The sequence below is a fragment of the Nostoc sp. genome, from assembly GCF_041747015.1.
Taxonomy (GTDB): domain Bacteria; phylum Cyanobacteriota; class Cyanobacteriia; order Cyanobacteriales; family Nostocaceae; genus Nostoc.
On the sequence record NZ_JBGTFY010000082.1, the window covers coordinates 1 to 57,232 of the forward strand.

Consider the following 57,232-nt stretch of genomic DNA (forward strand, 5'->3'; position numbering starts at 1 on the left):
CCCAATTTGCCCGGCGCTCGCCGACGAAAGTGCAAGGTTTTTGAACCTCTGGATGCTATAGTCTTGCACTTGCTTGGTGAAAAAATGCTCAAAACCCTTACCTAGACTATGTTTCACTTTTGTTCAGCAAGCCCTATGTAATGCTGCCTATGGAAACCACCAGCTGCTGCTATTGCTGTAAAACTGAAACCGTCCAAAGCCAAGAAATTGCCCGTGGGATTGCTCACCCACCGGGAACGCTGTAACACCTAGTAAGTAAACACCAGAAAAGCTGGGATTATTCACAGGGCGCAGGGCAATAGTAACTGTCTGTCCCGGAGTTACAGGTGGTTCAAAGTTTACAGTAACCGTGCGTGCTTTGCGATCGCTTGTGACTGCGCCTAGTGTCAGCCGAGATTCTTGGCGATCGCGATCGCGTGTTCCTACAAAGGCACGGGTATCATCAAGATTGTAGCGGATGTTTTCTGCTCCCTCACGTTGGGCGATCGTTACTCTCTGGAGGGATTCTCCAGCATTTTCCGGCACGTTAATAGTGAAATAGTAAGTCGCGCCCCAAACATTCACATCTTTGTAAGTAGTCGTGGCGTTGACGAGTTTCGGCGGTTGGACAAAGTAAACTGTGCCATCTCTAAGTTGTACTGCTTGAGTCACTGGAGCGGCAATTCCCCCAATGCCTATAATTAATGAAAGTGTTATGCCAAACAAACTTGCAACGCGCATGATTCAGATATAAAAACGCACTCATTTTAATTTTAGTCCTTTGGGAATCAGTGATTTAGGAATGATAGAAGCTTGTTTTTCCCAATCAGCAGATTTCGTGTACCACCAAGCCCAAGCAATTAAAACTGCTTGAAAGGGAAGTCTAATTACGTGTACCCAAGGAGAATCTGGTATGTGTTCCAGCTTAATATGATTAACCGCCATATTGATATTAGCAGGGAAAACCGCAATAAAAAGAGCAATAAGTCCCCAAGCAGCAGCTTGACTTACAGGCGGAACTAATAACCCGATACCCCCCAAAATTTCATAAAAGCCACTGAGATAAACTAATCCTAAAGGGTAAGGAAGTTGGGGCGGCATAATTTTGACATAGGGTTCTGGATTAACAAAGTGTGTCACTCCAACCACAATGATTGATATAGCAAGGACAACACGCAATATTTCCTTATACTTCTTCATAGCTTTTGCCTAATTATATACTTGTCCCTATTACTTCATTTTGATTGACGAATGTTAATCTGCCTTGAGTCAATAGAGAGAAAATCAACAAAATTTTTCAAATTAACTCTTACTCTCCTACTCTCTGCGCCTCTGCGTCTCTGCGTGACACAAACTCATATTTCCATTCACCAACGCCGACTTACCTATTACTAAATTATTCCTAAAAAACATGAGCGATGCCTTTAGCCGACTTGCACCCTTCATCCAAGAGTATATTTATCATCATCAGTGGACTGAATTGCGGCCAGTTCAAATTGCCGCTTGTCAAGTGATATTTGACACTGATGCTCACTTGCTAATTACTGCTGCAACAGCTGCGGGTAAAACAGAAGCAGCCTTTCTGCCAGTTTTGACTCTATTACACGCTAATCCTGCTACAACTATAGGTGTATTATACATTAGTCCAATTAAAGCTTTAATTAATGACCAATTTGAGCGTCTCAACGACTTACTAAAAGAAGCAGATATTCCAGTTTGGCACTGGCATGGTGATGTTTCTCAAACTCGAAAAAATAAGCTTTTAAAGAATCCACAAGGCATCTTACAGATTACACCAGAATCTCTAGAAAGTTTGTTAATCAACAAAAATAACGACCTACTTCGTTTATTTGGTGATTTAAGGTTTGTGATCATTGATGAAATTCACGCTTTTATGGGTTCAGAACGCGGTTGTCAAATCATTTGCCAATTACAACGTTTAGCAAAGTTAACCCAAAAACAACCACGCCGTATTGGTTTATCGGCGACCCTTGGTGATTACTCAATAGCTGAAGATTGGTTGCGTTCTGGAACGGAAAAGCCAGTAATTACACCAAAAACAGAGGGCATAAAACGCCAAATAAAACTAGCTGTAGAACATTTTTATATTACTGATGAAGTAGATGAACTAGAGGCTACAGCTGATGAACAATATATTTTTAACCTCAGCAAGTCTCGTAAATGCCTAATATTTGCTAATAATCGGACGCGTACCGAATCTGTAATTGCATCTTTGCGACAAATTGCCACAAAACAAGGACTCCCAGATATATATCATGTACATCATGGGAGTATATCTGCTAGCTTGCGGCAAGCAGCTGAAAATGCGATGCGTGAACCTCATAATCCAGCTGTTACTGCTGCCACTTTGACTTTAGAATTAGGCATAGATATTGGTTATTTAGAACGAGTTATTCAGTTAGAATCACCTTTATCTGTAGCTAGCTTTTTACAGCGCTTGGGACGCAGTGGTAGAAGAAATGAAGCTGCTGATATGCGCTTTATCTGCGCTGAAGAGCAGCCATTATCAGAAGCTTCTCTACCAGAGCAAATTCCGTGGCAACTTTTGCAGTGTATCGCTATTATTCAACTTTATTTAGAAGAGCAATGGATTGAGCCAATCAGACTGATTAAATATCCTTTGAGTTTGCTTTATCACCAGACAATGAGTATTTTAACAGCAACAGGGGAACTTTCACCTAATGCCTTAGCTAAACAAATTTTTAGTCTGCAAACTTTTGCTGCTATTTCCAAAGAAGATTTTCAACTATTGCTACGCTATTTAGTAGATATTAATCATATCCAACAAACCGAACAAGGTAAATTAATCCTGGGTTTAGCAGGAGAAAAGGTTGTGAGAAAATTTCAGTTTTATGCTGTCTTTGCTGATCAGCAAGAATATCTTGTTAAGCAAGGTACAACGGAAATTGGCAGTATCGTAACGCCGCCTCCGGTTGGTAATCAATTTGCTTTAGCTGGGAGAACTTGGGAAGTTGTAGAAGTTGATTTCAAAAAAAAGGCGATTTTTGTTAAACAAGCTGAGGGTAAAGCTAGTATTTATTGGCGTAGTGGTGGTGGCGTTATTCATACAAGAGTTTTACAACGAATGCAGCAAGTTTTATTTGAAAATGTCGATTATACCTACTTGCAGAAAAATGCTTCGCAACGTTTACAGAAAGTTCGCCAATTGGTGCAGCAGGTTGGATTAGATAAGCAGAATATCTTGCAATTAGAAAAAGGTAAATGCTGCATTTTTCCTTGGATGGGTACGGTTGCTTATCGCACCTTAGAAAGATTGCTGAACTCTTACTGTCGAGAATCGTTAGAAATTACAAGTATTGGTGGTGTAAATCCCTATTATTTGACAATTAAAATAGGTAAGGATAAATTTAAATATCTTTATGACGAAATTACTTCATTGTGTGAGCAAAAAATTACCCCAGAAGATTTAGTAAGTACTTCCGAAGCACCAAAAATTCAAAAATATGATGAATTTATTCCTCATCCACTTTTACGAAAAGCTTTTGCTAACGATTATTTAGATATAAAAGAACTCAAACAGCAAGTGGCAAGATGGTAATACTATTTATAAAGTAGTTAATTATTAAATGTTTGATTCACAAATTTATCCACTTACAGAAAAAAAAGCTATTGTCATCGGGGGAAGTATTGCCGGACTGTTGACGGCTCAAGTACTGACCAAGTACTTCGATCGCATCACAATTGTAGAACGCGATCGCTTCCCAGATCAACCTAAACAACGTCAAGGTATACCCCAAGCTCATCATGTACACGTATTGCTCATTCGGGGTCAGCAAATTTTAGAACAGCTTTTTCCTGGCATCATGGCTGAATTAGCTGATTGGGGGACACCCATTATAAACTGGACTTCAGATTGCCTCTGGCTGGGTTTTAACGGCTGGTCTCCTCGCTTTGGTTCTAATTTGAGCACCCGCACCTGTAGCCGCAATCTATTGGAGTGGACTATTCGTCGCCGCTTGGCAGCCAATGAACGTGTTGTATTTGTGCAAGCAGCACAAGTAACTAGTTTGCTGTCTAACCCCAGCAAAACTAGCGTCACGGGTGTACAAGTCAGCTTTGGCAACGAAACCAAAGCAGATATACCTGCCAATTTAGTGGTAGATGCCAGTGGCCGCAATTCCCGCACGCCTGAGTGGTTGCAGGCATTAGGCTATGAGTCACCTCAAGAGACAGTTGTCAACTCTTTTTTAGGCTATGCCAGCCGTTGGTATCATCTACCTGAAGGTTTTCAGCCTGACTGGCAGACTTTGATTATCTGGCCAAAACCACCAAATAAGACTCGCAGCGGTATGCTTTATCCAGTTGAGGGTAATCGCTGGATTGTTACACTCGCTGGCGTCGGTCGAGATTATCCACCAACTGACGAAGCAGGCTTTTTGGACTTTGCGCGGAGTTTGCGATCGCCTATGATCTATGAAGCTATAAAAGATGCTCAACCTCTATCGTCCATCTTTGCCTATAAGCGCACAGAAAACCATTTGCGTCACTACGAAAAACTTTCTAAATTGCCAGAAGGCTTACTACTAATAGGTGATGCCGTCTGTGCTTTTAATCCCATCTATGGGCAAGGTATGACTACCGCAGCTTTGGGTGCTTTGACTCTGGACGAGTGTTTAAGTAAGCAATTATCTGATCAATCCGACGGTAATTTAATCGGTTTGTCTCGATATTTTCAACAACAACTGAGCAAGGTAATCTCTTCACCTTGGCTGATGTCCACAGGCGAAGACTTCCGTTGGCCTACCACCGAAGGAGGAAAACCTGATTTGATTACTAAACTTACACAGCAGTATCTTTATCAAGTGTTTCTGTTGCAAGCTAACAGCGCCCAAATCCATGAGCTTTTCTTGGAAGTGCTAAATATGCTCAAGCCACCCAGCGCATTTTTCCAGCCTGGGATCTTCATTCAGGTTTTGAAGCAGGTAATACAAATTCAAAATCAAGAAAGCAAGTAAGTGTGTAAGATGAGCAAATATTTACCTACGTTACAAGCCAATACGGTTCAGTTAAGCCCGAAATCTTTGGTAGAGACGCGAAATTTCGCGTCTCTACAGGTTTAAAATCACTACCAAAAAACCTTAACTGAACCGTATTGCGCTATAAGCTGCAACGCGATTGCATGGACTCGCAACACGATTGTATGGACTCGCAACACGATTGTATGGACTCGCAACGCGATTGCATGGACTCGCAACACGATTGCATGGACTCGCAACACGATTGCATGGACTCGCAACACGATTGCATGGACTCGCAACACGATTGTATGGACTCGCAACACGATTGTATGGACTCGCAACACGATCGCATCGACACTCGCAAACGTTAGTTTACTTTACAAGTTGTGCGATCGCTTTACCATTTCTCCATTTTTCCTGTCACTTATAAAAAATTTCCTATCTTTGAGATTATGTCTAATGCTTAATGGCAGACTGTTGCGACTAACTGTAGGATTGTGAAATGGTTAGAGCAAGTCATGTTTGCCTGTTGTCCTATGAAAATATTGGTGCTAAACGCCGGATCGAGCAGTCAAAAGAGTTGTCTGTATGAGATTGCAGATGAGGCTCTCCCCACCCAAGCACCCCAACCCCTTTGGGAAGGGAAAATCAACTGGACTCAAGATCGGGGTGTGGCAGAAATTAAGGTGAAAACTGCGACTGGTGCAACGCTCCAAGAATCAATCTCTGGTGATTCTCCACAGGCACACGTTACTTATATGCTCTATACACTCAGTCGTGGTGCTACCAAAGTCATCGAGCAGTTGTCAGAAATCGATGTTGTCGGGCATCGGGTAGTGCATGGTGGACAGGATTATCGAGATAGTGTAGTAATTACAGAAGATGTCAAAAAAGCGATCGCTCATCTGTCTATTATCGCCCCCGCACATAATCCAGCCGCTTTGGAAGGGATAGAAGCGATCGAGAAAAGCTTAAAAGATGTCACCCAAGTAGCAGTATTTGATACCGGATTTCATGCCACTCTACCCGATGCAGCAGCAATCTATCCTGGACCCTATGAGTGGATAGAGCAAGGTATCCGTCGCTACGGTTTTCATGGCATTAGTCACCAATACTGTTCTAGTCGCGCTGCCCAAATTCTCGGTCGAGATTTAGCATCCCTGCGGTTAATTTCTTGTCATCTGGGTAACGGCTGCTCTTTAGCAGCGATTAAAAACGGTTGCAGTATTGATACAACTATGGGTTTTACGCCTTTGGATGGATTGATGATGGGCAGTCGTTCTGGTTCTGTTGATCCAGGAATTCTGATTTACCTATTACGGCAATCTAATTACTCGGCTGAAAGTTTAGATTATTTATTGAATAAAGCTTCTGGCTTAAAGGGAATTTCAGGTGTATCTAGCGATATGCGTGAAGTGAGAGAAGCGATAGCTCAAGGTAATTCTCGCGCTCAACTAGCCTGGGATATGTATGTGCATCGCTTGCGTTCTGGTATCGGTGCAATGCTTGCCAGTTTAGGCGGATTAGATACTTTGGTATTCACCGCAGGCGTGGGTGAACACTCTCCAGATATTCGCCAAGCTGCTTGTGAAGCCTTTGGATTTTTGGGACTGAAAATAGACCTAGAGAAAAATCAGCAGCAGCCTTTGGATGAAGATATTGCCACACCTGACTCAGCAGTGCGAGTATTAGTGATACATACTCAAGAAGATTGGGCGATCGCACAACAATGTTGGCAACTTTTGAATAAGTAAAAGCAGAACAGGTAACTCCAGACACACCTTAACGAAAAAGCTGTTTATAAATACTCATGAAGATAGTAACAGCATAAAATGTTTATCAACTTGCGACAGCATAAAACTTAAAACACATTGTATACCAGGGCTATTTCATTCTCATCTAGCCCGCCTCAGAATTCATTCTGAGTCTAATAGCACTCATTCGTCTAAAGACGACTAAAAAAAGGTTATAGTCCGTTTTAACGGACTTTAGCTATAAGAAAAGGAACTTTAGTTCTGGGCGGTTTATGCCTAGAATGAAATAGCCCTGCATTGTATACAATGAGTTAATTCTGCTTGGGAAAATATGTTGTTATCGCGTCAAGCCATTGTCACACCTTTGATAATTTGTGCGTGTATTTTAGGAGTTGGCTTAATTCAATTCTCACGACTGCAAAAACTGATAAATAGTAAACAATTTGCCTCTTTAGAAACTCTAGAAAAAGAAATAAAATCAGAAAATATCCGTCTAGATTTTCTCGAAAAAATCCCTAGTTTTGGTTATGATAACTTCATCGCCGATTTGGTATATCTCAATTTTTTACAATACTTTGGAGATGATGAAGTTCGAGATAAAACAGGTTACAGTTTAAGCCCAGAATATTTTGAAGTAATTCTAGAACGTGACCCGCGATTTTTAGCAGCGTATCAGAGTCTTTCTATCAGTACTTCATTGTATGCTGCCATGCCAGAACGCGCGATCGCACTATCAGAGAAAGGCTTAAAATCACTATCCCCCTCAGTTCCCGAAAAGTCTTATTATGTGTGGCGTTATAAAGGAATTGATGAGTTATTATTTTTAGGCAATGCTCAAGCTGCCCAAAAATCTTTTGCAACAGCAGCAAACTGGGCTAGTAACTTTTCCGATGCAGAGAGTCAGCTGATAGCTAATACTTCCCAAAGAACTGCTGAATTTTTGAGTCTAAATCCTAACAGTAAATATGCTCAAATTTCTAGCTGGGCAATTGTTTTAAATAATCAAGTTGATCAGAGAAGTCGGAAACGAGCAATTGCGGCAATCGAAGCTTTGGGAGGAAAAGTAATTACAACTCCTGAAGGTAATCGGAAAATTATATTTCCCCCAAAAGATTAAATTATTATAAGGATATCAACTTGCATTCTTGGAAGTAGAAAAGCAAGCTATTGCCGTGGCTGGATTTAGCATTTATACGTGTTTAGCATTGTTGTAGCGACAAACAAAATGAGTGTGACAAATAACATTTTTTGGTATGATGGTAAAATAATTCACTCCCAAACTTTAGAGTTAGATATTAACGATCCAGGGTTACTTTATGGAGCGACTGTTTTTACAACGTTGCGGGTTTATGAGAACTCCCTAGATAGTAATTTAACTAATTGGCAAGCACACTGCGATCGCTTACTTTTCTCAATACAAGCTTTTGGTTGGCAGCAACCAGACTGGAATCATGTGCGTCAAGGTGCCCAAATTCTCCTCGCACACTTCCCAGTTCTCAGAATTACCCTTTTTCCCGATGGACGAGAGTGGATAACTGGCAGATTCTTACCAGAGGATTTGACAGAAAAACAAAATAATGGTATTTTATGCGCCATTGCTAGTTCAGAATTTTATCGCTCTCTCCCCGCTCATAAAACCGGAAACTATTTGAGTGCTTGGTTGGCGAGAACTAGCTTAGATGCTCAAGAAGCAATATTAGTCGATGCTCAAGGAAATTGGCTAGAAACCAGCACAGGCAACCTTTGGGGATGGTGCGATCGCAGTTGGTGGACACCACCAATAAAGGCAGGAATTTTGCCGGGAATTTTGCGATCGCAACTCGTAAACTGGCTGCAAAACCACCAGCAGCCAGCGCAAGAAGGAATTTGGAGCGTCGAGTTAGTCCAGAGATTTGAAGCGATCGCCTACACTAATAGTGTGGTAGAAATTATTCCCATTCACACCGTTTATCAGCCCACAGGGTCGCTACAATATAATCCCTACCATCCTAGTTTTCAGCAAATCAGGGAGCTTTTTGTAGCATGACGGCTACGCCACCTTGTTACACTTAAGATAAGTTAACATAATTCTTAATAATGACCTCTCTAAACAGAGACGCTACGCGACGGCGCGAAAAATACAGGAGGATAGACCTTAGTGAATAAAAAATGGAGAAATACAGGGCTGTACGCGCTGTTGTTTATTGTCGTCATTGCGCTGGGAACAGCATTTTTTGACAAACAACCCCAAAGCAGAGAGACATGGCGATACAGTAAGTTTATTCAAGAAGTTCAACAAGGCAGAGTAGAAAAAGTCAGTTTGAGTGCAGATCGCTCTACAGCACTGGTTACACCCAAATATGACCCTGCTAAACGGATTGTTACCTTAGTCAACGATCCAGACCTGATTAATACTCTGACTTCAAAAGGTGTTGATATTTCTGTTCTGCCCCAAACCGATGAGGGATTTTGGTTTAAGGCACTGAGTAGCTTATTTTTTCCTGTATTGCTTTTGGTTGGCTTATTCTTCTTGCTACGTCGCGCTCAAAGTGGACCAGGTAGCCAAGCGATGAACTTTGGCAAATCCAAAGCCAGAGTGCAAATGGAACCACAAACTCAGGTGACATTTGGCGATGTCGCTGGTATTGACCAAGCCAAATTGGAATTAAACGAAGTCGTAGACTTTCTGAAAAATGCCGATCGCTTTACCGCCGTTGGTGCAAAAATTCCTAAAGGTGTGCTATTAGTTGGCCCTCCTGGTACAGGTAAAACCCTCCTAGCTCGTGCCGTAGCTGGTGAAGCTGGTGTACCCTTCTTCTCAATCTCCGGTTCAGAATTTGTGGAAATGTTCGTAGGGGTGGGTGCGTCCCGCGTCCGCGATTTGTTTGAACAAGCTAAAACCAATGCTCCCTGTATCGTCTTTATTGATGAAATTGATGCAGTAGGTCGTCAGCGGGGTGCAGGTTTAGGCGGTGGTAACGATGAGCGGGAACAAACCCTCAACCAGTTGCTCACAGAAATGGACGGTTTTGAAGGCAACACAGGCATCATAATTATTGCCGCTACCAACCGTCCTGATGTCCTTGATGCCGCACTATTGCGTCCTGGTCGCTTTGACCGTCAAGTTGTGGTAGATCGTCCCGATTATGCCGGACGTAGCGAAATTCTCAAGGTACACGCCCGTGGCAAGACCTTGGCGAAAGATGTGGACTTGGATAAAATCGCCCGTCGCACCCCTGGATTTACTGGCGCAGATTTATCCAACCTCCTAAATGAAGCCGCAATTCTGGCAGCACGTCGGAATTTAACTGAAATTTCGATGGATGAAATCAACGACGCGATCGATCGCGTATTAGCTGGCCCAGAAAAGAAAGACCGGGTAATGAGCGAAAAGCGCAAAACCTTGGTGGCATATCACGAAGCTGGTCACGCCTTGGTTGGTGCTTTGATGCCAGACTACGACCCTGTGCAGAAGATTAGCATTATTCCTCGTGGTCGTGCAGGTGGTTTAACTTGGTTTACCCCCAGCGAAGACCGGATGGACACTGGTTTATATAGCCGCGCTTATCTGGAAAATCAGATGGCAGTGGCTTTGGGCGGTCGTATTTCTGAAGAATTAGTCTTTGGTGAAGAAGAAGTTACCACTGGTGCTTCTAATGACCTCCAACAAGTAGCGCGTGTTGCTCGTCAAATGATTACCCGATTTGGGATGAGCGATCGCTTAGGCCCAGTTGCTCTTGGTCGTCAACAAGGTAATATGTTCCTTGGACGAGATATCATGTCAGAGCGCGATTTCTCTGAAGAAACTGCCGCCGCTATTGATGAAGAAGTCCGCAAACTGGTGGATGTAGCTTATACACGCGCTAAAGAAGTATTAGTACGTAACCGCCACATTTTAGATCAGATAGCGCAAATGTTGGTTGATAAAGAAACCGTAGACGCCGAAGAATTGCAAGAAATTCTGTTAAGTAATGATGTGACAACTGCTGCGTTTGCCTAATTAATGAGAAGTTAGGAGACGCGATTAATCGCGTCTGTTTAATACCAATTTCTAACGCCTAACTTTTAAAATTAGGGGCAATTCTGGAATTTTCCAGAGTTGCCCTAATTTTTTTAAAACAGTTTTGATTTATTTTAAGCAGATGACAAATAATCATAGGACTTACGCATTGACAGGAAATACCACATCTTTCGTAGGGGTTTAGCATACTAAACCCCTACAGCGTGGCCTATTTACGATCAAAAGATAATTAAAAAAAGCCTGAAACAACCTATTTTCGTTAATCCACATCACGATGAATTTATACAGTGCGTAAGTCCTAGATCAATGACTAATCATTACCGATATATTATTTTTTACAAACCCTACGGCGTTCTCAGCCAGTTTACAAAAGATGCTTCCACACATAGCACTCTGAAAGATTATATTGATGTACCTGATGTGTATCCTGTGGGACGTTTGGATTGGGACAGTGAAGGGTTAATGCTATTGACGAATGATGGACAATTGCAACATCGCCTTGCTCATCCGCGTTTTGGACATAAACGTACTTACTGGGTACAGGTAGAGCGAATTCCAGATGCAGATGCGATCAAAAAGTTGCAAATAGGTGTGGAAATTCAAGATTACCGCACTCAACCAGCAGAAGTTAGGCTTTTATCAGAAGAACCACAGCTACCTGAACGCACCCCGCCGATTAGATTTCGCAAAAATGTACCGACAGCTTGGCTGGAAATGACCTTGACAGAGGGAAAAAACCGCCAAGTCCGGCGCATGACTGCGGCTGTGGGGTTTGCGACTTTGCGACTGGTCAGGGTTAGCATAGCTCACCTCCAATTAAATGACCTACAATTGGGTCAATGGCGTGACCTTAACGCATCTGAACTCAAATTTATACATAATTTCAGTAAATCGAAAAGTTTTCCCCCAAAGGCGAATGTTCTGAAGGCTTTCTAGACACAGCCTAGAAGACTTAATATTTGTTTGAGATGTCGCAATGCGATCGCTCTGCATTAACCTAGAATCGGTATAGTAATGATAAATTCAGTTCCCTTACCGGGTGTAGAATTGACAGTTAGCAAACCGTTGTGTTTTTCTACCTGACTCAACTGAGAACCGCTATATTCCCAAAATGACAGGTGTAGATGGGCGCAAAGAGTTTCACCTTCTCAACTTCAATATGACACTTAAATATAAGCCGTAAATATATATTCTCCTAACTTCCGACTTCACCTTGCAAAAGCTGATTACAAACGATTGAGAACCGCTATAGATTATTCTTACCCACGAGTCCTCATTAATCAGATTAACTTTTTAGAATCACCAATTTCATTATGCCCAGTTCTAAAATCTTAGCCCAATCTTTCGACTATCATGTAGTTTACCCCTGCCCAGTCTGTCGGATAGGTAAGATTTCTCATATGCCTTTGATGGAAGCTATGGCTTGTGACTTTTGCCAAGAGATTTTTACAGTCAACCTAGAACTACAGCAAATCAAGATGCCTTCTAGGCAACCACCCTTAATTTGGCGTTGGAATGGGTTTAGTTGGACAGAAGCTCAGTTAGAAGGTATGGAATTAGGTTGGGGTTATGGAGTAGCTGCTATTGTTTTTGTAGTTCTTCCTACTACTCTAATTGGCATAGTAGCTTACTATTTTCCTCTTAATCTTCAGGAACCCATTACCTGGATGCCATATATTTGGACGGTATTAACTTTTTTATCACATTTATCAATTATTGTTTGGATTTTTATTGAAGTCTATCAAATTCCAGTTGCTGCATATCTCAGAGCGATCGCTCGATGGAGAAATAGGGGGATGGGGAGATAGAGGCAAGAGTGCTATTAACATAATTTTAAATAGCTGCGGCATCTATTTTCTCGACATTGAGCTAGATAATCTCTGGTGGAACTTTCATTTCTTATTTAAAATCCAAAAAGGCCATCTCAAAAACTTAATTCTGGCATTCCCAAACACCAAGGCTTATCTAAGTGCCGAGAGATATTCGTTCACCGTTCTTTGCCGCTTTTGTAAGTAGCTCCCGGACTTCTTCATCTGTAGTTTGAGGAAAGTTTTCGTACCAAAGACCAACACTGTAGAAAGGGCTAGGTGTCGAAATACAAACGATTTTATCTACCTCAGCTTCTAACTCATGGTAAGTTTCGGGCGCGGCGACAGGCACAGCAATCACAATCTGAGCGGGTTGCTGTTTGCGCACAGCCACAACAGCAGCCCACATAGTTGCACCCGTGGCTAAACCATCGTCTACCAAGATAACCGTGCGTCCTTGTAAATCTCTTAAGGGGCGATTTCCCCGATAAAGGCGTTCTCGCCGCTCTAACTCCCGTTCTTCTTGCACCGCAACCCTGGCAATTACTTCATCGGATACCTTCATCAGCCTGATAATGTCTTCATTGACTATCCGTACACCACCACAGGCGATCGCTCCCATAGCTAGTTCTTCTTGATCGGGCACACCCAATTTACGTACCACCAAAACATCTAAGGGAGCATTTAAGGCTTTGGCAACCTCAAAGGCAACGGGTACACCACCCCTTGGCAGCCCTAATACCAAAACATCTTGGCGGTTAGCATCAGTGGCTAACTTCTTAGCTAAAGATTGACCTGCAAACCTCCGGTCTTTGAATAGCATGGTGTGACACTCCTGATTGGTTTCCAAAAAATTAAGTATTTACACGCATTTTTCCTTGGCTACTCTTCTCAAACAATGGAGCGAATTTTGATGGAAGTTGAGAGCGAACATCATTGATTTCGCCACTGCTAATTGCTTGACTTATTTCCTCCAGACTTATCTTAATGCATGACTTGTTATAGTTCAGATGTTCTGAACTGATCTTAGAAAGTTAAAAATTCCGTGTCCTCTGACTAATGAGGCGACATCTTTGCTCTACACTTCTATCAAACGGACGAATTATACCAATTTTAGATTTAGTGATTTATTGTTATTAAGTTTTCTTCCACTTCCCAATCTTTGTTGTTAGACTTGCACTGAGTACTTTTATGACTTAATTTAGTAAATAATTACTTAATTAATGACAGATGCGAAAATCTCTGAAAATACAATAATAATTCAATTGCTAATTCTGTGCATGCCCCCTTTTGCCGACATTATGTTGATACTATCTTCATATTATTCCTTGATTGTAAATGTTCGGATAATCCACCATAGTCTTGTTTGTCAGACAATGCGTAGTATTATGCTTGGCTTTACAGAAAAAATGTCATTAAAATTAACCACATAACACTTTTAATTAAAAATTAATAGGGTAGAATAACTGAATATTGTTTAGCTATTTTTAAAATAAAAAGTAGGATTTTTTAATGATCAGCTTAAGTAATTCGCCAAACGGCACAGTTAGCAGCACAACAGCCACTAAGAGGCTGGCAAGGGCGATAATGGTTTCTGCTGGGGAGTTTTCACTGGTATTAGCTTGTTGTAAGTCTGTTGAAAGGCAGCAGCAAATACTGAATGTGTTAACTGAATTTTCATCAACTAACATCCAGGAAATCTCGCTCTCACCTGCGGCTGATGTATTATATACAGCTATTACAAGTGCGATCGCTACTACTCAACCCGAAGCTTTGATGGTACGGGGTTTAGAATCTGTAGTGGCAATTAACCAACTTATCATCAGTACCAACATCATGCGAAATGAGTTTCGGAAACAGTTTCGGTTTCCTTTGGTGTTGTGGATAAATGAAGAAATTCTGTGCAAGCTAGTCTGGTTAGCACCCGATTTCAAAGACTGGGCAGCCAGTACTATTAGATTTGATGTAGCTAACAATCAGTTGGTTGAAGCTGAACCACAAGCGATCAACGCCTAATATTGTCTGAGATTATTTTGAATTTTAGATTTGCATAGGTTAGTAGTTATGACTTTAGTCCTGGCTTTGAGGACTGAATTCACCACTAAAAGCTGCTTATTAGGGGTAATTGACATCATATTAGTCATTAAATCCCCGTTTCTTAGGAACAAACAATTACTACATTAGCGTCTGTCTTTATATCTGCTTCAGAAGACAAAGATTAAACCAATCGCAACTTGTGAAGTTTTCGGATTATATACTTTCTTATCCCTAGTCGCTGGATGTTATTTCTTAGCTCTATAACTATTAACTAATATCACTATATTACTATGAAAATCATGCTAAAAAAATACTTTAACACCAATCAAGCAAGAGTTTTTACTGCTTTGATTTTGACTGGAATTTTGTCTGTTGGCAGTGGTTTAATACTTACCAAAGGGGCTATAGCTGCTTCTGCAAGTTTATCACTAAAAACCAGCAATGAAATTCTTAAAGACAATATTAAACCAAACCGCTTGCCACGTCCAGTAGCTAATGCAGTGCTACGAGATTTAGCCCGTAGACAGGGAATTTTAACCAGAGAACTGGAAATTATTGATTATAATCAACAGACTTGGCGCAATGGTTGCTTGGAACTGCCTCAACCTGATGAACTTTGTACCCAAGCGTTAGTTCCTGGTTGGCGGGTTGCGGTATCTAATGGCAAACAAAACTGGATTTATCATACCAATCGTAACGGGCGATCGCTACGTTTAGCTTCGGAAAAGTCTGACTCAGGCAATCTGCCAAATAAATTACCCGTATCTGTAAAAAATGCTGTTTTACAAGCCGCCTCCAAACGTTTGCAACAGCCAATTTCGCAGCTAACCATCATTCAGGCTCAACAGCAAACTTGGAAAGATGGCTGTTTAGAATTAACTAATGCTGACGAACTGTGTACCCAAGCTTTGGTATCAGGTTGGCGAGTGGTTGTTGGCGCAGTTGACAAAACCTTGGTTTATCATACTAATCCAACAGGTTCCGCAGTTAGGCTGAATGAAAAGGCTAGCGAAAATACACTAGCCCCTGTGCAAATTCCAGTCAGCGAGTTACCACCACCGTTAGATCAAAATGTCCTATTTCGGCAAATCTCCAGTGGTGGCTTTACTGGCAGAACTTACCAGACTGTTTTACTCAAAGATGGGCGATTGATTCGGGTGCGGATTGGTGATGCCAATGATTCGGAGCGTAGTGTTCGCCGCGTTTCTTTGCAACAGGTACAACAATTTCAGAGATTTTTAGAACGTTCTAAATTTAACAAATTCCAAAATTTGAGTTATCCAGCCCCCAGCGGTGCTGCTGATTACATCACCTACACTCTTACCGGGCTAAAGGTTACGGTTCAATATAACGATATTTCCCAAAATAACCTGCCAAAGAATTTACAGGTAGTAGTTAAAGCCTGGAATCAGATCGCAGCCAGTGCCCAATAATAAACTTCATTGATGGAATTAAATAGCGATTGTTTTAGCGCTTACAATCGAAACGATCGCTACTCATGCTGATTGTTCATAATTTGATAATGTTTATAAATCAATGATGAAAAGGTTTGTCAAGTGGTGTGTTGAGTTTCATTCTTGGTGGAATATTCGCCAAAGCAGAAAGTCTCTTTTGTTTAGCGTTATAGCTACCTTAAGCGTGGTAGCTACAGTGATGCTATCGTTTCCATTGAACGCTCAAATTAATCTGCCGCGATACCTTCGGTGGGCTACGCCAACGCCAGCATCGGAGTTAAGGGGCGTGTGGTTAACAAATATTGATAGTGATGTGCTATTTGAGCGCGATCGCCTCAAGGGATCTTTGCAACGTCTTGATGAACTCAATTTTAACACCATATATCCGGCGGTTTGGAATTGGGGTTATACATTGTATCCCAGCAAAGTAGCACAGAAAGTTACCGGGCGATCGCTTGATCCCACACCCGAACTGCGAGGGCGAGATATCCTCAAAGAAATTGTTGATGTGGGACATCAAAAAGGGTTAACAGTCATTCCCTGGTTTGAATTTGGTTTCATGGCACCAGCAGATTCTCTATTAGCTAAAAATCGTCCCCAATGGCTCACCAGTCGCAGCGATGGTACGCGGATTATCAAAGAAGGTACACATAATCGCGTTTGGCTAAATCCCTTTCGCCCAGAAGTACAACAATTTATCCAAGATTTAATTGTTGAAATTGTTAGAAACTACAACATCGACGGCATTCAATTTGATGACCATTTTGGCTTACCGTCAGAATTAGGATATGATGCTTTCACAGTGGCACTTTACAAAAAAGAACACCGTGGTAAAGCTCCTTCTAAAAACTTTAAAGATCCAGAATGGGTGCGTTGGAGAGCTAACAAAATCACTGAGTTTATGAAACGGGTATTTAAAACCATTAAAGCCACTAAAAAAAATTGCCTGGTTTCAGTTGCGCCTAATCCTCAGCGTTTTTCTTATGACTACTTTTTAGCAGATTGGCAAAAGTGGGAACGGTTGGGAATCATTGAAGACTTAGTTTTACAGCTATATCGAGATGATTTGAATGTTTTTGTTAGTGAATTAGAGTACCCAGAAGTCAAAGCAGCCAAACGTCATATTCCGGTGAGTGTTGGGATTTTAACTGGGTTGAAAAACAGATCCGTACCGATGCAACAGATTCAAACACAAGTGCAAAAAGTACGCGATCGCAATTTCGCTGGAGTCTCTTTCTTTTTCTATGAAACCCTCTGGAACATGAGCAAAGAAAAGCCTCAAGAGCGTCAAATTGGCTTCCAGAAAATCTTCCCTACACCAAAGGCTTACCCGAATTTGCTTACAGGTTGGAAACCGTTGAGTTAATTTTCCTAACAGCCTGTCGGTGAACACATCGCTTAATTTCAGTAAAGGTTCACCGGCAATTACTTAAAAATTTGTCATGGTCTTTTAACTAGCTTGCTGTCCAAACCGTCTTTGCAATTCAGCTGCCGCTTCCTCAATAGTCATCGGCATCTGATTTGGAGATTGGGCACGTCTCCTGTCAATATAGATATGGAATGCTTCATCGTCGTTGCGATGCTCCAAAATATAAGCTCTTAGCTGCTCTAAAGGCATTTGTTGAAGGTTAGATTTTGTCATAACCAAAGAATTTCTCCAGTTGGTGTTATCTCAATACGGTTCGGTTAAGCCCAAAAAATAAAAATGTCTAGGTTGGGTTGAGGAACGAAACCCAACATTTTGCGGCGTTTGTTGGGTTTCGCAAAGCTTGAACCCAACCTACAATATTCTTAACCGAACCGTAATTGGGTGTTATCTCAGAGCCTTTGAACTCGGAAGTTGAGCCTTTGAACTGGATCATCCCTTAATTCAGCAACGCCTACTTATCCTATTCCCAAACGCCCAGCCAAGCCAGGGGTTAGGGGTAAAAGTGTGGTAATCATCAAGAATAGAGCCAAAAGACCTAAAGCGGCTCTAGCGTCATTCGGTTCAGTAATTTCATTTAAGCTGGGGCGTTCTTGATCCCGTTGCAAAAAGAAAATTGTGATCGCCCAGTACATAGCAAGAGTATTACCGAGAGACACTAACGCCAGTAAAATTAAAGTTGCGATCGTTGCTCGTCCTGCGGTTTTGCGTCCATAAATCGCCTGAACAATGCGGCCACCATCGAGTTGTCCTGCGGGCATCAAGTTCAAAGCGGTAATTACTAACCCCAGCCAACCAATCACTACTAAGGGATGAACACTTACCAAGGGCGACTGCAAAGCCGAACCAAGGACAACTCTTGCCAAACTTCCCACCAAAATCGACCCTTGAAAAAACTGATTTGGTAATTGGAATAAACTACCTGGGTGGGAAAGCAGCAAGCCAGCGATCAGCATTAACACAGAGACAATACCACCTGCGGCTGGCCCTGCCAAAGCGATATCAAATAGTACTTTGCGGTTAGGTAACACAGACTCAAAGCGGGTAATTGCACCAAAGGAACCAAGTTGTACAGCCGGCAGAAAGAAAGGCCAACGAAGACGGATTTGGTAACGCTGGGCAAGTATCCAATGACCAATTTCATGCGCTACCAAAATTGTAAATATCCCTGCACCTATGGGCAAAGCTTCTGTAAACCGCCCTGGATTGGCAAAGAGATCAAAATTCAGTAGTAGACTTGCTGCTTCTATATTTGTGGCCATAGTTGCTAGCAATAGGACGCCTGCAAAGACTTTTTGCGATAACAACATCGTCCGGGGATCGTTGCGACTGGGCAGGACAATCACTACGGGTTTGCCATCTGTGTTTTCCACTAAAAACAGACGATATTGCTCACCAAGGCGTTGCCGTAACCTTGCAGTTAGACGGTTGTGAACCTCCTCTGGTTCTCCCCGCAGATTGCCTTTAAAAATGGCTCCATCTTGGTAGGCGATCGTTTCTATGGCAAAAAACGTATCGATACCGAAAATACCTTTAATTGTATTCAAGTCATCTTCCGGTAATGGCAGGATCTCCGGTTTTACCTCTGATACTGCTAGTTGTGGGGCATTTGTTTCAGGTGAAGAATCAGCGGCGAGTCTTTCTGTTGCGCGTTGCTTGAGAATGGCATCTTGCCCAGATGCGCGTAACTGTCTGCCCAAGAAAATGTATAATCCAGCGGAAGTCACCACTAAGAACAATATACCCGCTATGTTGATGTAAATTCCTGCGGCAAATAATCCAAAAAACAAGAGCCAAGGAGTCATCAACACCACCGACTGTAACCAGGCTAAGATTCCCAGCTTACCAAAAGGTCTGGCGCGATAAAAGCCCCAGCCCAAAATGCCTAAAGCTACCAGCAGGATTACCGCTAGGATAGAAGTTTCTGATAAAGTAAACATCTCCAAACCTTTGCTATTGAGACTGAGCCAGAACAAGTCCGGTATTGCAGATACACTTATTAATGTATAACGCCGTCTGTAGTCTGCCCAAATTATTCCGCTTTGAGTGGGCGTAGCCCAACCCAGGTATCAACTAAGCAATTCAAAATTCAAAAACAGAATTACAGTCAGCTTTCTGGCTGGTAATGGTGTGGAGTCAGCCAGGATTGAAGAAGCCTTGGGACGATCGCAAGCTTTTAAAAATCATTAATATGTTATGACTGTGCGATCGCTTTCTTGCCCAATAATTGCAGCAGTTTTCATTTATTTGAACCCCATTTGTCGTAGGGCACAGCAATTCTGTACCCGTAAAGCGTGGTCTATTTACCTGAAAATAGCTGTAATTTGCTCAAACTGTATTTGACTCACATCTTGTACCAAGCCCAAACGACTGGAAGTCGCGGCTATATAAACGAAGTCCGCCTGCGCGGACTAAGGTAAGTTAGGGGTTTTGAAGCCTGCGGAGGCAGGCTTTGTTCTGTTAGCCGCGATTTTAATCGTTAGGTGCAAGATGTGAGTTGAGCGAAGTGGTCTTTTAAGTCCAATAAAGAATTTCAGCATTTGGAAATTGTGTCTCTGATACTGAAACTTGGTCTGTAATTGTATTCAGCAATATCCTTCTCCGTTATTTAGTTTGCTAATTGCTGCAATTAATTTTCAAGGACTTGCTTAATTCGCCGCTCTAACAAATCAAGATCCAAAGTGCCTTCATCACGACTAATTCTACGCACAGTGGAATTAACATTACCTAAATTTACCAATAAATCTTGAAGAATTTCCTGCTGCTGACGTGCTTGGGTAACTTCGCGTGGCTCCTGTACTAAATCACGCACGATGGTATCTTCAGCACGAGAGGCAATAATTGGATCGCTTTGCCCTTGAACGTGAACAAAGGTTCGTCGCCCTGGACCTCGCTCTTCTTCTATTGGTATAACTGCTGTTACTTGGTCAGAACGCACATATTTGCCAAATCCCAAATGGACTAGTTCTGATGAGAGTATTTTCATATAATTGAAGTGTTATTTTTAAGTCTTACTTCTATTATTATAAAATATATAAAAGTGACCTTAAAGTCATATAGAATACGGGTTATACCCAATTTGAAGTAGTAGTTTCCTTTCCCAATTGCTGCTTAATAAGCTATTATCTTTTAGTGCAGTTTCCTGTCCCGATATTTGTAGTTTGCTACACCTATGCAAGCAGACCATCTTAACTACAGAAAATTTATCAAGTGATGACAAAATCAAATAATTGATGCGCCATTTCTAATTTAGAACAAGGTGCGATCGCTAGCTGATTTCCTTGACTATCTAAAAATATCGCTTGATTATTATCACTCCCAAAACCACTATCAGGTTGATCGATGGGATTAGCAACAATAACATCTAATTTTTTACTCTGCAATTTTTCTAACGCAGGCTTGACAATATCCCCAGTTTGTGCTGCAAAGCCAATTAATAGCTGATGCGGCTGTTTTAATTGTCCTAACTGGGCGACTATATCCGGTACTGGTTCTAAGGGTAAAGCTTGAGGGAGCGATCGCTTGGGCAATTTTTCTGTACTATAATCTCGTGGCTTCACATCTGCCACGGCTGCTGACATCACAATGATATCAGTGTTGGGTAAACATTCCACCATGACGTGCTGCATTTGCTCGGCACTAATGACGGGAATTGCTTGCACTCCTAATGGTACATTCCAATTAGCTGGGCCATATACCAAAGTGACACTTGCGCCTCGGTGAAGTGCGGCTTGCGATAGCGCCAATCCCATTTTACCTGTGGAAGGATTGCCAATAAACCTCACTGGGTCAAGATACTCTCGCGTTCCCCCAGCACTAATCAACACTCGTTTACCTATTAAATCTCGTTTGCCTTGAGTCTGTAACAACGATTGGATATGAGCTAAAATTTCTTGAGGTTCTGCTAATCTACCAGCACCGATGCGATCGCACGCTAATAAACCAGATGCTGTACTCATCCCATGATATCGGCTATCTATGAATAGCTGTTGCCAATTTCTTTGCACTGATAGCTGTTCCCACATATCCGTATTCATTGCGGGTGCTAACAGCACCGGACAAGTAGAAGCCAGCACGGTATTTGTGAGTAAATTATCCGCCATACCATAAGCTAACTTTGCTAATGTATTAGCAGTCAGGGGGGCAATTACCATCACATCTGCCCATTCACCCAACTCAATGTGCAAAGGACGAGAGTGAGTTGCTTGCCAAAAATCATCATCTGTGTAGGCGGGATGACGAGATAGGGTGGCTATTGTCAGAGGTGTGATAAATTCTTGTGCTGAACGAGTGAGGATGACTCGGACTTTTACCCCAGTTTTAAACAGCGTCGAAATCAGTTCACAGATTTTGTAGGCGGCGATACCGCCACCTACACCAATTAAAACTCTGTTCAATTTGGGATTAGTCATGGTAAAAAGTTAGGAGTGAGTAGTTACAAAAATTAGTACTAAATACTCCTAACTCTTAACTACGCTTCATCGTAGGCTTCCAAATCTAAGAGGTAAATGTAGGCTTCCACTAACTCTGGACGCTGAAATGCGATCGCTCGCAATAGATGCCAATCATTTAAACCCTCAAAAGCATTACTATAATTATCCAGTTCCAGACGTGTAGCTAGTTCTTCTACTTCTGCCGCAGTTATGGCAGCAATTTCTTTTTTGGAAATGCTTAGAGTTGTCATAATGTTTGCCCCTCCCTTATGCAGCACTCGCCTTCAGCATGGGTTAAGTTGCGTTGAACGCATCCACCCAATATATATTACTCATTAGAAGTCATTAATTTCGTAAAAATTGTTAGAATTTGCACCAAAATTTATGAAAATTTTGTAATGCTGACTAGCCAATGGCATTCACAACGAAATTCCGTAACACCTCTAACGTTTGGGGATGTATTTCATGCCCCATATCAAATTCGTGGTATTCCACCGCCACTCCTAGAGACTTTAGAGTTTCTCGTGCCTTCCAGGCGGCTTGCAGTGGGACAACTTGATCATATTTACCGTGAGTGATTAAAGTCGGCGATACCCCACCTTTAGCTGCCGTGACTGCATCAGGATGTAAATACCCGCTCATGACAACTAAACCTGCTAGGGGCAATTTTGAGCCGACATCCAAAGTCATTGCTCCGCCTTGAGAAAATCCACTCAAAATAGTACGCGATAAAGGAACGCCAGTGCTGTCTTCTAAAGACTCCAAAAAATCTATTAGAAGTTGCCGACTTTCTGTCAACCCTTGATACATATTCTCTTCCTGCAAATCGTACCATGCCCTCCCTACAGGGGAATGCGGATAAGGAAAAGGTGCATTAGGTAATACAAACTGGTAATCAGGTAAGTTGATCAAGGGCAGCAAAGATGCTACATCCTCAGCATTAGCACCCCAACCATGCAAAGTGACAATTAAGCCTGCGGGGGGTTGAGAAGTTGCGGGAGGAACGGTGATAAATTGTAAAGACAGAGGTCTACTCCTAAAATCCTACTCTTCTAATAGATATTATCTCTTCAAGCAGACTTAGTATTGAGCGGCATTTGCTGCTTGCCCAAAGAATACCTTACATCGTCATCATGGTAGCAACCAAAAACCAGACGGTAATTTTGTGTGAAAACCTTTTTTACCAATTTTTATACAAGAATAATTCCTATCTATATAGGGCTTGCTTTTGGGCAAATTTTTTGATTTAATAAAAATTTTTATCAAATATTACCTAGAAAAATATTGTAAATAATGCCGAATTGCTATCAACTCAGGTCATGTCGGCTACGGTCTTAAGGATTTAGATGCAACATTAAAACTTATGCAGCAAGTAAAAGTCATATAACCTGTTGCACCTACGCCACCTGAGAGTTATCTGGCAAGAGCAGCAAAAATTTAAATTTTTTGAGGAATTTTCTTGCTTACTAGTACAAGTTAATGGTAATGGTTGAGAATAGCAAGATTATTGCAAAAACTTCCTGGTAAGAATTAAGGTGGAGGACTGGAGATTGAAAACTTTACCATTGATCAAAGTTTCAGCTGGAGCTGTAGCTTTAATGCTCGGCTGGGGGATTGGGGTAGCTGTAGATGCTCAAACAAAAACCCTGGTGATTTATTCAGGCAGAGAGGAAAAACTGATTGCTCCTTTAATTGAGAGAGCAAAAAAAGACTTGAATAAGGATATTCAAGTGCGTTATGGTGATACTGCTGAGTTAGCGATCGCACTTTTGGAAGAAGGCAAAAATAGCCGTGCAGACTTGTTTTTTGCCCAAGACGCTGGTGCTTTAGGCACTTTGGAGAAAAAACAGCTGACACTGCCGATTGCCTCTCAACTGCTAAACAAAGTTGATCCTCGCTTTCGTTCTGCTAAAGGGCATTGGCTAGGAATTTCTGGACGTGCCCGTGTAATTGACTACAATACTAAGTTAGTTAAACAAGGGGAACTACCAACATCAATTTCGCAGTTAACCCAACCAAAATGGCGCGGCAAAGTCGGCTGGGCACCCACTAACGGCTCATTTCAATCATTTGTCACCGCTATGCGAGTATTAGAAGGAGACGAAAAGACATTACAATGGCTTAAGGCGATGAAAGCTAATGGTGTCAAAGATTACGGTAAAAACGCTGCGATCGTGGAAGCTGTGGGACGTGGAGAAGTTCATCTCGGTTTAGTAAATAACTACTACTTGTATCGCTTCAAAAAAGATGATCCGAACTTTCCTGTTGCTCACCACTACACAAGCAAAGATGCAGGATCAATGATTAACGTGGCAGGAGTGGCAATTACAAAAACCACTGATCAAAAAGCGGATGTCGAAGCTTTGATTAATTACTTGCTCAAAGAAAGTTCACAAAACTACTTTGCCCAACAAACTAATGAATATCCTTTAGTAAAAGGAATTTCAGCGCCATCAAAACAAGTACCAATCAGTAAACTTAATCCACCCAATGTTAACCTGACAGACTTAGATGATTTGCCAGCAACTTTGAATCTACTACAACAGGCAGGAGTTTTGTAACAGTTGAAAGCGGTTCGCCCTCCATTATTTCTCACATTAGCGGCAGTGGTAGTGGCAGTTGCCATTGCTCTGCCATTACTATATTTAATAATTCGTACCGCAGGCATTGGTGGGGAAGAGTTATGGGAATTAATTTCTCGTCCCCGCAATATCATGGTTTTTTTAAACAGTGCGGCAATGGCGGCAACGGTAACGTTATTATCCACACTAATTGCCGTGCCGTTGGCCTTTTTAACTGTGCGGACAGACTTACCAGGACGGCGTTTTTGGTTAGTAGCAACAACATTACCTTTAGCAGTTCCTAGCTATGTAGGCAGTTTTGCGCTGATTGCAACTTTGGCACCACGAGGTAGCTTTTTGCAACTGTTACTTCAACCATTTGGGGTAGAAGAATTACCTTCTATTTATGGTTTTCCAGGGACAGTTTTGGCAATCACTTTGTTTACCTATCCCTATATGTTGCTGAGTATCCGCTCTGGCTTGCAAGGTATTGATCCTACTCTAGAAGAAGCGGCTCGGAGTTTGGGTTATGGTAGCAGAGAAACCTTTTTTCGGGTAGTTTTGCCGCAGTTAAAACCATCAATGATTGCCGGGGGATTATTAGTCGCTTTGTATGCTTTACGTGACTTTGGCACACCTTCGCTGATGCGGTTTGATGCCTTTACACGGGCAATTTTTTTGCAATACAAAACTAGTTTTAATCGTAACTCAGCCGCAGCCTTGTCTTTGATGTTGGTGACATTAGTGCTGCTAATTTTGTGGCTAGAATATAGAATGCGATCGCGTGCAGCTTATTATAGTCGTGGTTCTGCTTCTCTACGTCCGCCAAAAATTATGAAGTTGGGAATTTGGAAATGGCCGGCTTTTGGCTTTTGTCTGCTAATCACTAGCTTGGGAGTAGTGTTACCAGTTGGCATCACCTTATTTTGGCTGATTCGTGGACTTAACGGTGGCTATACTTTCCCTAATTTACTTCCCGCCGTTCTTAACTCCATTGGTGCGGCTGGATTAGCGGCGTTAGCTACCACCATCTTTGCCTTGCCAGTAGCAATTTTAGCAGTCAGGTTTCCGAACAAAATCACCGCCATTATTGAACGCTGTTCTTACATAGGTTTTGGAGTTCCAGGAATTGTTGTGGCCTTATCTTTGGTATTTTTTGGTGCCAACTATCTGCCAGCACTGTACCAAACTCTGCCGATGTTGATATTTGCTTATTTAGTTTTATTTTTACCGCAATCTGTGGGAACAGTCCGCAGTTCGCTTTTGCAAGTCAATCCGCAGCTAGAAGAATCTGCACGAAGTTTAGGCAGGAATGCTTGGCAAACTTTAAGAGAAGTTACCTTACCTCTGGTACAACCGGGTGTATTGAGTGGTATGGTGCTGGTGTTTCTGACAGCAATTAAAGAACTACCCGCTACTATACTGTTAGCGCCTATCGGCTTTAGCACCTTAGCAATGCAAATTTGGCAAGCTACAGAAAATGTAGATTTCGCTGATGCGGCGGCGGCTTCATTAGCGATGCTGTTGGTTTCTATGGGTTCAACTTTATTGTTGCTATCTCAAGAGAACGTCAAAGAAGAGAAAGTAATAAGTAAAGCACCAGTAAGTAGAAGGGTTTAATTAAACCAAAGCTCATAATACAGAGCGATAAATCCCTTACTACGAACAGAAGTTTTATCTTACATTTAATTACGTCTATCTATTTACAAACCAAGTTATAAGCCGGATATTTTATATCTACCTATGCAACAAGTAATTCTAGATTTACAAAATGTCACCAAGCGGTATGCAGAAAATGCCTCTCCCGCAGTGGATAACGTATCTTTGACGTTGCAACAAGGAGATATATTAGGACTGCTCGGCCCATCTGGTTGTGGTAAAACTACGCTGTTGCGATTGATTGCTGGTTTTGAGCGATCGCAAACAGGACAAGTTAAAATTGGTGGCCAGATAGTTTGCAATGCCTCTACTTACATCCCAGCCGAACAGCGCGACATCGGTATTGTTTTTCAAGATTATGCACTGTTTCCCCATCTAAATGTGGCAGAAAATGTGGGCTTTGGGTTGAAACATTTTAGCAAACAGCAAATACAAAAACGCATAGCCGAAGTCATTGCTCTGGTGAGACTCGAAGGCTTAGAAAAACGTTACCCTTACCAACTCTCCGGTGGACAGCAGCAGCGAGTTGCCCTCGCCCGGGCTTTAGCGCCTCAACCCCAACTCATGCTTTTAGATGAACCCCTGAGCAATCTTGATATCCAAGTTAGGTTGCGCTTGCGAGAAGAAGTGCGAGAGATTCTCAAAGCGGCGGGTACTTCGGCAATTTTTGTTACCCACGACCAAGAAGAAGCACTAGCTATTTCAGATATAGTAGGTGTGATGCGCCAAGGGCATTTAGAACAAATAGGCACACCAGAAAAAATTTATACTTATCCAGCATCACGATTCGTCGCCGAATTTGTCACTCAGGCGAATTTCATTCCCGCCCGTCGTCAAGGTAATTTATGGGAAACAGAAATCGGCAGTTTTGAGTTCACAGCAAATCACACCGACGATATCGGCGAAATCATGATCCGCCAAGAAGACTTTATCTTAAGACCAGCGATCGATGCGCCTGTAGTTGTCCGCACCCGACGGTTTTTAGGACGCGAATACCAATATTGTTTACAAACTCCCTCTGGTAAAGAACTCCACGCTCGGACGATGACTGATACAGCTTTATCTGTAGGTACACGAGTGCAGATATCTATAGCAGGTAATGTAGTACACATTTTTCCGCAATAAAATTTAGACTGTCATAATTTAATTAATTTTAGATTGCAAAACACATAGTTTGATTTATTCTTACCTACTTATACCTCAATACGCTTGGGTTAGTAATATTTAGTGTTCGGAGATCCCCCCAACCTACGCAGATTAATGCTTTTGGCGCTAACTGAACTGTATTGACTTATGAACAGGTCATGAGTGTTAGAGACTGGTACTTATTTGGGAATACTTTTATAGGAGTGATAAGGAAGGCGATCGCGGTAATACTTTCAATTCAAATCTACTATATCACCTTGCAATCACTCCTATTTTACAAAAAATATGTATCAAAAATCACTAATTTACCAGGAGTAAGCAAGATGGGATTCACTGAAGATATTATCAAGCTGTCTGAACAAGTGCGTAAGCGATTTGACCAAGTTGTTGGCGAAGAAGCTACTAAGATGGCACTGATTGTTCCTTTTTTGACTGCTCTTGGCTATGATGTCCATGATCCTAGTGAAGTCATGCCTGAATATGTAGCAGACTTTGCTACTAGAAGAGCAGGACAGTTTGAAAAGGTAGATTACGCCTTAGCTATTAACGGTACTAAAGTTATGCTCGTAGAAGCAAAAGCCCGTGGTCAAAAAGCTGAAGCACATGATGGACAATTGAGCAAATATTTTAATGCACTTTTGACAACAAAAGTAGCTATAGTCACTAATGGGATTGAGTACCGTTTTTTTACTGACTTACGTCACCAAAATGTCATGGACAAGGAGCCATTTTTCACTTTTAACATCCTTGAATATGATTCTAAAGATATTGAGAACCTTAAAGTATTTCACCGTGATACTTTTGATGTGGCAGCTATTACTAACCATGCAGAGGAAATGGTATATGTAAAAGGCATGACTCAGCTTGTAGGAAATCTTCTGCGTTCTCCTTCCGAAAAATTTATTCATTTTTTGGTGTCTGAACTGCGTTCCTCTGACCAAAGGTATGAATTTCAAGGTAATATTAATGCTAGGGTAATTGAAAAATTCAACGCAATTGTTAAAAAGTCGATTCAGGGAAGTTTACTAGACTTAATGACAAGCTCACTTAGCCGAGAAATGTCTCAACCTGTCAAAGTTGAAGTAGAACCAGAAATTGAAGAAGAACAATCCGAAGATCCTCAAGAATCAAGAATAGTAACAACTGCTGAAGAAATCGAAGCTTTTGAAAAAATTAAAGCAATTACACAAACTTCAAGGAGTTACAATTTTGAACTCAAATACAAAGATACTACCTCCTACTTTGGTATAAATCTTGGCAAAAGTGCTCGGTGGTTTCTGCGGCTGTATTTATCTTCGCAGAAAAAAAGTTTTATTGCTCGGCTAAGTGTAGATGAAGTAAAGTCTCTAGCTCCAAATTTTGAAGTGCAGGAAGTAACAGCTTCTCTGGGCGATGCAGCATCAAAAGTAATTATTTCTTCTGTGAGTGATTTTGATAAGCTTACATTACTGATTCTCAGATGTTATGAGTTAGAAGCAGCCAAGCATCAAACATTCACCCCAGATGTAATTAGAATGGAAAAATCAGCTTAACTCAAGGTATCTATTGCAAAACTCTACGCCTACCCAACTTTGACAAAAAAAGTGGTTCTGTTGATTGTAGAACCACTAAAGCTTTTGCAAACTTGTTATAAATTAATGAATTGTCCCTTGAGCAGAAACAGTATCAATCGGTTTCATCAGGTACAGCCGCAATAACTGCCAGCCATTTGAGATGTAAAGCGGTAGTTTCTGGAAGAATTGCAGGAATTTGGGAGTATTAGAGTTAGCGATCGCACCCAGCTTTTCGTTATTATTTATACAAACATCCAAACGCTGATAAAAGTCTGGATTCTCAACATCCAGCATGAGTGGGAACACCCTACCTGCGTTTTCATTGGTCTTCTTAATTACATGGATGTCGTATTCTCGCGCATCTAATCCCAGGGTGGCATAAAAGTCCTTGCGTTGGATGTCATTAAGATACATTGTCGCAAAAACTGACAATAGGAAGAACCGACTCCACAGCCTTGCTTTCCAATCATTCAATATTTGCGGCTGGGATTTCATCAGTGCATCGAAGAAATCACTGTGACGATTTTCATCTTGACACCAGTTTTCAAAGAACCGGAAGATTGGATAAATCCGGTCTTCGGGATGTGTTTCTAAATGGCGATAAATAGTGATATAGCGCCAATAACCAATTTTCTCAGAAATATAAGTGGCGTAAAAGATGAATTTCGGTTTAAAGAAGGTATAATCGCGGCTCTTAGTTAAAAACCCTAAATCTAAGGAGAGGTTAAAGTCTGACATAGCTTTGTTCAAAAAGCCAGCATGACGCGCTTCATCCCGTGACATCAGGTTAAAGCACTCTGCCAATACAGGGCTTTTGCTTTTCAAGCGACGACCGAGTTCTTTATACAGCAAAAAGCCAGAAAACTCTGCCGTACAGGAGCGTTCTAAAAATTCAACGAACAATCGGCGAGTTTCCCCGTCAATATGATCCCAGGATTGTTCAAATTCGGCATCCCGAACAAAGTGATGGCGATTGTAGTCAGTGCGAAACTCTTCGAGAATGGCTCTTAACTCATCTTCGTTGATGGAAATGTCCATCCGCGCCATTTCATCAAAATCGGTAGTATAAAACCGAGGTGTTAACAGGGTTTCTTTCGCCGGGACTTTAATCCCTGGCCGGATTTCTTCAAAGCCTGGTTTTTTGAGGGAGTCTACCATGTCTTGATTGCTCTTTCGTCTTTATTATTTTAAGTACACCCTTCGGGTGACGCTCCTACTCGCTACCGCTACGCTAACGGCAGTTCCTCATGGGGAGCCACCCCCTTGCGGAGGTTTCCCTCAGTTGGGGGGAGTGGCGTGGAAACCCCCAATATCGGACTGCCTCACCAAAAAGCCAAGGGTAATGCTCTGGCAAGGCGCAATAGCTGACAACAATACAATTGTATAAAGTTTAGTCTACCAAGGTGCGGGTTACAAAGCTAGTAAGTGAAAAGTTAAGAGTTGCAACAATAATTCAACTTTTACGGAATCGAGAATCGCGGATTGGTAGTCAATTCAACGTAGTTCAGCACTCAGCACTGTTTTTATCAAGTTGAATAGCACAGCCTTATCCCATTGTCAAAACACTACCATCTCAGTAATTTTCTGTGGTTGTTATTACAATAAGTGTATGTGGCTTGATCAGAAATTGCTCATCTTAGAATTAACAATCTATGACTGGCATGATTACTGAAAACTTTTAATTGCGCTATCTATCCATGCTGATATGCAAAAAACAGTATGGAAAAACATCTTAGACAACAAGAGCAAATCCAAAGGGTTGAAAACAAGATGAATCTTGAAAACAATCAGCAGAAAGACCGATTACTTGTCTCTTACATCTTGTGTGCAGTCGGATTTTTCGGGGTGGGAGGGCTGCACCGTTTATACAATGGCAAAATAGGGACGGGTTTATTGTGGCTGTGTACTTTTGGTTTGTTTTACGTAGGACAAATTGTAGATCTGTTGATCATCCCCGGTATGGTTGATGAATATGAACACAAACTGAGACTAAAAGCAGGTGTATCTCCCTTTGGTGTACCTTTAAATCAAGCAGTGGTTACATCCCAAGTCCACCACCCAACTGGTAATCAACTCATGATTAAACTGATTGAAGCCGCAGAAAGCAAAGGTGGTACTCTAACTGTGACTCAAGGTGTGAAGTTTACGGGAGCTAGCTTCGCTGAAGTGGAAGCTACTCTTAAAGAAATGTACAAATCAGGTTATGTAAAAATTGATAACGACCCCAATACTGGAGCCGTTATCTACCATTTCCATGAACTTTAATTGTTATTAGTCATTTGTCATTTGTCCTTTGTTAAAAACCAATGACCAATGACTAATTTCTACCTAGCCACTTTTGACCATCCAAGCGCTGAACTAAGCCAAATACCAACAAATCGAGGGTAATTTTGCGTTCATCGATTAAGAATGACTCAAGAGTGCTAGGTTTTTTGCCTTCATTACAAGAAAATCCTTTTTTCCCTTGAATATCTTCTTCGGGGAAATACAAATTAAACTGACGCAGACCAATTTCCGACCAGCTGCCGATAATTTGCCAGCATTCTTCGGTGGATTCAAAGCCAGTGATTGACACCTTCTGCTTGGCAAAAGACACTTGTAAATCTTGCACGCCTTGTTGAGCGATCGCTTTTTGTAAGGCTGGCAAGTAATCTTGCTCAATAAACTCTACAAATGGCTTATCTTCAACAGATGGGGCTTTTTCCTTTTTAGCGGCTTTGGCTGCGGCGGCTGGTTTTTCTGCTGGTGCGGCGGCTGCGGGTTTGGGATCTGGCGCGTTGGCAGTAGGAAGGTCTGTGGCTTCGGGTGAATCTGTACTAGGAGCGTGTTCTTCAGCCACACTGGGAGCTTGTTTGTCAACAGTGCTGGGAGCTACCTCTCCCGCTTGATTGTGATTGGTTTGGTCTGCCATTGCTCAGGTCAATCCTTTAATCTTGCTTTTGGAGCGATCGCTCACCTTGAGGTATCGGGTATTTTTATTTTGACATACTAATGCAGCAGGGCAAAAATAACTGCTGTCCAGTTAGAAATAACCCAAAGGAAAAGCTTTCTTCCTCCTACCTCCTTCAAATCCCCTTGAATCCCATCCCATTTTCTGCCTGTTGCTGTGCTTGAGTAGAATTCACCTTGTCAGACGCAACTCTGCCATTCCTCTCACGCCAAATGCCAAATTGGCTCAAGAATAGACCTACTAAAATCAAGCTACCGCCAATATATTGAGGTAAGGTAGGGGCTTCACCCAAAATTAAATAGGCTGCTAGGATGCCCGCAATTGGGCTAAATGAGCCAACTAAGGAAGCCATAGATACAGTAGAAGTTTTCAAGCCTTTAATCCAAAAAGACTGACCTACTACCACAATCAACCCACCATAGAGAAACATCCACTGCCACAAAAATGGTGAGAGTGCATCAGCGAAATGATCGCTGCCATAGAGGACTAAAGCACTGAAGAAAAAGATTACGGTTCCTAGTGCAGTACGAAAGATACTATAGATTCCCAGGGGAATTTGCGAGAGGTATTTCTTGCCAATAATCGTAGAAGCGGCTATGGCGACAGATCCGGTTGCTGCCAAAATTTCTCCTATGCCTAACCCGAAACCTCCCATGTTCATCATCGCTTCTTCTGGGGGCTGAAGGATGATAGTTAGGATAACACCAATAAAAGCTGCGATCGCACCGATAAATTCCCAAATATTTACCCGATCTTTTAATAACCAGACTGATAAAGCCAGAGTTAGAGGCGGTTCCAAGCGTCCAACCAAGATGACATTGTTCACCCCTGTAAGTGCAAGTGCCTGGAAAATTAAGCCAGGAGCTAAGGCTCCCGATAAAATAGCTACTGCTGTTAGACTGACCCAATTTTTCCTTGATATCTGCTCCAAGGTAGCTTTGTTCCACTCTCGCCCATAGATTAGGATCAGAAGTATCAAGGCACAAAGGTTTCCCACGAATAAAACATTACACAAAGAAATCGGATTGCGCTCATCCATGAAATGTTGAGCACCAATTTCTGTTAGCTTACGGGTAATTGCGCTAGATGCTGCAAAAATTAGCATTGCTAGCCAGAGATATGTTTGTCCTGAAATTCTATGGATTAGGCGATGTGGTCTTCTGGGTCTAGTCACAATAACATCACTGCAATGAAAGCATTGCTTATTATACTAAGTTGCCTTCATTCTGAGCTCAATGAAGTTTTGCTGAGAGAACACTTAAATTATGTTGTGACTTTGAGGAACTATGAATGCCTGAGAAAGTGCTGAGAATCAACTAAATTTTCTCAAGGGATAAATTCATGAAAATAGTGGCTTAGTTTAAATAAACTCTCACTGCCATCTGAGATAATTTGGATGTTCAGGATAAAAAAAAGAACAGGAGTCACAAATGAAACTCGCCCCCCTACTTACAGGTATTGTCTTGGTTGGTTCTTTAACGGTTTGGGATGCACCATTAAAGCTAATCAATCCATCATTAGTACAGGCATCAGCAGCCGAAGAAATGTCTGTAGCACAGAAAGTAGACTTGCTTACTAAGAGTAAGGGTAAAATTGGTAGTGGTGATCAACTGCGTCGTTTCTTTTTTGGTGATTTGGAGCCAATTGGTATCCAGGTAGGTGGTGCAGGTCACGTAGTTAACCTTTACAACAAAGCCAATAATATCACATTCTCTTACTGTTCGCATTACGACGTAATTGTTGCGATTAAGAAAGGTAAGGTGACTAAATTTGAACCTAGTGAAGTCAAGTAATCTTAAATCGACTTGACGATTAATATTTTGCTAAAACCAGAGGAGCTATTTGATAACATTTAAGTTGCAATTGCCCTAGCAAAAGTTTGATTTAGTCTTCCATAAAAAAGCATTAAATTTCTTGCAGAAATTGGGAAAAGGGCAAAGGTAAAGAAATGAAATTTTCTTTTTACCTTTGCCCTTTTTTAATTCTTTTTGCTAAAGTACTTTGACAATGGCGATCGCCTAATTGAACGTATAGTTTAAGGTGCATATACCAGGAATTGCAGGTGGTAGTCAGCCCTGGGAATCTACAATAATTCCTACAGCCTTGTCAATCCAATGGTCTAGTTTTCTCAAAAATAGATTTTATGACTTTTCAGTAACTTCACTGCAACAGTTTTTCTCTACAATCTATATCAACTGTTGAAAAACATCAACTAACCTATGAAGTATTGAGCGATCGCAAAAATCATATTGCCCTTCAATTTGGGATTGTGTTTCAAATTCCAGAGTCTCTAAGACCTACATTTCTAGAACGAGGATGTGCATTACCACGATATAATGGAGATGAGTCTTTTCAACTGCCAATTCCAGCGACATTTGTAGCTGATCAAGATGGCGGGATTGTCTATGCTTTTGTTGATCCAGATTATACTAAACGGTTAGACCCTGTTGAAATTGTCAGTGTCCTCCGAAATATTCCTAGTGTAGGCTAATCTTTAACTTTAACTGGATTAGGGGGATATTATAGCGTTTCCTAATCAGATGAGGTACATCATAGCCCCCTCCTCGCCTGCGGGGGTGGGGTTCTTGTACCTCACTCAACCGAGAACCGCTGTAATAGCCAAATGTCACAAATTCCCCTAATTCTTATACATATTAGGAAAGTTTGCTTGGAGCTTAACCAACTTCGGCAAGTCATTCACAACCACATAGGGATTATTCGGATAATGTTCAATGTAGTTCTGATGATATTCCTCAGCCTGATAAAAACTCTTCAAGGGAGCTAGTTCAGTCACAATCTGCTTTTGGAAGGCGTGCGTTTTGTTAAGTTGATTAATATAATCTTGCGTGACTCGCTTCTGCTCATCGTTAGCAAAAAAGATCACCGAACGATATTGCCTACCGGAGTCTGGACCTTGCCGATTCAACTGTGTCGGATCATGCGCCACCAAAAAGTAAATCTTCAACAGTTGACTATATGATATCTGCGATGGATCATAAGTGATTTGCACTGATTCAGCGTGATTGGTAAATCCAGAACTAACAAGCGCGTAGTCTGCGGTTTTTGCACTGCCACCCGAAAAGCCAGAAACAACATCAGAAACACCTTTGAGATGCTCAAAAACCCCTTCCATTCCCCAGTAGCACCCTCCACCAAAAACCGCCGTCTGTTTTCCTTTGGGTGTAGAAGTTGAAATATCTATGGCAGGAGCGGGAAGCATTAAACGGAATCCACCGTATACAAATACAACAGTAAGCAAAATGATCGACAAGTTGCGTACTAAGGGCTTCAAAAGAGTAAAGTTGCGAGTTGACATTAGCTTTGATATTCCTCTAGTTATTGAATGGTACGTAGTCTGAAATCATTTGGTGATCGGCAACTAAATTAATTTTTTTACAACCAAAATATCTGTTGTAAAAATGTAATTTGCACCCATTAATTGTTATTATAATTACTCTCGTAAAGCATATCCTACACCACGCACTGTATGAACCAAACGTTTCTCTTTATTTTCCTCTAGCTTGAGCCGCAGATAACGAATATAAACTTCGATAATATTGGAATCACCCATGAAGTCGTAACCCCAAACTTTTTCCAGAATTTGATCTCTAGTAAATACCTGACGGGGATGTGAAAGGAGATATTCTAATAAGTCAAACTCTTTTGCTGTTAACTCAATGCGTCGTTTACTCCGAAACACTTCACGAGTGCGGCGGTTTAAGCTTAAGTCTTCAAACTGCAATAAATCTTCGTCTGTTTCTTGCGTGCGGCGGAGATGAGCGCGAATTCTAGCTAGCAGTTCCTCAATGCTGAAAGGCTTAACTACATAATCATCAGCTCCTGCATCTAATCCTGCCACGCGATCGCACACTTCATCTTTTGCTGTCAACAAAATTACTGGTACTGTACTGCCTGTTGCTCGCAAACGGCGACAAATTTCCAAACCTGTCAGCCCTGGTAGCATCCAATCCAGAATCGCTAAATCTGGTGATGAGTCTCGCGCCAAGGTTAAACCAGCGATGCCATCATGGGCTACACTTACTTGATATCCTTCGCTACTAAGTTCTAATTCGACAAATCGCGCCAGTTTGACTTCATCTTCCACCAAAAGGATATGTGCTGTCATAAGATTGTTTGCATATAATTTAACTCTAATATAAACGAGTGGCAGAAAAATGAGTTTTACCTGAATAGAGTTAGAGCTTTTGCTTAGAAAGCTGTAATCCAATACGCTTGGGTTAAGCCCGAAATCTTTGGTAGAGACGCGAAATTTCGCGTCTCTAAAGGTTTAAAATCACTACCAAAAAACCTTAACTCAAGCGTATTGAGCTATAATCCTAATATACAAAGATTTTCTCTTTTATCTTAACTAGTAAAAGTTTTATAAGAATATTAGTTTTGAAATCTCAGAAGACTTTAATTTATGAGTCAGCTTATTCTTATAGTCATGTACGAGTCTATTAATTACAGGTTTTTGATTCACATAAAAATGAGTATTTCATCATGAAAGGTTTAGTTTTCGATAGTTTATCTGCTTTAATACTCACTACGCCTGTAAAGTATCACCAGTCTATTTTCACAAATCACATAGGACTGCTATATGTGGGTAAGGTGATTGTAAACATACTTCCTTCCTCTAACTTTGATTGCACGCTTACACTACCCCCCATACCCTCTACAAGTGTCTTGACGATTGATAAACCTAAACCACAACCCCCAGTAGTATGAGAGCGGGATTCATCTACGCGGTAAAATCTCTCAAAAATCCGTGCTTGGTGTTGTAAAGGAATGCCATAACCTTTATCACAAACTTGAATAATTGCCTTGTCTTGAAGCTGGTTTAATTTAAAAATTATGGGTGTATTAGCTTCCGAATACTTAACAGCATTATCAATCAAATTTAACAATACTTGCTTGAGGCGACTGTAGTCTACTTTTACCTCAATTGGGTAAACTTTTGATTCGATGGTAATTATGCGATCGCTATACTTTTCTGCCATCATTACGACTTCTTCAATCAAGTCATTCAGCACATAAGATTTCATCTGAAAATATAAGTAACCACTATCTGCTCGTGCTAAATCAAGTAAATCTTGTAGCAGGCGGATGGTACGTTCAGCTTCCGATGCAGCAGTTTCTAAAGCTTCTTGTTGGGTTTGGGTTAAATTATTCTGCCTTCGCAACACACTTTGCAAGTAACCATGTACAATCGTTAGAGGTGTGCGTAATTCGTGAGAAACATTACTCACAAATTGTCGTTCTTGCTCCCAAGATTGCGAGAGGCGCGATAATAGCATGGTCAAAGTTTGAGCTAATTCTTTAACTTCGCTAGGTGCATTATCAAGATATAGCTGCGCTTGTCCTAAATCTTCAGCAGAAATCACAGAAGTCATTTGATTTAGCTGCCGTAGAGGTTGCAGAGAACGCTTAATATAAAGTGCGATCGCAACTGTTAAAATAATAATTGCCAAAACACTAGTAATACTTAAACTCTGTACCATTGCCATAAACATTTTTTGTTCACGGGTGATATCCTTTACTACAAATAACTCACCCAGTAGCTTACCCTGCACTTGCACAGAACTAGCAGATAAAACAAAGTAGCTTTGGTTAATTTTATAAATATGTGATTCAATCGGCATCTTAGTCAGAGATATTAACTCAGCTACCGTAGTATCAGATAATAAATCAAAAGTGGCAGATTTTACTAAAATTTTATTATCAGGACTTTTTAGCCATAATAATGTATTGGTATTTGCTAAATTATTAATAGCCTTTTGCAACCCAGTTTCAGGTTGCATCATTTCACTATAAATTTGCACATCTTGCGGCAAGCGCTTGGCAATTTGTTCTATATTATACTTATGACTATCAACTAAAATTTGTTGCATTTTCCAACTAGTCCATGTAGCGAGGCTACCTAATACTAAAGCTGAAAACCCAGCAATACCAACCGTGAGGCGTGACTGTAAGGAGAATGGGTCTATATTTATCCAAACTTTTGTGATTTGCTTCACGTTCTGGTTGTGTTTTAGGTGTTGAATAAAGCTTTATTAATAAAATCAAACTGCTAAATATAAAATTGTTGTCAACCGCTACATCTTTAGTTATAGCTGATTTGAACTTACCTTGATTACATACCTACAATGAAAAGATTGCTAAAGATTTTTATTTTCTCACCGTCTTAACTCTGCAAATCTTTCCATACTAGTAATCTAAATGTATTTGCTAGTAATTAAATTAATTTAAGCTGAGAATTTCCTTAAAATTTCTACTACTGAATGATTAGGCGTAAATTGTTGAGGATATTCTTCCAGCCTGAACCCAAGTCATACCAATCATACTATTAAAATCTTGCAACAACCAGGTCTTTCTGTTGGTTTACGTCTTGTTCTAGATGATTATTCAAAACTTGAGAGCGAACACTAATTATGAGATAAGCACTTATTATTTCCCACCATTTCTGTATTTGGGAATAGTTAGTTACCCATATAAAAAAATTACTACCTCCAATGGAGATGATGTTCCAGAACTTTATCAACCATTGTAGAGTAGCAAGCAGCGCTGAAGTGAGGAGCATCCAGCATCAGATTGCTATGCCCCTGCGGATGAGTGCATTGTACACAATTGAAAACAGTTATAGTATCAAAAGCTTCAGAGATGACATTAGCTGTCTAAATGTGTAAAGTAGTTGAGAGTCAACTACTATTTTAATCTTTGACGCATCTATCTATGGTTATAAAAAAAAATCAACGTCTTCTGATGCTAGTTGTTTCCTGTAGTATAACTGGTGTAATTTTAGGAGGTACTGCCAGTTGGGCAGAAAGTAGTCTCTGCTTGCAAGATAGCAAAGTTACAAGTGAGTGTCTAACCCAAGACCCAATCCAAAAAACTATCCAAGGTATGAGTACCGGATTGTTAGCTGGGGCTGTGGCTGCTTGCAGTGCAGTATGGCAGTTACGGCACGAAGATTAAGCTTACGTGTGTCTAAATTGGACATTTTTTCTGTCGTTAAGGCTGTGATTTGTCCTTTGTCATTTGTATTTACACAAGACTAATGACAAAGGACAAACCTTGCGAGTAAATATGCAATGTTTATTTGCCTAACAGCTTAAAAGCGATAGTTGCGATCGCGTATCCACATACTAACTGGCACTGCCTTACCCTGTGGATCAACTTTTACCTTGACTACTATGGGTGGTAATTGTCCTCTCCTGGCGCGTTGGGCTTGCAAGTCGTTCTTAATCTGCTGCCGTTGATTTTCTGGGATATAATATGTTTCTAAACCGTAGTTGATGGAACCATCCTGATAAACACCTTTTAAAGCTACCTGATTGGCTCTAAGAGTTGTGGGGCGATCGCTACTGACTCGCAAAGGTCTCCAAGCTCTAGGAACACCGCGGCCTGATGATAGTTGCTCTTGTAAGATTACGTACACGTTGGTTCCTTCAGGTAATCGTCTGCCACTTCCACGACCTTTGCTAACTATGGTTTGCCAACCAGCTAGTCTGCTCAAATTTGCGGTACGGGATATATTGTAATCTAACGCTAGAGTATTACCTTCCAGCACATCGTTAGGGTTTACAGGTACGGTTTGCAAAATCACCGTTTTGCCCGTCATGTCTGTGTAAAGCGCTTGGGCTGGTACTGCCATAATTAGCCCAGTTTGCATTGCCAAGGGTACCAGTAACCGCCATAAAGGTAAGGGCTTATTCGATTTTTGTTCAGTGGCAATCAAGTAATCCCGAAAAGTCACCTTATTAGAGAATTCGGCTTCGGGAGACAAGGGTTTATTTTTAGATTCAGAAGAGTTATTAGTCATGACACGTAGTCCTAAAAAGCAGAGGTTTGAGGAGGTTAAAAGTAACGAGATTAGGACTGACGCAGAGAAACTTTAAAAACTTTGACGCACAGAGACTTTGATGATGAGTAAATTTTAGAAGTAGTTATCAAAATTCTGAATTCTGAATTTTAGATTTTTTCTTTAATTCAAATCTGAATTCTGACTCCTGAATTCTGATTCCTGAATTCTGACCGGAGGCGGAGCGTCTCCGGCTCCGCTCCTGATTTTGCACTACTTCTTACTTGCAGAGCCAAAAGCACCAGGTACACGGCGTTCAAACCAAAGTCCAGCGCTAATTAAAGCAGAACCGCACAAGACAAAGACCAATGACTTAAAAAGTAAGTCTGTGTCATACTCTTGCACCCGGCTGACAATTTGCAGTGTTATTAACAGCATACCGCCCCAAAAGGAACTTCTGTTGCTTAATTTCAATCCTTCTTGAATTAGTCCCCAGGCTAATGTTGCTAGAAGTACATTGAAAATAAAAATACCAAGTTCATCAATCCGGCTGATAGTTTGATGCCAAAAAGGTACTAAGGTAATGAAGACAAGAAAGGTACTAATGACAGCAGTCGTGAAAATCACTTCGCGGCGCGGAGGATTATTTCTTTGACGCAGTAGAAACAACCATTGCAATACCGCCAAGCCGCTGAGAATTCCTAAATCGATGATTGGCAGAGACTCAAACAAGTTTATCAAAGTCGTTGGCTGATTATAATCATAATCTGGAGATTCCCAGACCCAACGAAAAGACAGGACATAAAAAACGATGCCAAAGCTCACCAATGCTAAATTACGGGCAAGAGATTGAAACAATCTGTAATTTATGGTTGGGAAGAGCAGGTCATCATAACTCCAGAATAAAGCAGGTGGGAGCGCAAAAGCAAAAGATGCCACCCAAGGAGCTATATCAGCATAATTCGGCAGTGGCAGGGGATTGAGATTGGCTTGTAGGGAACTAGCAAAGAGAAACGCTGCTAGAACAAAAATCCAACGCGATCGACAGATGTAGGCTAAGGGTACAAACAGCAGCCATGCCAACAAAGGCATATGCTGCACTACCAGTCGTGACCAAGTTAACTCACCTGAAGAGTACCATAAGTCTTCTAGTCCCGTCCAGTAGCCGATTTCAACAAGGACAATTGACAGAATTCCTAAAGAATTGAATGACAGACTGTACGCCATCACCACAACACCCAACCCCCAGGCGAGAAAAAGTTGGGAAATTGAACCGGCAATGTTGAACATCTGAGCCATGAGCAGTAAATTTGCACCTAAAATAAAAGCGCTTAAAATTAGCAATCCCTCTCCCAGTGAGCGTTTGCTTTGTTGTAACTTTTTCCCTTCAGGTTGTCTCCAGGTGTAAAAACCAGTGATAGCGATCGCCAAAAACAAACTTATTAGTAGAATAAACTTGATTTCTCGTGAGCCTCCTTGCCAGTTTCCGGCGATAAAAGTAATTATGCCTAAGCATAAAAGTATACCCCCTACACCTATTGCGATCGCTTTATTGCGATCGCGTGCAGCAGCTTCCAGGTTTTTAAATTGGTAACGTTCTGCTATTTGCTGATACTGCGAAGAACTAATGAATCCTTCATCTATCCATAATTGTGCTTCTTTGCGTAATTTTTGCTGAAAATCATCTAAGAACATGACTTTCTCCGGTGCAATGGGGTAGCTTGGCTATTGCGATCGCAATGGCGGTCATTATATTTTGAGTATGAAGCCAAAAGCCTTAATTACACTGTTCTTGTGTAACAATTTGATTTGTATTCGAATACAACCGATTAATTCGTAATGACGCTCGATGACTCGCTAACGTAATGAAGAAAGTTAGGTTACAGATGATTTAAAATTTACATTATTTATATATTCAGATGGAAAAACCTTCTAATTTATTACTTAAAGTCTCGCGGCGTTTATTTACTAATCTAGATGACCAAGAAAAATTTATCCAGGCTTTATTGAAACCTGAGCCTTTCTCACCCAGTATTCTTTGGTGTCAAGAAAAGCCAGAGATTTCGCCTTTTGCAGTGGAAACACCAACTCATTGGCAACCACAATTTATAGACCGTTTATCCCTGGGAGAAAAACCCGGTCAGCATCCATTGCATGAAAAAGGATATTTTTATTGTTTAGATTTCTCTTCGGTGTTTGCGGCTACCATTTTGTTAGCTATTCCTCAGTCAGTGCGTTTAGCTTTTGATATGTGTGCCGCACCCGGAGGTAAAAGTATTTTCGCTTGGAAAGCTTTACAACCTGACTTACTCATCAGTAATGAAGTAATTGGCAAACGTCTAGGAATGCTAATTTCTAATCTGAAACGTTGCCAGATTAACCCTAGTGCAGTGGTTAATAGAGATTCGAGTATATTTGCCCAAATGTCACCATCTTCTAGCAATCTAGTGATAGTAGATGCTCCTTGTACTGGACAATCTTTACTTGCTAAAGGCGAAAAAGCACCCGGCTGTTTTCACCCAACTGCTATTAATAAGAGTGCAAATCGGCAAAAGCGCATTATAGCTAACTCTGCTAAACTTGTGTCATCACAAGGCTATATTGCTTATATGACTTGCACATATTCACCAGAAGAAAATGAGCAAGTTTGTGAATGGTTTTTAGAACGTTTTCCCCAGTTTCAGCCGATGGAAATTGGTAATTTAGCTAAATATCAGTCGCATTTAACTACGATGCCTTGTTATCGAATGTTTCCTCAAGATAGGTTAGGTGCTGGTGCGTTTACAGTATTATTTAAAAATACTAATGAGGATGAGCATCAAGAAATAGATTTAAATCCAATATCTTCGCTATATATTTACCAAAATCTGAAATAGTTAATGACATTTTGTGCATTTATATGTTAGTCAGATATAGAAATACCCATTAGTGTAAAGCCCTGGGAGCAAAGTGAGACTTCTGTTAGAAATGGCTATACTTAAAACAACTGCGATCGCTAATTAAAATAAGTAAACATTAGATGCGAAGCATGACCCGTGTTTACATTCATTTGATCGTGAGTATGGCTCTATTTATAAAATAGTAAGGATTGCCTTGTCGTGGGTTTGGTCTTACATCCGCTCCTTTGGCGAACTCCCCCGTTCCACAGGCTAAATATTCAACCGAATTAAATATTATCTGTTGCCTCAATCAAAGCACTACGAATTCCTGGTTCACTCATTGAATGTCCAGCATCAGGAACCACTATAAATTCGGCTTCTGGCCAAGCGCGATGTAATTCCCAAGCTGATATCATTGGGCAGACTACATCATAGCGTCCCTGAACAATTACAGCCGGAATATGGCGGATGCGGTGTACATTTAAAAGTAATTGATCTTCTGTTTCCAAAAATCCTTTATTCATAAAGTAATGACATTCAATACGTGCGAAAGCTGAAGCAAATTCACTCTCGCCAAACTTTTGCATGAGTTCTGCGTCTAAGAAAAGTCTACTGGTGCTACCTTCCCAAATTGACCAAGCACGGGCTGCTGTCAATTGAATTTCTAAATTTGGACTAGTTAAGCGTTTGTAATATGCTGCAATTAGATCATCACGTTCATCTATGGGAATCGGTTTTAAATATTCTTCCCAAGCATCAGGAAAAATATAGCTAGCCCCCTCTTGATAAAACCAGCGCAATTCTTTTTGTCTCAGCATGAAAATCCCACGCAGAATTAGCGCCGTGCATCGAGAGGGATGGGTTTGACTGTAGGCTAACGATAAAGTGCTACCCCAACTACCACCGAAGACCGCCCACTTTTCTATACCTAAATGTTGGCGCAGTTTTTCGATATCACTGACTAAATCCCAAGTGGTGTTTTCTCGCAATTCGGCATGGGGTGTACTTTGACCACAACCACGCTGGTCAAACATCACTAACCGCCATTTTTCTGGATGGAAATATTGCCGATAAAAAGCTGGACATCCACCACCAGGTCCCCCATGCAGCAAAACAATGGGTAGACCTTGGGGGTTCCCTGACTCTTCAAAATGAATGGTATGAATGTCGGAAACCTGTAAACTACCTTCCAGATAAGGTTTGATTGCTGGGTAAAGTTCTCGCATTTTGGATATTTTATAAGAAGAATTCACAACTCAGGAGTCCGAATTCAGTTTTATCTCCTGCGAGCAAATATACCTCAATTCGCACGGAACATTGGTTGCTAGGTAATTTATGCAAAAACAGGGTAAGAGTTATGATTAACTAAACTGTTCAATTATTCCGCCACCTAGCACTTTTTCACCGTCGTACCACACCGCAGCTTGTCCGGGGGTGATGCTGATTTGGGGTTCATCAAACACCAAACGCACACGGGAGTTTTCCAACGGAATCACCGTCACTGGTGTAGGAGTTGAACGATAGCGAATTTGCACTTCGGCATGAATTGGGGTGGATGGTTCGGCAATAGAAACCCAGTTTACTCGGCCTAGAGTGCATTCTGGTTGCGTTACCTTTGTGCGATCGCCTACAATCACCTTATTATTCACAGCATCTAATTCAATCACATACAGCGGTTCGGCAGCAGCAATCCCCAAGCCTTTGCGCTGTCCAATGGTGTAGTGATGGATGCCATCGTGCTGTCCCAAGATTTTGCCTGTGACATCTACAATATCTCCTGTTTTGGGAGCTAAATATTTATCTAAAAATGCGCGCATAGAACCGTTACTTTCCACTAAGCACAAGTCTTGACTTTCTGGCTTATCGGCAGTTTTTAGTCCGTATTCCGTAGCGATGCGGCGGGTGTCAGTTTTTTCCAGTTCGCCCAAAGGAAATATAGTTGCTGCCAGTAAATCTTGAGACAAATCATAGAGGAAGTATGATTGGTCTTTGTTGCGGTCAATAGCCCTTAATAATTGGTAACGTCCGGTTGCTTCGTTATAGCTAATTCGGGCATAATGACCAGTGGCGATGCGATCGCATCCCAATTCTTCACGAGCATATTGCACCATTGGCCCAAACTTCACCGTTTTATTGCACTGGGAGCAAGGTAAAGGCGTGATTCCAGCACTGTAACCAGTTACCAGGTAATCGACAATATGCGTCTGAAAAAGATCCCGAATATCCACAACTTGATGGGGAACGCCCAGTTGTTCACAGATATCAGCCGCGTCGATCATACCTTCAGAGCAACATTGACCTTTGCCTTTCATTAGCCAAAGAGTCAAACCAATCACTTCATAGCCCTGATGGTGCAGGATAGCTGCGGCAGTAGAACTGTCAACACCACCAGAAAGACCAACGACGACTTTTTTCATCCAAAGCACGACACCATAGCTGCGTGGTTGTCCAATTGTAGCACACACTCTTTCATTGCCTTGCTGTCAAAGCGCTTCAGTTAATGAAGAATTGAATCTTGCGTAGGCGCACCGTCGTAGACATCGCTGTTTATTCCCCGATCACCTTCGTCTAAGATTAGTTACAGATGAATTTTTTGCCACGCACATAAGCTAATTTTACGTTAACACTATATAGTTGCTACAACGGTAAACTAATTAGTTTCTGACGGAAATTGTCTAAAAATATTTTGATTACTTTTTAACTACTATGTCGAGTGCAATACCAAGTCAATTTAACTCATTTCAGATGTTGCCCTTAATAGTGGGAGGATGGTTAGCGCTGATCCCCTACTCTACCCCAGTACAAGCACAAATTCACAACAGCAACCTGCTACTGGCTCAAGAAGCAGGTGAAATTTTACCACCAGTTCCCTTTGGTCAACAGCCACCACAGCTACAACCAGTCCAACCATTGCAGGACAATCAATTTGAGCAGAACTTTCAGCCCTCCCAACCATTACAGGACAATCAATTTGAGCCGAACTTTCAACCCTCTCAACCATTACAGGACAATCAATTTGAGCCGAACTTTCAACCCTCTCAATCGCCACAATTTAGTCAATATAACCAGAACTTTGAGCGCTACTTAGTTTACGTAGATGGTAGTAATTTCCAGACGCTACAACAAATCCGTCAAATTGAACCCACTGCTTACATTCGGCAGTACCAAGGACGGAATGTAATTCAGTCAGGAGTTTTTAACAGAGTATCTAACGCCCAACAACGGGTTAGTGAGCTCCAGTCACGAGGTATCTATAACGCCCGAATTATCAGTTTTGCTAACGGACAGGAAATAAATCCAGGCAATAGAGGTTTTGTAGGCAATAGAAGTAATCCTACCAGGCAAGCCTCTAGATATTATGTCGCCATTCCCACCACTCCACAACAGTTACCTGCGATCGCAGCCCAAGTTAGGCAGAATTTAGCCCGATATAGCCAAGACTTAGGACGATCTGGTGGAGTCATTGAAAGGACTCAACCACGAGGGCCACACGTAGCAGTAGGGCCTTTTTCTGAGCGATTCCAAGCCGAGGAATGGAATAAGTATCTGCGAAATATAGGATACGCTAATGCCAGAGTCTACTACGGAAAGTAATTGAAGTAGGCAGGAGCCAGAACTGATGCAAAACAGGCAAGAACAAATTTCGCAAGTGGTAGTGACCGCTGGTCAAATGCGTGATATTGAAGAGCGGATCTTTGCAGCGGGAATGCCTGTAGTTGCTTTGATGGAAAAGGTAGCGGGATTAATTGCGCGTCGCATTCAAGAGATCCCCCCAACCCCCCTTAAAAAGGGGGGCAATATTGCTTCAAACAGCCACTTTTTAAGGGGGTCGCCACAGGCGGGGGGATCTCGTGTAGGGATTCTCGCAGGCCCCGGTCATAATGGCGCAGATGCTTTAGCAGTAGCCCGTGAATTACATTTTCGCGGGGATGAAGTTTGGATATATTCTCCTTTTTCTCAGCTCAAAGAATTAACTTCGCAGCACCTACAGTATGCTCAGAGTTTAGGCATCCCAATTTATCAAACAATTGAGCAACTGCCAGATTCCAATTTGTTGATTGATGGGTTATTTGGATTTGGTTTAGAAAGAAACCTTATTGATCCCATAGCTTCTGCAATTAATCAGCTAAATGAATTGTCTGTGCCAATTTATAGTATTGATTTACCTTCAGGTTTACACACTGACACTGGCGAAGTACTAGGAACTGCCATTCGCGCCACTCACACTTTTTGTCTGGGTTTATGGAAACTAGCTTTCTTCCAAGATCAGGCGTTGGAATATCTCGGCAAAGCTGAGTTAATCGATTTTGATATTCCTTTAGCTGATGTAGAAGCTGTTATAAAAAATACACCCAGAATTAAACGTATTACACCAGCAACGGCACTTGCGACTCTACCCCTACCCCGTCCACCTGTTACCCACAAATATAAAGAAGGACATTTACTGCTAATTTGTGGTTCGCGGCGCTATGCTGGCGGGGCAATTTTAACTGGTTTGGGTGCGCGTGCTAGTGGTGTGGGGATGCTTTCAATTGCCGTACCCGAATCCCTGAAATCTCTTTTGGTGTCACACTTACCAGAAGCGCTGATTGTCAGTTGTCCAGAGACAGAAACCGGAGCGATCGCCCACCTACAACTACCAGAAAAAACTGATCTGAGTTCCTTTGATGCGATCGCCTGTGGCCCCGGTTTAACACAAGATGCCACTCCCGTTGTCCAACAGGTCATAGAAAGCGATCGCCCTTTAATTCTCGATGCCGATGGTTTAAATATTTTGGCACAAATGGGAGCGATCGCCACATTAAAAAAACGCCAAGCAGTAACCGTACTTACACCCCACACTGGCGAATTCCAGCGACTTTTTCCCGATGTCACCGATGCCAAACATCACAGGGTGAAAGCAGTACAAGAAGCAGCGGCACAAAGTGGGGCGGTAGTGCTGTTAAAAGGGGCAAGAACTGCGATCGCAAACCCTCAAGGTGTCGTTTGGATTGTTTCTGAAAGCACACCCGCCTTGGCGCGCGGCGGTAGCGGCGACGTATTAACTGGGCTACTGGGTGGATTATTGGCGCAAGCAGCAACTAAACAGATTCCTGGAGAAAATATTGTGGCAACTGCTGCTTGGTGGCATTCGCAAGCGGGTATAATAGCCGCCCAAGAGCGTACCGAGTTAGGTGTAGATGCGTTTACATTGACACAATATTTGATGAAATCTCTAATCTAAATAATTAAACGGCTTTTAATCATAGAGCGATCGCCCAGTTTGATAAGATGATTGGCATACTTGGAAAAGGTCATAAGTTGTTCACTTTATGACAACCAAGAAATATATTTACTGGCAAGATGAAGAAATGTGGCTTGGCTATCTCCAGGAATATCCAGACTATTGGACTCAGGCAGAAACCCAAAACGAATTGAAGGAGAACTTAACTGATATTTACAAAGAATTAACGAGCAGGACAATCCCCAATGTCCGAAGAGTGGCTGAACTTGAGGTATCGTGAAACGACGGGACTTGATCAAAAGTCCTTACAATAGAGAAGGCTACTGATCGTTATTTTCTTCCAATGCTAATTAGCACTGAAACTCTTAAGCAAGATTTGGATCAACTTGACCGCTACCAACTTCAACAAGTTGCTGACTTTATTGCCTTTTTGAAGTTTCGCGGTCAGCATCGTCGCCGGGTTGTCCTCGATCAAACTCAACTGGCTGACCTGTTTACAGAGTTTGCCGATAAAGACCGCGCTCTTGCCGAAACAGGCATGAGCGACTACGTAGCAATGCTCCACCAGGAAGATCAACCATGACTAACCCTCTTCAAAGGGGTGAAGTCTGGCTAGCTGACCTCAATCCAACTCAAGGCTCTGAACAAACAGGCGTTCGCCCTGTCATCGTCTTCCAAAACAACATAGTTTCCCAGTTCTCAACTACTATCATTGCCATTCCCCTCACCACCAACCAACGCCGTGCTGCGTTGCCTATATGCTTAACTATTGAGCAGGGGCAATGGCGGACTTAGCCAAGACTCTGTTGCCCTGTGTTTTCAGATGCGTGTTCTAGATAAAACTCGTTTGATTCGCAAACTGGGACAACTGAGTTCTGAAATAATTTCCCAATTGGAAGAAGTAGTTTTGCTAACCTTGGGATACGAGTCATAAATGCGGAAATGAAAGACGATCCCGATTTTGATGAGAAGGTTCAAGCCGCGATTCGCCAAAAGTTAGAAGCAGCAAGAAGCAGTAGTCAGCGGGTTAACACAGTGTTGGAGCCGACTGACCAAGAGTGATTTGTGAGAGCCAAAGAAAGGTTATCTACTTTTTTATGAATTACCATGACATTATTACGATTGAACCTGGAAAACGCAGTGGTAAACCCTGTATCCGGGGAATGCGAATCACTGTTTATGATATTTTGGAGTATCTTGCGGGCGGAATGACTGAAGCAGAAATCCTAGAGGATTTTTCTGAATTAACTTCCGAAGATATCAAAGCGTGTCTTGCTTTTGCTGCACGATAATGTATATTGGTTCGGTACTGTCGTCTAATATCCAATAGCAGCCAAATGAGGAATATTCTGTGCGATCTATCCAGCTTATCCAATGAAGCAAGCGTAGAAACTTGGTTTTTGAACCCATTGCTGGAGCTTTTAGGCTATGTTGCTTCAGATATAAAACTTAAAACTTCTATTGATTCAATTAGGGTTGGGCAAGGTAGAAGAAAAATTCTTTACAAACCAGACTACATTGTGTCAGTAGATAGTTTACCAGTAATTGTTATTGATGCAAAAAGCCCAGATGAGAACATAGATAACTGGGTATCTCAATGTTCATCCTACTGTTTAGAAATTAATAAGCTTTTTGATGGATTTAATCCTGTAAAATATTTTGTTTTAACCAATGGAATATTAACTAAACTATTCAGATGGGATCAGAGTGGTGAGATCATCACTCTTGAATTTAAAGATTTTCAAGAATCTGGCGAAAAATATATAGAATTAAATTCCTTTATTGGCAAGGAGCATATTACAAAAATTACAGATGAAGAGCAACAGGAAATTGGTCAAACCCCTTTTGAATTTGCGCCTACTTCACTGGATAAACTATCAAAGCTTTTTGAAAATATTCATCAAAGTATTTGGCAAGAAGAAAAGAAAACACCAAGTGCTGCCTTCATGGAATTAATTAAGATAATTTTTGTAAAACTTCAGAATGATAAAGAATTACGTGCAAGGTTAAAAGATAGATATCCAAAAATAAAAGATATTGTTTTCTCTAAATACTGGATTTCCACACAGACAGAGGTTGAAAATCCGGTAAATGACATTTTATTTAAAAATTTAGTACGTGGACTTGAAAGAGAGATAACCGAAGGAACTAAAAAGAGATTTTTTGATACTAATGCTGAAATAAACTTGAACCCAAAGACTATTGAAAAGATAGTCGAAAAGCTGGAAAATATCGACTTGTATGGCATGGAAGAAGACATACATGGTCGGATGTTTGAAACCTTCCTTGATGCAACTGTTCGCGGTCAAGAGTTAGGACAATATTTCACACCTAGAGATATTGTTCAACTAATGGCTAAAATAGCTGATCCAAAAGTTTCAAAAGACAGGTGCGATACTGTCTTAGATGCCTGTAGTGGCTCTGGTGGTTTTTTGATAGCAGCAATGCTTTATATGCTGGGCAAGGCAGAAAACCTGGTAGGAGTTTCCAATAGAGAGAAACAGAAAATTAAGGAAAAAATTAGAAACGAGCAGATATTTGGAATCGATGCAGGAAGTGATCCACAAATTTATAGGATTGCCCGTATGAATATGTACCTTCATGGAAATGGGGGTAGTAATATTTTCTTTGCTGATTCTTTAAATAAATCAATCGGACAGATCGGTAGAGGAAGTATTGAGTATGACAGAGAAATTAGAGAACTAAGAAATATTTTGGGTGAAAAAAAATTTGATATCATACTTTCAAATCCACCATTTTCGGTCAAGTATTCTTATGAAAATCAAAATCAGGCAGCAGTTTTGGATCAGTATGAATTAGCTACTACTTCAGGTAGTCGAGGTTCTTCTCTTCTCAGTAGTGTCATGTTCTTGGAGAGGTATAAGGATCTTGTCGCTGAAGACGGCAAGGTATTGGCAATTATAGATGAATCAGTTTTATCTGGAAGTAACTATAAACTCATTCGTGACTATATCAGAGATAATTTTATTATTAAAGGTATCATCTCTTTGCCCGGAGATGCCTTCAAGAGATCTGCTTCGAGAGTGAAAACCTCAATTTTAATTTTGAGATTAAAGCAACCAGAAGAAATACAGTCCGATGTTTTTATGGCTAAATCTGTATATCTAGGGTTGGGTGAAAAGATAGCGAAAAGATTGGGTATTAGTAAGCAAGGGCTTGACTCTGGAAAGGAGCAGGAGCTTAAAGTGATAGTCGAAAATTTTAAGAACTTTGAACAAGGTATTTCAGGTGATTATGTTGTTCCCATCTCTGGAATTGAAGATAGATTAGATCCTAAATACTGTTTCAATGACAACGGACGACGAAAAGATTATTGGATTAGCCAAAACTTATCTGTTGTAAAATTGGGGAAGGTTTTGCATGAAGCTCACAATCGGGCAGTAAGTGTTGAAACTGAAGAAGAATATCAGATGCTAAAAATTAATTATGGAGGGGAGATTTTAGATGGGGATTTGAAAGAGGGTGATGACTGTTCATATTCCAAACTTTACAGTGTCAGAGGTTGGGATATTTTATTCTCCAATATGGGTGTTGGAAGAGGTGCAATTGGAATTGTGCCTCCTTATCATGAGGGCAAATTTGTATCAAATGAATATACTATTTTAGAAACAGATTCAAAAGAAAAAGCCATTTACTACACTACTCTTTTAAGATCAAAAGAAATTTTGGGTGATATACTATCTAGCACAACTGGAATGAACCGTGGAAGAATTAAGTGGGAAAACATGGCAGAGGTGGAAGTCCCTCAATACGATCCTAGTAGAAATGACATGACGAGCAGTATATCTGCTCTGGAAAACTTGTGGCGAGCCTATGCAAGCTATCTTGGCTCTAAATCCAGTTCCGTGCAAGAGCTTACTTCTAGCTTGCATCTGGAAGATGAAGATGCAAAGATCCGCTGGCTAGCTAACAAACCTCCTGAGTAACTCGACACCTAACAACCGTGTTGCATCGGACAGGTAAGATGTCGATCTGAGGTACTGGGAGATCATTAGTCAATTTTTTGTTTCCCTCGTTTCCTGGCATAGAGAAATTGAGCAATGGAAAGATGAAGATGACATTCTTATTGAAGTATTTTCTGAAAACGACCAAGTTAAGAGTATTTCAGTTCGCATTGATGTACGCAATATAAATCATTCATCACTGTCTTCTCTACGAGACGCTGCGCGATCGCTTTCAAAGAATTCTTTTGACTTTTAAATTTACAAAATGTCCCGTTCTGGATACACACTCCCAGTATTTGCCTGTGCTGCTGCTATTGCAGCTTTACATTGGTTACGCGATCGCCAACCCCTAAAATTTGCGTCTGTAGATTTGATTGAACCCGCTCAAATCGCCGAAATCCCAATTGAACAGGTAGCAGGACTATCTGAAAATATGGCTTTAGCGATCGCCCGTAGTGACCCTGGTGATAATCTTGATTTGACTAAAGATACACCGATTTGGGCATTGGTGGAATGGAGAGAAGAGGGTGATGATGCTGTAATTATCAAAGGAGGGGAAGGAATTGGCAGACAGGTGAATGCTGATGACAAGCCGGCTATCTATGCGTTTGCTCAAAGGCTGTTGCAAGAGAATTTGCAAGCGATTCTAGCACCGGGGGAAAAAATCACGGTAACGATTATTCTACCAGAGGGGCGATCGCTTGCTGTTCGGACTTCAAATTCTGCTTTTGGTGTGGTTGAAGGACTTTCCCTTTTAGGCACAACCGGTATTTCTCAACCTTTGAGTACACCCGATCAGCTGGCAGTCTTTCGGGCTGAGTTACAAAATAAAGCCAGTCGTTTTGAAAGTTTAGTATTCTGTATTGGGGAAAATGGCCTAGATTTGGCGCGTAAACTAGGGATCAATCCTGAACAATTGGTCAAAACTGCTAACTGGCTCGGCCCAATGTTAGTAGAAGCTGACGTGCTGGGTGTGAAAGAAATCTTATTATTTGGCTATCACGGTAAGCTGATGAAACTGGCAGGAGGAATTTTTCACACCCATCACTACTTGGCTGATGGCCGCCGGGAAATTTTGGCAGCACATTGTGCGATCGCTGGTTTAAAATCACCAGATATCCAAGTAGTATTTAATAGTGCTACAGCTGAAGCCGCACTGACATATTTACGATCGCTAGACGCTTCAACTGATAGTGATTGGGTAAATCAAGTTTACAGTGCGATCGCTGAAACTATCGATGTTCGTTCTCAAGAATACATCCAAAGCCATAGCGAGCGCGGCACTAGAGTAACAATGTGTGGCTCTATCCTCTTTGATGGCGATCGCAAAATTATCGTGAAGAGCAAAACTGCTGCTCTGTTAATGGGAAAATTATGTTAATTTATGATGAATAATCGTAAACAATCCAAATAAATAATCTTTTCAGTGGCCACTCTAAGATAAATTTATCGTTCTAATACCATCTCAGACTCAGGGATTGTACAAACGCAATTAAGCTTGCGTTTGTATAGGTTTTCTATACCATTATCAGCATGACCAAGCTGATAAGGCTATGACTATAGACTACAGAGCAACTATCTACCTTACATTTAAACTCCCTGCATCATGAATACAGCGGTGACTCTACTAACCGAACAAGCGCCTCAAACATTTGAACCTTTGAAGCGGCTAGATCGTCAATTAATTGTGATTTTGGATTTCGGCTCTCAATATTCTGAGCTAATTGCCCGTCGCATCCGCGAGACTCAAGTGTACTCTGAAGTTTTGTCCCATCGCACAACTTCTGCACATCTGCGCCAACTCAATCCTAAGGGAATTATCCTCTCTGGTGGGCCGAATTCAGTTTACGGTGATAACGCTCCCTATTGTGACCCAGAAATATGGAATTTGGGAATACCTATTTTGGGTGTTTGCTATGGGATGCAGTTGATGGTAAACCAACTCGGTGGGGAAGTGGCAAAAGCCGAGCGAGGTGAATACGGCAAAGCATCATTATATATTGACGATCCCACAGATTTGCTCACTAACGTCGAAGATGGCACTACCATGTGGATGAGTCATGGAGACTCAGTTATCCAAATGCCACCAAGGTTTGAATTGCTAGCGCATACAGAAAATACCCCCTGTGCTGCCATTGCCCACCACGAAAAGAAATTTTATGGCGTTCAGTTTCATCCAGAGGTGGTGCATTCCATTGGCGGCATAGCATTAATCCGTAATTTTGTCTACCACATCTGCGATTGCGAACCCACTTGGACAACAGCGGCTTTTGTCGAAGAGGCAATTCGGGAAATTCGCGCCAGAGTTGGCGAAAAGCGGGTGCTGTTGGCACTGTCTGGGGGAGTGGATTCTTCTACTTTGGCCTTCTTGCTGTCTAAAGCGATTGGAGATCAACTGACTTGCGTCTTTATCGATCAAGGCTTTATGCGAAAGTATGAGCCAGAGCGATTGGTCAAGCTGTTTCAAGAGCAGTTTCACATTCCTGTAGAGTATGTTAATGCCCGCGATCGCTTCTTAGCCACGATTACTAATATCACAGATCCTGAAGAAAAACGCCGCCGCATCGGACACGAATTTATCAGCGTCTTTGAGGAAACATCCAAACGCCTCGGTCAGTTTGATTATCTGGCTCAAGGGACTCTTTATCCAGATGTGATCGAATCTGCTGACACCAACGTTGATCCTCAAAGTGGTGAGCGAGTCGCGGTGAAAATTAAGAGTCATCATAATGTTGGCGGTTTGCCCAAAGACCTAAGATTTAAATTGGTGGAACCACTGCGGAAACTATTTAAAGATGAAGTCCGCAAAGTTGGGCGTTCCATTGGTTTACCAGAAGAAATCGTCCAACGGCAACCTTTTCCTGGGCCTGGCTTGGCAATTCGCATCTTGGGTGAAGTCACATCTGAGCGGTTAAACATTTTGCGCGATGCCGATTTGATTGTGCGGCAAGAAATTAACCAACGCGGCTTGTATCACCAAGTATGGCAAGCGTTTGCTGTCTTACTGCCAATTCGTAGTGTTGGCGTTATGGGCGATCAACGTACCTACGCTTACCCGATTGTTTTGCGGATTGTTACTAGTGAAGATGGCATGACTGCGGATTGGGCGAGAGTTCCTTACGAGGTGCTGGAAGTAATTTCTACCCGGATTGTGAATGAAGTGAAAGGGGTAAATCGGGTGGTTTATGACATTACCTCTAAGCCGCCTGGAACTATTGAGTGGGAATGATCTAAACGCAAACAAGCGCAGAGGGTTTATCTTTTCTCTGCGCTTTTTGTCTGATTTCAAGACTTTCAAAAAGATTTGGTGCAGAGCTATTTCGTTCTAAAGAGAAACTGCCCAGAACTGAAGTTCTGCGGTTCATAACTAAAGTCCGTTAAAACCGACTATAATCTTTTCTCAGTCGTCTTTAGACGGCTTTTGCTATTAGACTCAGAATTCACTCTGAGGCGGACAGATGAGTAAGAGCCGGACACTGAATGCTGGTATTTGGGGAAAACTCCCTGCGATCGCCTTAACTGCATACAGTGATAACGAGTATCGTATCCGCGCCCTAGAAGCTGGCTTTCAGGCTCATGTAGCTAAACCAGTTGATCCAGGGGAATTAGTTGCGATCATAATAAATTTGGTTACTTCTGTAAAAGTTAACACCGATTAACTCGGGTATTATTTTTCGAGCAGAATAACATACATCATCCCTGATCGTTACTTTTATGAGTTGCTCAGTTCACTAAATGTAATGTATTATTATCGTATAATAATCTACTTAGGAAAAATATTCGCCTATAGCGAGAAACGGAGCGGTCATTATAAGTTTTTGCTTTATTAATTCAATTAACATTGTAAAACTAAAACATCTGATTAATGTACAGCTTATAACCACTTAAAGCTGAAATATTAGGATTATCTCATGTCTGAAAGCTTGGTTTCTTGAATTTGCCAACAGTATGCATTATTAACCGCGTGCGGTATAAATTCAAACTAGCTTTGATTGTCATTTTAGAATTTGTGATGAATTTTGTATCGATTAATGATGAATAAGGAAACTTTTACAGATCCATCTGCAGACTATAAATTTATTGAAGACAAGTTTGCTTTAGAGGATGAAGTCACGTCCATTAAATACTTCGATGAACAATTGCTCCAATCGGACAAGTACTGGCGGCGCTTAGGCGGACGGCCTGAATTCTCCGGCAAAGTTGTCCTTGAGATCGGCTGTGGACATGGTGCACTGTCCATTGATGCAGCCATTTCAGGAGCGCAGCAGGTGATTGGTCTTGACCTCATTAGTAACCGCATAGCATTTGCCCGCCGTGTCGTAGTGGAACGCTTCCCAGATATCGCCAACAAAATAGAGTTTCATCACTTGGACATTGACGATATAACGACCCTTGATGGCAAGGTCGATATCGTAATTTCTAAAGACACTTTTGAACACATTATGGGCATAGATAGAGTTCTTCTCTCAATAAAACGGGTTCTACGGGAAGGGGGCTTAGTGATAACTGGTTTTAGTCCACTCTATTACAGCCCTTTTGGCGATCATGGATTTCACGCAATTGGACAGCGCATCAGGCTACCGTGGGCGCATCTCATTCTTGGTGATGCCCGTGTTGTCGCAGCTTATAATAAGTACCATCCTGGAATCGAGTGCCATTCGATCTATGATCTTGGACTCAATAAACTTAAGCGCCGCGACTTCCTGCAAGCCTTTGATCAAGCCGGATTTGTGATTGTTAGCGAAACCATAAATGCTCTATACGGGGCTTCCAAACTGATGCTATTGTTTCGACTTGCGAATAAAATTCCTGGGCTTGAAGACTACACAACTGTCAATATGAACATTGTAGCCCGGAAGACCTAGTGTCTTATCTAAGGGGATTAAATTCACAGAAATAGGCGATACGCGGGAAGCTCAATCTCTTCAGAGTTCTGAACTTTGGTGATTTTGAATTGCTTAGACTACTTTGCTCCAGTTTCAAAGCTAATTTGTTCAGACTTATATCCTGGTGGCTCGACGTGAATTAAAATCCTCACTGGACGGAAGCGTTCTTCTAGTCGGCTTTCTACTTCTTCGGTGATGTGGTGAGCAGTTTCTACGTCTGGTGCATCTACTATTAAATGCATTTCAATGAATACTTGGCGACCAAGAACACCGCGAGAAGCGATCGCATGGCAGTTAATTACACCTGGAACAGAAGTAGCGATGGCGTGTATTGCTTCTGGTGCGATCGCCATTTGATCTACAAGCCAAGGCAAATTCTCTTTTAAAACTGACCAGCCACTCCAAAATACCAACAAGGCGACAGGAAAAGCTAACACCAAATCCATCCATTGATAACCTAGCAAAACTCCTATCAAGCCGCCAATTACGGAGATTGTTACCCAAATGTCACTCATGGTATGTGTAGCGTCAGCTATGAGAATAGAGCTACCTACCCGCCTACCCACAGTACGTTCATAAAACGCCACAAAAATATTCACACCCAGCACAATTAGTAATAACCACAATTCAGGTGGCGATATTTTCACAGGTTCACCACCACCTTTGAGAATTCGCTCAATTGCTCCTTGCAGAATTTCAAAACAGGCTATTCCTAAA

Annotated in this window: 52 protein-coding genes; 32 read left to right on the plus strand and 20 right to left on the minus strand. The window is 41.5% G+C overall.

Annotation, left to right across the window (positions count from 1 at the left end):
- Positions 1-147: 147 nt before the first annotated feature.
- Together ACEW80_RS06305 and ACEW80_RS06310 are read right to left on the minus strand one after the other, a co-directional pair.
- On the minus strand, positions 148-720 hold the full coding sequence (locus tag ACEW80_RS06305) for a DUF2808 domain-containing protein (protein ID WP_373525775.1): 573 nt from the start codon (positions 718-720) through the stop codon (positions 148-150).
- Positions 721-741: 21 nt separating this feature from the next.
- Positions 742-1,179 (minus strand): DoxX family protein, encoded by a 438-nt coding sequence (locus ACEW80_RS06310; RefSeq protein ID WP_373525776.1) that lies wholly within the window; start codon positions 1,177-1,179, stop codon positions 742-744.
- A gap of 211 nt (positions 1,180-1,390) precedes the next feature.
- Here ACEW80_RS06310 and ACEW80_RS06315 point away from each other — a divergent pair, with 211 nt between their 5' ends.
- From ACEW80_RS06315 to ACEW80_RS06350, 8 genes are all read left to right on the plus strand, one after another.
- Positions 1,391-3,559: a DEAD/DEAH box helicase gene (locus ACEW80_RS06315; protein WP_373525777.1), complete on the plus strand. Its 2,169-nt coding sequence runs from the start codon at positions 1,391-1,393 to the stop codon at positions 3,557-3,559.
- Positions 3,560-3,587: 28 nt separating this feature from the next.
- Positions 3,588-4,976, plus strand: a complete 1,389-nt coding sequence (locus tag ACEW80_RS06320) for an FAD-dependent oxidoreductase (protein ID WP_373525778.1) — start codon at positions 3,588-3,590, stop codon at positions 4,974-4,976.
- 539 nt (positions 4,977-5,515) lie between these two features.
- Positions 5,516-6,733 (plus strand): acetate kinase, encoded by a 1,218-nt coding sequence (locus ACEW80_RS06325; protein WP_373525821.1) that lies wholly within the window; start codon positions 5,516-5,518, stop codon positions 6,731-6,733.
- 331 nt (positions 6,734-7,064) lie between these two features.
- Positions 7,065-7,850, plus strand: coding sequence for a hypothetical protein (locus tag ACEW80_RS06330; RefSeq protein WP_373525779.1), 786 nt, complete (start codon positions 7,065-7,067; stop codon positions 7,848-7,850).
- A 108-nt stretch (positions 7,851-7,958) separates the two neighbouring features.
- On the plus strand, positions 7,959-8,759 hold the full coding sequence (locus ACEW80_RS06335) for an aminotransferase class IV (RefSeq protein ID WP_373525780.1): 801 nt from the start codon (positions 7,959-7,961) through the stop codon (positions 8,757-8,759).
- Positions 8,760-8,870: 111 nt separating this feature from the next.
- Positions 8,871-10,712: an ATP-dependent zinc metalloprotease FtsH3 gene (gene ftsH3 / locus ACEW80_RS06340; protein ID WP_373525781.1), complete on the plus strand. Its 1,842-nt coding sequence runs from the start codon at positions 8,871-8,873 to the stop codon at positions 10,710-10,712.
- A 327-nt stretch (positions 10,713-11,039) separates the two neighbouring features.
- Entirely contained in the window at positions 11,040-11,669 is a 630-nt protein-coding gene (locus tag ACEW80_RS06345; protein ID WP_373525782.1) for an rRNA large subunit pseudouridine synthase E, read from the plus strand.
- Between the two features lie 377 nt (positions 11,670-12,046).
- Positions 12,047-12,541, plus strand: coding sequence for a hypothetical protein (locus ACEW80_RS06350; RefSeq protein WP_373525783.1), 495 nt, complete (start codon positions 12,047-12,049; stop codon positions 12,539-12,541).
- 157 nt (positions 12,542-12,698) lie between these two features.
- On the opposite strand, the gene ACEW80_RS06355 is transcribed toward ACEW80_RS06350, so the two are convergent.
- The gene (locus ACEW80_RS06355; protein ID WP_373525784.1) at positions 12,699-13,364 is read right to left on the minus strand and encodes a phosphoribosyltransferase; all 666 of its coding nucleotides are present in this window, start codon (positions 13,362-13,364) and stop codon (positions 12,699-12,701) included.
- 689 nt (positions 13,365-14,053) lie between these two features.
- Between ACEW80_RS06355 and ACEW80_RS06360 the strand changes: the two genes are divergently transcribed.
- The 3 genes from ACEW80_RS06360 (at position 14,054) to ACEW80_RS06370 (ending at position 17,398) form a co-directional block, all read left to right on the plus strand.
- A complete protein-coding gene (locus ACEW80_RS06360) occupies positions 14,054-14,557 on the plus strand; it encodes a hypothetical protein (RefSeq protein ID WP_373525785.1) in 504 nt (167 codons plus the stop codon).
- 311 nt (positions 14,558-14,868) lie between these two features.
- Entirely contained in the window at positions 14,869-16,011 is a 1,143-nt protein-coding gene (locus ACEW80_RS06365) for a hypothetical protein (protein WP_373525786.1), read from the plus strand.
- 106 nt (positions 16,012-16,117) lie between these two features.
- Positions 16,118-17,398: a glycoside hydrolase family 10 protein gene (locus ACEW80_RS06370; RefSeq protein WP_373525822.1), complete on the plus strand. Its 1,281-nt coding sequence runs from the start codon at positions 16,118-16,120 to the stop codon at positions 17,396-17,398.
- 84 nt (positions 17,399-17,482) lie between these two features.
- Here ACEW80_RS06370 and ACEW80_RS06375 read toward each other — a convergent pair whose 3' ends face one another.
- The 6 genes from ACEW80_RS06375 to ACEW80_RS06400 all read right to left on the minus strand — a co-directional run bounded on the left by ACEW80_RS06375 (position 17,483) and on the right by ACEW80_RS06400 (position 22,902).
- Entirely contained in the window at positions 17,483-17,674 is a 192-nt protein-coding gene (locus tag ACEW80_RS06375; RefSeq protein ID WP_373525787.1) for a hypothetical protein, read from the minus strand.
- 242 nt (positions 17,675-17,916) lie between these two features.
- Positions 17,917-19,398 carry a site-2 protease family protein gene (locus ACEW80_RS06380; RefSeq protein ID WP_373525788.1) on the minus strand — a complete coding sequence of 494 codons (1,482 nt, stop codon included), beginning with the start codon at positions 19,396-19,398 and terminating at the stop codon, positions 17,917-17,919.
- Between the two features lie 689 nt (positions 19,399-20,087).
- Positions 20,088-20,444 carry a hypothetical protein gene (locus tag ACEW80_RS06385; RefSeq protein ID WP_373525789.1) on the minus strand — a complete coding sequence of 119 codons (357 nt, stop codon included), beginning with the start codon at positions 20,442-20,444 and terminating at the stop codon, positions 20,088-20,090.
- Positions 20,445-20,664: 220 nt separating this feature from the next.
- The gene (gene coaBC, locus ACEW80_RS06390) at positions 20,665-21,870 is read right to left on the minus strand and encodes a bifunctional phosphopantothenoylcysteine decarboxylase/phosphopantothenate--cysteine ligase CoaBC (RefSeq protein WP_373525790.1); all 1,206 of its coding nucleotides are present in this window, start codon (positions 21,868-21,870) and stop codon (positions 20,665-20,667) included.
- Positions 21,871-21,929: 59 nt separating this feature from the next.
- A complete protein-coding gene (locus ACEW80_RS06395; RefSeq protein ID WP_373525791.1) occupies positions 21,930-22,142 on the minus strand; it encodes a DUF2555 domain-containing protein in 213 nt (70 codons plus the stop codon).
- Between the two features lie 154 nt (positions 22,143-22,296).
- On the minus strand, positions 22,297-22,902 hold the full coding sequence (locus ACEW80_RS06400) for an alpha/beta hydrolase (RefSeq protein ID WP_373525823.1): 606 nt from the start codon (positions 22,900-22,902) through the stop codon (positions 22,297-22,299).
- A gap of 539 nt (positions 22,903-23,441) precedes the next feature.
- On the opposite strand from ACEW80_RS06400, the gene ACEW80_RS06405 reads away from it, so the two are divergent.
- The 4 genes from ACEW80_RS06405 (at position 23,442) to ACEW80_RS06420 (ending at position 28,789) form a co-directional block, all read left to right on the plus strand.
- Positions 23,442-24,452, plus strand: a complete 1,011-nt coding sequence (locus tag ACEW80_RS06405; protein WP_373525792.1) for an iron ABC transporter substrate-binding protein — start codon at positions 23,442-23,444, stop codon at positions 24,450-24,452.
- Positions 24,453-24,455: 3 nt separating this feature from the next.
- Positions 24,456-26,072, plus strand: coding sequence for an ABC transporter permease (locus tag ACEW80_RS06410; RefSeq protein ID WP_373525793.1), 1,617 nt, complete (start codon positions 24,456-24,458; stop codon positions 26,070-26,072).
- 123 nt (positions 26,073-26,195) lie between these two features.
- Positions 26,196-27,236 (plus strand): ABC transporter ATP-binding protein, encoded by a 1,041-nt coding sequence (locus ACEW80_RS06415; protein ID WP_373525794.1) that lies wholly within the window; start codon positions 26,196-26,198, stop codon positions 27,234-27,236.
- Between the two features lie 179 nt (positions 27,237-27,415).
- Positions 27,416-28,789 (plus strand): type I restriction endonuclease, encoded by a 1,374-nt coding sequence (locus tag ACEW80_RS06420; protein ID WP_373525795.1) that lies wholly within the window; start codon positions 27,416-27,418, stop codon positions 28,787-28,789.
- A 102-nt stretch (positions 28,790-28,891) separates the two neighbouring features.
- On the opposite strand, the gene acsF is transcribed toward ACEW80_RS06420, so the two are convergent.
- On the minus strand, positions 28,892-29,968 hold the full coding sequence (gene acsF, locus ACEW80_RS06425) for a magnesium-protoporphyrin IX monomethyl ester (oxidative) cyclase (RefSeq protein WP_373525796.1): 1,077 nt from the start codon (positions 29,966-29,968) through the stop codon (positions 28,892-28,894).
- Positions 29,969-30,580: 612 nt separating this feature from the next.
- On the opposite strand from acsF, the gene ACEW80_RS06430 reads away from it, so the two are divergent.
- Positions 30,581-31,075, plus strand: coding sequence for a TM2 domain-containing protein (locus ACEW80_RS06430; RefSeq protein WP_373525824.1), 495 nt, complete (start codon positions 30,581-30,583; stop codon positions 31,073-31,075).
- Positions 31,076-31,127: 52 nt separating this feature from the next.
- Here the strand turns inward: ACEW80_RS06430 and ACEW80_RS06435 are convergent, their stop codons facing one another.
- Complete coding sequence (locus tag ACEW80_RS06435; RefSeq protein WP_373525797.1) at positions 31,128-31,721, minus strand: DUF2996 domain-containing protein; 594 nt, start codon at positions 31,719-31,721, stop codon at positions 31,128-31,130.
- A gap of 154 nt (positions 31,722-31,875) precedes the next feature.
- Entirely contained in the window at positions 31,876-32,934 is a 1,059-nt protein-coding gene (locus ACEW80_RS06440; protein ID WP_373525798.1) for a DMT family transporter, read from the minus strand.
- Positions 32,935-33,190: 256 nt separating this feature from the next.
- Here ACEW80_RS06440 and ACEW80_RS06445 point away from each other — a divergent pair, with 256 nt between their 5' ends.
- Together ACEW80_RS06445 and ACEW80_RS06450 are read left to right on the plus strand one after the other, a co-directional pair.
- Complete coding sequence (locus ACEW80_RS06445) at positions 33,191-33,553, plus strand: hypothetical protein (RefSeq protein WP_373525799.1); 363 nt, start codon at positions 33,191-33,193, stop codon at positions 33,551-33,553.
- 395 nt (positions 33,554-33,948) lie between these two features.
- Positions 33,949-34,251 carry a hypothetical protein gene (locus ACEW80_RS06450; RefSeq protein ID WP_373525825.1) on the plus strand — a complete coding sequence of 101 codons (303 nt, stop codon included), beginning with the start codon at positions 33,949-33,951 and terminating at the stop codon, positions 34,249-34,251.
- Between the two features lie 147 nt (positions 34,252-34,398).
- Here ACEW80_RS06450 and msrA read toward each other — a convergent pair whose 3' ends face one another.
- The 3 genes from msrA to ACEW80_RS06465 all read right to left on the minus strand — a co-directional run bounded on the left by msrA (position 34,399) and on the right by ACEW80_RS06465 (position 37,777).
- On the minus strand, positions 34,399-34,980 hold the full coding sequence (msrA, locus tag ACEW80_RS06455; RefSeq protein WP_373525800.1) for a peptide-methionine (S)-S-oxide reductase MsrA: 582 nt from the start codon (positions 34,978-34,980) through the stop codon (positions 34,399-34,401).
- A gap of 231 nt (positions 34,981-35,211) precedes the next feature.
- Positions 35,212-35,886: a response regulator transcription factor gene (locus tag ACEW80_RS06460; RefSeq protein WP_373525801.1), complete on the minus strand. Its 675-nt coding sequence runs from the start codon at positions 35,884-35,886 to the stop codon at positions 35,212-35,214.
- A gap of 457 nt (positions 35,887-36,343) precedes the next feature.
- Entirely contained in the window at positions 36,344-37,777 is a 1,434-nt protein-coding gene (locus ACEW80_RS06465) for a sensor histidine kinase (RefSeq protein WP_373525802.1), read from the minus strand.
- 715 nt (positions 37,778-38,492) lie between these two features.
- Between ACEW80_RS06465 and ACEW80_RS06470 the strand changes: the two genes are divergently transcribed.
- On the plus strand, positions 38,493-38,735 hold the full coding sequence (locus ACEW80_RS06470; RefSeq protein WP_373525803.1) for a hypothetical protein: 243 nt from the start codon (positions 38,493-38,495) through the stop codon (positions 38,733-38,735).
- Positions 38,736-38,871: 136 nt separating this feature from the next.
- Here the strand turns inward: ACEW80_RS06470 and ACEW80_RS06475 are convergent, their stop codons facing one another.
- Together ACEW80_RS06475 and ACEW80_RS06480 are read right to left on the minus strand one after the other, a co-directional pair.
- Positions 38,872-39,582: a GDYXXLXY domain-containing protein gene (locus ACEW80_RS06475; protein WP_373525804.1), complete on the minus strand. Its 711-nt coding sequence runs from the start codon at positions 39,580-39,582 to the stop codon at positions 38,872-38,874.
- A gap of 252 nt (positions 39,583-39,834) precedes the next feature.
- On the minus strand, positions 39,835-41,256 hold the full coding sequence (locus tag ACEW80_RS06480; RefSeq protein ID WP_373525805.1) for a DUF2157 domain-containing protein: 1,422 nt from the start codon (positions 41,254-41,256) through the stop codon (positions 39,835-39,837).
- 224 nt (positions 41,257-41,480) lie between these two features.
- Between ACEW80_RS06480 and ACEW80_RS06485 the strand changes: the two genes are divergently transcribed.
- Positions 41,481-42,437 (plus strand): RsmB/NOP family class I SAM-dependent RNA methyltransferase, encoded by a 957-nt coding sequence (locus ACEW80_RS06485; RefSeq protein ID WP_373525806.1) that lies wholly within the window; start codon positions 41,481-41,483, stop codon positions 42,435-42,437.
- Positions 42,438-42,727: 290 nt separating this feature from the next.
- On the opposite strand, the gene pip is transcribed toward ACEW80_RS06485, so the two are convergent.
- Entirely contained in the window at positions 42,728-43,666 is a 939-nt protein-coding gene (gene pip / locus ACEW80_RS06490) for a prolyl aminopeptidase (protein WP_373525807.1), read from the minus strand.
- A 135-nt stretch (positions 43,667-43,801) separates the two neighbouring features.
- The gene (gene mnmA / locus ACEW80_RS06495) at positions 43,802-44,857 is read right to left on the minus strand and encodes a tRNA 2-thiouridine(34) synthase MnmA (RefSeq protein WP_373525826.1); all 1,056 of its coding nucleotides are present in this window, start codon (positions 44,855-44,857) and stop codon (positions 43,802-43,804) included.
- Positions 44,858-45,185: 328 nt separating this feature from the next.
- Between mnmA and ACEW80_RS06500 the strand changes: the two genes are divergently transcribed.
- The 12 genes from ACEW80_RS06500 to ACEW80_RS06555 all read left to right on the plus strand — a co-directional run bounded on the left by ACEW80_RS06500 (position 45,186) and on the right by ACEW80_RS06555 (position 56,494).
- A complete protein-coding gene (locus tag ACEW80_RS06500) occupies positions 45,186-46,034 on the plus strand; it encodes a hypothetical protein (RefSeq protein WP_373525808.1) in 849 nt (282 codons plus the stop codon).
- A gap of 25 nt (positions 46,035-46,059) precedes the next feature.
- Entirely contained in the window at positions 46,060-47,664 is a 1,605-nt protein-coding gene (locus ACEW80_RS06505; RefSeq protein ID WP_373525809.1) for an NAD(P)H-hydrate dehydratase, read from the plus strand.
- An 88-nt stretch (positions 47,665-47,752) separates the two neighbouring features.
- Positions 47,753-47,944 carry a hypothetical protein gene (locus tag ACEW80_RS06510; RefSeq protein ID WP_373525810.1) on the plus strand — a complete coding sequence of 64 codons (192 nt, stop codon included), beginning with the start codon at positions 47,753-47,755 and terminating at the stop codon, positions 47,942-47,944.
- 63 nt (positions 47,945-48,007) lie between these two features.
- Positions 48,008-48,247, plus strand: coding sequence for a hypothetical protein (locus tag ACEW80_RS06515; protein ID WP_373525811.1), 240 nt, complete (start codon positions 48,008-48,010; stop codon positions 48,245-48,247).
- Positions 48,244-48,459 (plus strand): type II toxin-antitoxin system PemK/MazF family toxin, encoded by a 216-nt coding sequence (locus ACEW80_RS06520; RefSeq protein ID WP_373525812.1) that lies wholly within the window; start codon positions 48,244-48,246, stop codon positions 48,457-48,459. Before ACEW80_RS06515 ends, ACEW80_RS06520 begins: the two co-directional genes overlap by 4 nt.
- Before the next feature lie 28 nt (positions 48,460-48,487).
- Positions 48,488-48,598: a hypothetical protein gene (locus ACEW80_RS06525; RefSeq protein WP_373525813.1), complete on the plus strand. Its 111-nt coding sequence runs from the start codon at positions 48,488-48,490 to the stop codon at positions 48,596-48,598.
- Positions 48,599-48,761: 163 nt separating this feature from the next.
- Entirely contained in the window at positions 48,762-48,956 is a 195-nt protein-coding gene (locus ACEW80_RS06530; protein ID WP_373525814.1) for a DUF433 domain-containing protein, read from the plus strand.
- Positions 48,957-49,064: 108 nt separating this feature from the next.
- Complete coding sequence (locus tag ACEW80_RS06535) at positions 49,065-51,611, plus strand: restriction endonuclease subunit M (protein WP_373525815.1); 2,547 nt, start codon at positions 49,065-49,067, stop codon at positions 51,609-51,611.
- Between the two features lie 283 nt (positions 51,612-51,894).
- Positions 51,895-53,010 (plus strand): cobalt-precorrin-5B (C(1))-methyltransferase CbiD, encoded by a 1,116-nt coding sequence (gene cbiD, locus ACEW80_RS06540; protein ID WP_373525816.1) that lies wholly within the window; start codon positions 51,895-51,897, stop codon positions 53,008-53,010.
- 225 nt (positions 53,011-53,235) lie between these two features.
- Complete coding sequence (gene guaA, locus ACEW80_RS06545) at positions 53,236-54,858, plus strand: glutamine-hydrolyzing GMP synthase (RefSeq protein WP_373525817.1); 1,623 nt, start codon at positions 53,236-53,238, stop codon at positions 54,856-54,858.
- A 229-nt stretch (positions 54,859-55,087) separates the two neighbouring features.
- The gene (locus ACEW80_RS06550; protein WP_373525818.1) at positions 55,088-55,288 is read left to right on the plus strand and encodes a response regulator; all 201 of its coding nucleotides are present in this window, start codon (positions 55,088-55,090) and stop codon (positions 55,286-55,288) included.
- A 372-nt stretch (positions 55,289-55,660) separates the two neighbouring features.
- Positions 55,661-56,494, plus strand: coding sequence for a class I SAM-dependent methyltransferase (locus ACEW80_RS06555; RefSeq protein ID WP_373525819.1), 834 nt, complete (start codon positions 55,661-55,663; stop codon positions 56,492-56,494).
- A 98-nt stretch (positions 56,495-56,592) separates the two neighbouring features.
- Here the strand turns inward: ACEW80_RS06555 and ACEW80_RS06560 are convergent.
- Positions 56,593-57,232 (minus strand): cation diffusion facilitator family transporter (locus tag ACEW80_RS06560; protein ID WP_373525820.1); only part of this gene is annotated, 640 nt, incomplete at its 5' end.

Bases quoted from the DNA above. Each gene is read 5' to 3' on its own strand.
- ACEW80_RS06305 (WP_373525775.1), bottom strand. From the start codon at position 720: ATGCGCGTTGCAAGTTTGTTTGGCATAACACTTTCATTAATTATAGGC.
- ACEW80_RS06310 (WP_373525776.1), bottom strand. From the start codon at position 1,179: ATGAAGAAGTATAAGGAAATATTGCGTGTTGTCCTTGCTATATCAATC.
- ACEW80_RS06315 (WP_373525777.1), top strand. From the start codon at position 1,391: ATGAGCGATGCCTTTAGCCGACTTGCACCCTTCATCCAAGAGTATATT.
- ACEW80_RS06320 (WP_373525778.1), top strand. From the start codon at position 3,588: ATGTTTGATTCACAAATTTATCCACTTACAGAAAAAAAAGCTATTGTC.
- ACEW80_RS06325 (WP_373525821.1), top strand. From the start codon at position 5,516: ATGAAAATATTGGTGCTAAACGCCGGATCGAGCAGTCAAAAGAGTTGT.
- ACEW80_RS06330 (WP_373525779.1), top strand. From the start codon at position 7,065: ATGTTGTTATCGCGTCAAGCCATTGTCACACCTTTGATAATTTGTGCG.
- ACEW80_RS06335 (WP_373525780.1), top strand. From the start codon at position 7,959: ATGAGTGTGACAAATAACATTTTTTGGTATGATGGTAAAATAATTCAC.
- ACEW80_RS06345 (WP_373525782.1), top strand. From the start codon at position 11,040: ATGACTAATCATTACCGATATATTATTTTTTACAAACCCTACGGCGTT.
- ACEW80_RS06350 (WP_373525783.1), top strand. From the start codon at position 12,047: ATGCCCAGTTCTAAAATCTTAGCCCAATCTTTCGACTATCATGTAGTT.
- ACEW80_RS06355 (WP_373525784.1), bottom strand. From the start codon at position 13,364: ATGCTATTCAAAGACCGGAGGTTTGCAGGTCAATCTTTAGCTAAGAAG.
- ACEW80_RS06360 (WP_373525785.1), top strand. From the start codon at position 14,054: ATGATCAGCTTAAGTAATTCGCCAAACGGCACAGTTAGCAGCACAACA.
- ACEW80_RS06365 (WP_373525786.1), top strand. From the start codon at position 14,869: ATGAAAATCATGCTAAAAAAATACTTTAACACCAATCAAGCAAGAGTT.
- ACEW80_RS06370 (WP_373525822.1), top strand. From the start codon at position 16,118: ATGAAAAGGTTTGTCAAGTGGTGTGTTGAGTTTCATTCTTGGTGGAAT.
- ACEW80_RS06375 (WP_373525787.1), bottom strand. From the start codon at position 17,674: ATGACAAAATCTAACCTTCAACAAATGCCTTTAGAGCAGCTAAGAGCT.
- ACEW80_RS06380 (WP_373525788.1), bottom strand. From the start codon at position 19,398: ATGTTTACTTTATCAGAAACTTCTATCCTAGCGGTAATCCTGCTGGTA.
- ACEW80_RS06385 (WP_373525789.1), bottom strand. From the start codon at position 20,444: ATGAAAATACTCTCATCAGAACTAGTCCATTTGGGATTTGGCAAATAT.
- coaBC (WP_373525790.1), bottom strand. From the start codon at position 21,870: ATGACTAATCCCAAATTGAACAGAGTTTTAATTGGTGTAGGTGGCGGT.
- ACEW80_RS06395 (WP_373525791.1), bottom strand. From the start codon at position 22,142: ATGACAACTCTAAGCATTTCCAAAAAAGAAATTGCTGCCATAACTGCG.
- ACEW80_RS06415 (WP_373525794.1), top strand. From the start codon at position 26,196: ATGCAACAAGTAATTCTAGATTTACAAAATGTCACCAAGCGGTATGCA.
- ACEW80_RS06420 (WP_373525795.1), top strand. From the start codon at position 27,416: ATGAGTGTTAGAGACTGGTACTTATTTGGGAATACTTTTATAGGAGTG.
- acsF (WP_373525796.1), bottom strand. From the start codon at position 29,968: ATGGTAGACTCCCTCAAAAAACCAGGCTTTGAAGAAATCCGGCCAGGG.
- ACEW80_RS06430 (WP_373525824.1), top strand. From the start codon at position 30,581: ATGAATCTTGAAAACAATCAGCAGAAAGACCGATTACTTGTCTCTTAC.
- ACEW80_RS06435 (WP_373525797.1), bottom strand. From the start codon at position 31,721: ATGGCAGACCAAACCAATCACAATCAAGCGGGAGAGGTAGCTCCCAGC.
- ACEW80_RS06445 (WP_373525799.1), top strand. From the start codon at position 33,191: ATGAAACTCGCCCCCCTACTTACAGGTATTGTCTTGGTTGGTTCTTTA.
- msrA (WP_373525800.1), bottom strand. From the start codon at position 34,980: ATGCTTCCCGCTCCTGCCATAGATATTTCAACTTCTACACCCAAAGGA.
- ACEW80_RS06460 (WP_373525801.1), bottom strand. From the start codon at position 35,886: ATGACAGCACATATCCTTTTGGTGGAAGATGAAGTCAAACTGGCGCGA.
- ACEW80_RS06470 (WP_373525803.1), top strand. From the start codon at position 38,493: ATGGTTATAAAAAAAAATCAACGTCTTCTGATGCTAGTTGTTTCCTGT.
- ACEW80_RS06475 (WP_373525804.1), bottom strand. From the start codon at position 39,582: ATGACTAATAACTCTTCTGAATCTAAAAATAAACCCTTGTCTCCCGAA.
- ACEW80_RS06480 (WP_373525805.1), bottom strand. From the start codon at position 41,256: ATGTTCTTAGATGATTTTCAGCAAAAATTACGCAAAGAAGCACAATTA.
- ACEW80_RS06485 (WP_373525806.1), top strand. From the start codon at position 41,481: ATGGAAAAACCTTCTAATTTATTACTTAAAGTCTCGCGGCGTTTATTT.
- pip (WP_373525807.1), bottom strand. From the start codon at position 43,666: ATGCGAGAACTTTACCCAGCAATCAAACCTTATCTGGAAGGTAGTTTA.
- mnmA (WP_373525826.1), bottom strand. From the start codon at position 44,857: ATGAAAAAAGTCGTCGTTGGTCTTTCTGGTGGTGTTGACAGTTCTACT.
- ACEW80_RS06500 (WP_373525808.1), top strand. From the start codon at position 45,186: ATGTTGCCCTTAATAGTGGGAGGATGGTTAGCGCTGATCCCCTACTCT.
- ACEW80_RS06505 (WP_373525809.1), top strand. From the start codon at position 46,060: ATGCAAAACAGGCAAGAACAAATTTCGCAAGTGGTAGTGACCGCTGGT.
- ACEW80_RS06510 (WP_373525810.1), top strand. From the start codon at position 47,753: ATGACAACCAAGAAATATATTTACTGGCAAGATGAAGAAATGTGGCTT.
- ACEW80_RS06515 (WP_373525811.1), top strand. From the start codon at position 48,008: ATGCTAATTAGCACTGAAACTCTTAAGCAAGATTTGGATCAACTTGAC.
- ACEW80_RS06520 (WP_373525812.1), top strand. From the start codon at position 48,244: ATGACTAACCCTCTTCAAAGGGGTGAAGTCTGGCTAGCTGACCTCAAT.
- ACEW80_RS06525 (WP_373525813.1), top strand. From the start codon at position 48,488: ATGCGTGTTCTAGATAAAACTCGTTTGATTCGCAAACTGGGACAACTG.
- ACEW80_RS06530 (WP_373525814.1), top strand. From the start codon at position 48,762: ATGAATTACCATGACATTATTACGATTGAACCTGGAAAACGCAGTGGT.
- cbiD (WP_373525816.1), top strand. From the start codon at position 51,895: ATGTCCCGTTCTGGATACACACTCCCAGTATTTGCCTGTGCTGCTGCT.
- guaA (WP_373525817.1), top strand. From the start codon at position 53,236: ATGAATACAGCGGTGACTCTACTAACCGAACAAGCGCCTCAAACATTT.
- ACEW80_RS06550 (WP_373525818.1), top strand. From the start codon at position 55,088: ATGAGTAAGAGCCGGACACTGAATGCTGGTATTTGGGGAAAACTCCCT.
- ACEW80_RS06555 (WP_373525819.1), top strand. From the start codon at position 55,661: ATGATGAATAAGGAAACTTTTACAGATCCATCTGCAGACTATAAATTT.